This window comes from Pseudomonas sp. WS 5010 (genome assembly GCF_012985565.1).
Lineage (GTDB): Bacteria > Pseudomonadota > Gammaproteobacteria > Pseudomonadales > Pseudomonadaceae > Aquipseudomonas.
This window is the reverse complement of the sequence record NZ_JAAQWQ010000001.1, coordinates 621681-679351: the sequence shown is the minus strand read 5'-3', so window position 1 is coordinate 679351 and position 57671 is coordinate 621681. Positions and strand designations below refer to the sequence as shown.

Sequence of the window (57671 nt, the reverse complement as noted above, 5' to 3'; positions counted from 1 at the left end):
TATTACCGCCCGGCGCCGGTGTATTACGGGCCACCACGCGGTTATTACGGCCCGCCCCGCGGCTATTACGGGCGCGGCTGGTAAGCCCAGCAGAAAAAGCCTCGCCCTCCAGGCGGGGCTTTTTTATGGGCTACCAGGTCTGAATAAATCTCGCCAAGGTCGCTATCGAGACAACGCCGACTGTTAAATCCGACATTATTAAGGCCAAAGTGCACTTGCCCAACCGGGGGGCGCGCTGTCATGTTTGTGTCACGCGGCACTCTCACTATCGAAACTGTCCCCCATAACAGGTCATAACAACAAGGACGACCCAGCATGCCCACACAAAACCCGCACCGTACCGCCGGCCTCTGCACTTCGAGCAAGGTCTACAGCGCCTTGACCGAACTCAAGCACCTGGAGGGCCATCGCAGCGCCAAGTTTCTCTCGCTGCTGGCAGAAAACCTGGTCCACAAGGGCCTGCTCAATGAACAGGAAGTGCTGCACATGCTGGACCAGGTGGTTGACTGAACCCCTGCCGGCGCAGTCTCGATCGCAGTGATGTTGACTATCGAGCAGGGTGATTTTCCCTCGTCGCCTGGCCGCCGTAAGGTGACCTCCATCAGCAATGGAGGTAGATATGCCCACTATCCAGATCATGTCCGTCATCGGCAGTGCCGTCCCCGGCCCCCTGCGGGAACTGGGTTTGCTCGCCTGCTGGTACCTGGTACGCGACGGTGAAGCCATCAGCGGCCCACTGACTTCACTACCCGATGCCCAAGCCCTGTCACGCAAGATGGCCCATTGCTTCTCAGCCTAGGGCAATGGCAGCCGCACCCGCGGTTTGGTCTCGACAAACAGCGCCCAGCTGGAGATAAACAGCGCGGCAATCAACGGCCCGATGACAAAGCCGTTGAGGCCGAAGATCGACAGGCCGCCCAGGGTCGAGATCAGGATCAGGTAATCCGGCATTTTGGTGTCCTTGCCTACCAGGATCGGGCGCAGCACGTTGTCCACCAGGCCGATCACAAACACCCCGAACAAGGCCAGCACCACCCCCTGCCAGATTGAACCGCTGAGCAGGAAATAAGCGGCCACCGGCCCCCACACGATCCCCGCGCCCACGGCCGGCAGCAACGACAGAAACGCCATCAATACCGCCCAGAGCAACGCGCTGGGGATATCCAGGAACCAGAAGATCAGGCCGCCCAACGCGCCCTGGGTCACCGCCACCAGCACATTGCCCTTTACGGTCGCGCGCACCACGCGGTTGAACTTCAGTTGCAGGCGACGCTTCTGCGGCTCGGCCAGCGGCACCGCCGTGCGCACTTTGCGCACCAGGTCGGGGCCGTCGCGCAGCAGGAAGAACAGCAAGTACAGCATGATGAAAAAGCTCACCAGGAAATCAAAGGTGCCCTGGCCAAAGCTGAACGCCTGACTGGCAAAGAACTGGCTGCCCTGCATCGCGCCCTTGACGATTTTCTCGCGCAGGCCTTCCAGGTTGCCCATGCCGAAGCGGTCCAGCAGGTGCTGGAAGTACGGCGGCAGGAAGTTCTTGAATTGTTCGATGTAGCCGGCCACATCCAATTTGCCGCTTTCGACGTTCTTGTACAGCGTCGCCCCCTCCTGCACCAGCAAGGCGCTGGTGATGATCACCGGCAAAATCGCGATCACCAGGCACACCATCAGGGTACACAACGACGTCAGGTTGCGGTTCCAGCCAAACTTGAGCTGCAGGCGGCGCTGCATGGGCGCAAAGATGATCCCCAGGATGACCGCCCAGAACACCGCGCCATAGAACGGCAACAGGATCCAGAAGAACGCGAGGGTCACGATGACCAGCAGCAACAGCAGGGTTTTGAATTGCAGATTCGTTTGGTTCATGTCCGATCCGTACCAGAAAAACGCCGGGCGCCCAGCGCGCCCTGTTGCTTAGTCCGCCGGGCGTCGCACGAGTGCCATCTTTATTTCTACAGCGTAGACCCAGATCAATAAGCGCCCGCCCCGGCTCGGCTACCCTGCCGCCCTTTTGCGACCCAAATCCCCATGCTCCCTGTCCTTGCCCCCGAATTGCTCGCCCCTGCCGGCACCCTGAAAAACATGCGCTACGCCTTTGCCTACGGTGCCGACGCGGTCTACGCCGGCCAGCCGCGCTACAGCTTGCGGGTGCGCAACAACGAGTTCGACCACGCCAACCTGGCCCTGGGCATCGCCGAGGCGCAGGCCCAGGGCAAGCGATTTTATGTGGTGGTCAACATTGCGCCGCACAACGCCAAGCTCAAAACCTTTCTCAAGGACCTGGAACCGGTGATTGCCATGGGCCCGGACGCGCTGATCATGTCCGACCCGGGCCTGATCATGCTGGTGCGCCGGCACTTCCCGCAGATGCCGATCCACCTGTCGGTACAGGCCAATACGGTGAACTGGGCCAGCGTCGAGTTCTGGCAGCAGCAAGGCATCTGCCGGATCATCCTGTCGCGGGAATTGTCCCTGGAAGAAATCGCCGAGATCCGCCAGCACGTGCCGGCCATGGAGCTGGAAGTGTTTGTGCATGGCGCGCTGTGCATGGCCTATTCCGGGCGCTGCCTGTTGTCGGGCTATATGAACAAGCGCGATGCCAACCAGGGCACCTGCACCAACGCCTGCCGCTGGAAATACCAGGCCACCCCGGCGGTCGAAAACACCGTGGGTGATATCGTCCAGCAGTATCAACCCGAGCCGACCCTGGGCCTTGGCGCGCCCACCGACCAGGTGTTCCTGCTGCAAGAGGCCAATCGCCCGGATGAGCAGATGCCGGCTTTCGAGGACGAGCACGGCACTTACATCATGAACGCCAAGGACCTGCGGGCGGTGCAGCACGTCGAGCGCCTGACGCAGATGGGCGTGCATTCGTTGAAAATCGAAGGCCGCACCAAATCCCACTTTTATGTGGCGCGCACCACCCAGGTGTACCGCCAGGCCATTGATGATGCAGTGGCCGGGCGCACGTTCGACCGGGGCTTGATGACCAACCTTGAGTCCCTGGCCCAGCGCGGCTACACCGAAGGCTTCCTGCGCCGCCATGTGCACGACGAGTACCAGAACTACCAGAACGGCAGCTCCGTCTCGGAACAACAGCAGTTTGTCGGGGAATTGACCGGCGAACGGCGCGGGGAACTGGCCGAGGTCAAGGTGAAGAACCGCTTTGCCGTGGGCAATCACCTGGAGTTGATGACCCCAGCGGGGAATTTCCACTTTGATTTGGGGATGATGCATAACGCCAAGGGTGAGGCGATCGAAGTGGCGCCGGGGGATGGGCATACGGTGTATGTGCCGGTGCCGGTGCCGTTGGAGATGGATATCGGGTTTGGGTTGTTGATGCGGGATGTGTAGCGGCTGTTAGGGCCTCATCGCGGGCAAGCCCGCTCCCACATTTTGACCGTGTTCACCGATCAAATGTGGGAGCTGGCTTGCCTGCGATGGGGCCAGAACCAGCACCGCAATCGCCAGGTCAGATCCTGAACTGCCCCACCAACCCCCACATTTTGAACTGTGAATACATTCAAATGTAGGAGCTGGCTTGCCTGCGATGAGGCCAGAACCAGCACCGCAATCGCCAGGTCACACCCTGAACTGCCCCACCAACTCCCCCATTTTGAACTGTGAATACATTCAAATGTAGGAGCTGGCTTGCCTGCGATGAGGCCAGAACCAGCACCCCAATTACCAGGTCAGATCCTGAACTGCCCCACCAACTGCCCCAACCGCTGCCCCAGTTCCGCCAGGCTGCGGGAGGTCTGCGCGCCCTGTTGGGTCTCGTCCGCCACGCTGTCCACCGCCACGGCAATCTGATGCACGCTGCGGTTGATCTCTTCGGCCACGGCGGTTTGCTCTTCAGCGGCGCTGGCGATCTGCGCGTTCATGGTGTTAATGGTGCCGATCAGCTGCGCCATGGTATCGAGGGACGCCCCGGCTTCATTGGCCTGGGCCGAGGTGCCATCGCCGGCATCGCTGGAGCGGCGCATGGATTCCACGGCCGCCTCGGTGCCTTTTTGCAGGCGGTCGATCATGCCCTGGATTTCCTGGGTACTTTGTTGAGTGCGGCTGGCCAGCGCGCGGACTTCATCGGCCACCACCGCAAACCCACGCCCGGCTTCACCGGCACGGGCCGCTTCAATGGCGGCGTTGAGGGCCAGCAGGTTGGTTTGCTCGGCAATCGAACGGATCACCCCAAGCACACTGACAATCGACGACACGTCCTGTTGCAGGCTGTCCAGGGACACGCCACTGCTGCGGATGTCATTCACCAGCGCATGAATCTGCGCGATGCTGCCATCCACCACGCGCTTGGCGGCCTGACCTTCGGCGTCGGTCTGCTGGGCCGCCACCGCCGCGCCCTGGGCACTGCGCGCCACTTCATGGGCGGCGGATGACATTTCATTGATCGCGGTTGCCACCTGGTCGGTTTCCTGGCGCTGGCGCTCCATGGCCTGCTCCGAACGATGGGCCTGCTCGGACACCTGGCTGACCAGGCCGGTCAGTTGCGAAGTCATGTCGGTGATCTGGCGCACCAGGCCGTGGATCTTGTCGACAAACCGGTTGAACGAGCCCGCCAGTTCACCCAGTTCGTCCTGGCTGGTGATTGCCAGGCGGCGCGTCAAGTCACCTTCACCGGCGGCGATGTCGTCGAGGTTGGCCTTCATCAGGTGCAAGGGACTCAAGATGGTATTGGCCAGCAGCATGCCCACTGCTGCGATCAGCAACAGCAGCACCGCCGCAATACCGATAATGCTCAACAACACCCCTTCCATACGCTCGTTGACCTTGGCTTCCACCTCGCTGACCAGGGCGTCGATACCGTCGAGGTTGACTGACGTACCAATCACCATGTCCCACTTGGGCAGGTATTCGGTGTAGCCGAGCTTGGGCACCAGTTCGGTTTGCCCCGGCTGGGTCGAGCTGTATTGCAGGTAGTGGCTGCCGTCCTTGCCGACCTTCACCAGGTCGCGGTTGACGTAGACACCGTTGGGGTCGCGGTTGTCCTTGAAGCTTTTGCCCACGCCGTCGGGGCTGTTGCCCTTGAACAGGCGGATGGTTTCGGAGTCGTAGCCGAAGAAATAGCCGTCCTTGCCGTAGGTGGTGTTGGACAGCAACTTGACCACCTGCGCCCGCACCTCTGTGTCGCCAGGGGCTGCGGCGTCGTACAGCGGCTTGATGGTGGTCATCGCCACCTCGACATAACTTTGCAGGGTGGCCTTGGCGTTGTTGAGCAGGCGCTGGCGGGTTTCGGCCACCTCGGTGCGCGCCTGTTCCTTGAGGATCCACACCGTGGTCAGGCTGATGACCACGGCAAACAACAACACCGGCAGTACGGCAAGGGACAGGACTTTGGCCTTCAGACTCAGACGCATGGATCTTCTCTCTTGTAGGGCAACGTTAAGAGGTTAACGGCCCGCAGAGAAAAAACTGTAGGAGCCGGCAAGCCGACTCCTACGGGGGGGGGTGTTACAGGGTCATCGCGGCAAACCAGCCGAACACCAGCAACGGCAGGTTGTAGTGCAGGAAGGTCGGGACCACGGTGTCCCAGATATGGTGATGCTGGCCGTCAATGTTCAGACCCGACGTCGGCCCCAGGGTGGAGTCCGACGCTGGAGAGCCGGCGTCGCCCAGGGCCCCGGCGGTGCCGACGATGCAGACGATGGCCAGCGGGCTGAACCCCAGTTGCACACACAGCGGCACAAAAATCGCCGCAAGGATCGGCACGGTGGAGAATGACGAGCCAATGCCCATGGTCACCAGCAGGCCCACCAGCAGCATCAACAGCGCCCCCACGCCACGGCTGTGGCCGATGAACGCGGCGGAGGCCTGCACCAGCGTCTGTACCTGGCCGGTTGCCTTGAGCACTTCGGCAAACCCCGAAGACGCGATCATGATGAAGCCGATCATCGCCATCATCTTCATGCCTTCGGTGAACAGGTCATCGGTGTCGCGCCAGCGCACGATGCCCGATACCGAGAAGATCAGGAAACCCGCCAGGGCGCCGATGATCATCGAGTCCAGCCACAACTGGATAATAAAGGCCGAGGCAATGGCCAGCCCGGCCACCAGCAGGGTCAGCGGGTTGTATTGCACCGCCACTTGCTCGACCCGTTCGATTTTCTCCAGGTCATAGACGCGCTTTTTGCGGTAGCTGATAAACACCGCCACCAGCAGGCCGAACACCATGCCCAGCGCCGGGATGCCCATGGCATGGGTGACATTGACCTGGCTGATATCCACCCCGCTCTTGGCAACGTTGGCCAGCAGGATCTGGTTGAGGAAGATGTTGCCGAAGCCCACCGGCAGGAACATGTACGGGGTGATCAGGCCGAAGGTCATGACGCAGGCGATCAGGCGCCGGTCAATCTGCAACTTGGTCAGTACATACAGCAGCGGTGGCACCAGCAACGGGATAAAGGCGATATGGATCGGCAGGATGTTCTGCGAGGCAATCGCCACCGCCCCCAGCAGGCAGATCAGCAGCCATTTGACGTGACTGCCGCCGGTAGCCTCCTGGCGGTCCACCAGCAGCAGGGCCTTGTCCGCCAGGGCGTGGGCCAGGCCGGACTTGGCAATCGCCACGGCGAAAGCACCGAGCAACGCGTAGGACAGCGCCACTGTGGCACCGCCGCCCAGGCCGCTGTTGAACGCGCTGAGCGTCGCGTCGATCCCCAGGCCGCCGGTCAAGCCGCCGACCAGCGCGCCGACGATGATCGCGATGACCACATGCACGCGGGACAGGCTGAGCACGAGCATGGTACCGACCGCGGCGATTACTGCGTTAATCATGGTTACCTCAAGACAGAAACATAAAAACAACACGCGCCGGCGCCCTGGCCAGATGGCGACCACGGCACACGCAGAAAGGGAGTTTTATTAGAGGGCGCGCACTTTGCAGCAGCCGGCGCGTCATGTCAAAGCACGACGTCGCAAACAGAATTCAATTGATCGTATGAATAAAGAAAAAAACCACGCGGCCGATACAACGGATCATCTCTGTCGTAACGAAAGGTTAAGGATCTCCATGTCGCTCAGGCAGCTGTCCATTCAATGGAAAATCACCCTCCTCGCCGGCCTTTGTCTGTTGGGGATCGTGACCCTGCTGGTGGGTCTGTCGCTGTATCGGATGGACCAGAGCTCACAAAGGGTCCAGACCTCCAGTACGCAGATGCTCAATGTCGCGGCCCAATCGCGCATCGAAGCCCAGGGTGAAGTCCAGGCCCTGGGCATCCGCCAGCAATTTATGGACGCCTATCAGTACGGCCATGGTTTTTCGCGCCAGGTGCTGTTTTTGCGCGAACAGGCCGAGAAGCGCTTTCTCGATGCCTTCGACCTGCGTGAGGACCTGACCCGCCAGGTCAAGGCTGCCCTGCAAGCCAACCCGGACCTGCTGGGCCTGTCCCTGGTCTTTGAAGCCAACGCCCTGGATGGCAAGGATGAGCTGTTCGCCGGCCAGGCGGAGCTGGGCAGCAATGAAAAGGGACGCTTTGCCCTGTACTGGTCGCAGCCGACACCCGGCACGCTGACCTCGATGGCGCTGCCGGAAAGCGATATGTCCGACACCAGCGTCGGCCCCAGCGGCGAAAAGGCCAACACCTGGTTCACCTGCCCGCGTAGCACGCTCAAGCCGTGTGTGATCGAGCCGTACTTCTATGTGATCGACGGGCACAACGTATTGCTGACCAGCATCGTGTTCCCGCTCATGGTCAATGGCAAAGTCATCGCCTCGCTGTCGGTGGACATCAACCTCAACAGCCTGCAGGCCGTCAGCCAGAACGCCAGCCGCAAACTGTATGACGGCCAGACCAACGTCAGCATCATCAGCCCGGTGGGTTTGCTCGCCGGCTACAGCCCGGATGCCAGCAAGCTCAGCCAGCGCCTGGACAGTGTGGATACCGCCAGCGGCGCGCAACTGATCAGCGCCATGGCCAGCAGCACCCAGACCTACAGCCTGCGTACCGATCATCAACTCAAGGTCCTGGCCCCCTTCCAGCCCATTCCCAATGGCAAGTCCTGGGGCGTGTTGCTGGATGTGCCGGAACAAGTCCTGATCGGCCCCGCGCAAGCCCTCAAGGCCGAGCTGGATGCCGACAACACCAAAGGCACCCTGCTGGAACTGGGCCTGGGCCTGCTCGCCGCCATCGTCGGCTTGCTGTTGGTGTGGCTGATGGCCCGCAGCGTGACCCGGCCGATCCTCGGCGTGGCCCGTATGCTGGAGGATATCGCCAGCGGCGAAGGCGACCTGACCCGGCGCCTGGCCTACGACAAGCGCGATGAGCTGGGCGAGTTGGCCAGTTGGTTCAACCGCTTCCTCGACAAACTGCAACCGATCATTGCCGAGGTCAAACGCTCGGTACAGGACGCGCGCAGCACCGCCGACCAATCGGCGGCAATAGCCAGCCAGACCAGCGCCGGCATGGACCAGCAGTACCGCCAGGTGGATCAGGTGGCCACCGCCTCCCACGAAATGAGCGCCACCGCCCAGGATGTCGCGCGCAGCGCCGCCCAGGCAGCACAAGCCGCCCGCGATGCCGACCAGGCCACCCGCGAAGGCCTGACCGTGATCGACCGCACCACCACCAGCATCGGCCACCTCGCCGCCGACATGAGTACGGCGATGGCCCAGGTCGAAGGCCTGGCGGCCAATAGCGAGCAGATCGGTTCAGTGCTGGAAGTGATCCGCGCGATTGCCGAACAGACCAACCTGTTGGCGCTCAACGCCGCCATCGAAGCCGCCCGCGCCGGTGAGGCCGGGCGCGGTTTTGCGGTGGTGGCGGACGAAGTGCGCAACCTCGCGCGGCGCACCCAGGAGTCGGTGGAAGAAACCCGCCAGGTGATCGAACAGTTGCAAAACGGCACCCAGGAAGTGGTGAGTTCCATGAACAACAGCCACCGCCAGGCCCAGGGCAGTGTCGAGCAGGTGGGCCAGGCCGTCACGGCATTGCGCCAGATCGGCGACGCCGTGACTGTGATCAGCGACATGAACCTGCAGATCGCCAGCGCCGCCGAGCAGCAAAGCGCGGTGGCCGAGGAGATCAACAGCAACGTGGCGACGATTCGCGACGTGACCGAATCGCTGTCGGAACAAGCCAATGAATCGGCGCGGGTCAGCCAGACGCTGAACAGCCTGGCCAATCAGCAACAGGGCTTGATGGACCAGTTCCGAGTCTGATGGCGCCTTAAAATGCGCGGGGCCTGGCGCTGGATGCAACATCCAGCTCACACCCCCACAGCTCCAGCGCCGGTCGGCTCGCGTGTGGCGGGCCGAGCCAGGCACTCAGCCAGTGGCAGCGCTGGTTGAAGCACACTTGATAATCCCCGGCCTCGGGGGCTCGCCCCACACGCAACGGTTGCACAGGCGGTAACTGACGCCGGTAATGCCAACTGCCCTCGCGCAGTTCGGCGCCGTGCGGGATTTCCATGCCTGCCCCGGAACCCTTGACCCGCGCCTCGCCCAACAGCAACCCCTCGGGCGTTATGCGGTAGTCCTCCTCCCAGCGCACTTTCTCAACGGTATGGGTCCAGGCCAGGGTGAAGGCTGGCGTGGGGACTTGTGCCCAGACCGCGCCGGCCAACCCCAGGCACAGGCCGATCACGCAGTGGCCACCTGAGCTCGGCGAGCACGCCAGCAGTGCTGTGCGATCAACAGCACGGCCAGGGCGAAGCCGATTTCATCGCTTAACGGCGTCGCCAGAATCAGGCTGGCACCAGCGGCAAAGCCCAGCATGCGTTCCCACCCACTGAGCCGGGTCTGCAGGTAACCGGTGAACACCGCGCCCCAGATGCCAATGGCCAGCAGCGCCTTGGCCACCACATACAGTGTGGCCAGCAGACTGTCGCCCTGGAGCATCAACGCCGGCTCGTACACCGCCATGAACGGCACGACAAACCCGGCCACCGCGATGCGGATCGCCCACAGGCTGATGTTCAGGCCGCTTGCCCGGGCAATCGGCGCCGCCGCGAAACAGGCCAGCGCCACCGGTGGCGTGAGGTCCGCCATGATGCCGAAATAGAACACGAACATGTGCGACACAATCAGCGGCACCCCCAGGTCGAGCAAGGCCGGGGCGGCAATCGAACTGGTGATGATGTAGTTGGGAATGGTCGGGATGCCCATGCCCAGCACCAGGCAAGTGAGCATGGTGAGCAGCAGCGACAGGAACAGGCTGTCCTGGCCGATGGCAAGGATATAGCCGGCAAAGGTGGAGGCCACCCCGGTCAGCGACACCACGCCGATGATCACCCCCACCAGGGCGCAGGCGATGCCCACCGGCACGGCATGGCGCGCGCCTTCGACCAGCGCATGCAGGCAGAGGCCCAGGGTGTCGCGGCCGCCCTTGATAAACCAGCACACCGCCACCAGCAGCGCCACCACCCCGAACACCATGCCGATACCCAGCCGGAAGAACCCCGCGCAGAGCACGCCCAGGGCAATCCAGAAGGCCAAGCGCATGACCCTGGATGAAACACGCAGGATGATCGCCGAACCAAGAATCACGATGGACGTCAGTGCCAGGCCGACCATGCCCGAGAACAACGGTGTGCGCCCGGAGAACAGCAGGTAGATCAGCACCAACAGCGGTATCAGCAAGTACCAGCGCTGTTTGACCGCCGCCCAGGGGTTGGGGCATTCGCTCTTGGGCAGGCCACACAGGTTGGAGCGCCGGGCTTCCAGGTGAACCATCCAGAACACCGAGCCGAAGTACAGCAAGGCCGGAATCAGCGCGGCCCTGGCCACCTCGAAGAACGGCACGTTGATCGTCTCGGCCATGATAAACGCCACTGCGCCCATGATCGGCGGCATGATCTGGCTGCCCATCGACGAGGTCGCTTCCACGCCGCCGGCAAACGCCGATTTGTAGCCAAAGCGCTTCATCAACGGGATGGTGAACTGGCCGGTAGTGACCACGTTGGCCACGCCCGAACCGGTGATGGTGCCCATCAGTGCCGACGACACCACCGAAACCTTGGCCGGGCCACCGAGCTTGTGGCCGAACAGGCCCATGGCGAAATCGGTGAACAGCTTGATCATCCCGGCCTGTTCAAGGAATGCGCCGAACAGGATGAACAGGAAGATGTAAGTGGCTGAAACATAGGTCGGCGTGCCATACAGCCCCTCGGTGCCAAAGGCCAGTTGGTTGACGATCTGGTCGATGGCGTAGCCACGGTGCATCAAGTCGCCTGGCAGGTACTGGCCGAACAGGCCGTAGGCCAGGAACAGCGCACAGATCAGTGGCAGGGCAATGCCCATCACCCGTCGCGCCGCTTCAAATACCAGCACGATCAGCAGCAGGCCGACGAGCATGTCACTGCCAGTCAGGTCGCCGGAGCGTTGAATCAGGTCGGCTTCGAAATACCACTGGTAGAACGCCGTGGCCATCCCGGCCAGCCCCAGCAGCCAGGCCAGCGGTTGCCAGGGCTGGGCCCTGCCCCGCGCCGGAAAACACATAAACACCACCAGTAACAGGAAGCCCACGTGCACGGCCCGCAGAATCTGGCTGGAAACCGGGTGGAAGGCGGCGGTGATGATCTGGAAGGTGGAAAACAACAGCGCGACATAGAACAGGGCTCGGGGCCAATCCCTGGGATTGGCGGCGAGGCTTTGGTCTTGCTCACTCATGGAGGCACTCCCACATTACAACGTCGATAGGCCAATAAAACCTGGCGTACGGTGTACGCAGGCTTTACTGGCAGCTCTGGCACGTGGTCTACAGGGCGCCCACTTCCCTGTAGAAGCGCTCGGCGCCTGGATGCAGCGGGATCGGCAGGCCCTTGGCCGCGCCTTCGAGCTGGATATCCTTGGCGGCCGAATGGGCATTGCCCAGGCGAGCGAGGTTGTCGAACATGAGTTTGGTCATCTGGTAGGCCACGTCATCGGGCACACCGTCATGGCTGACCAGGAGGTTGGTAATGGCCACCGTCGATACATCGCTGGCCTGACCGTCGTAGCTGCCCGCCGGGATCGTGCCGGCCTGGTAGGCCGCGTTGCCGATCTTGGCGATGACATCCGCAGGAATGGCAACGAAGGTGACCGGCAGGGTCGCCGCCAGGTCACGAATCGCCGCCATGCCCAGGCCCGAAGACTGCAGGGTGGCATCCAGCTGGCGGTTCTTGATCAACTCCACTGACTCGGCATAAGGCAGGAACTCGACCTTGGCCATGTCTTCGTAGCGCAGGCCAGCCGCCTTGAAGATTGCGCGGGCGTTGAGCTCGGTGCCGGACTTTGGCGCGCCGACGGAGATGCGCTTGTTTTTCAGGTCGGCCAGGGTGGTGATGCCGGACTCCTGGCTGGCAACGATCTGAATGTAGTTGGGATAGGTACCGGCAACCGCCCGCAGTTTTTGCAGCGGAGCCTTGAAGCCAGCGTCCTCTACGCCATTCCAGGCATCGGCTACCGAGTCACCGAGGGCAAAGGCCAGCTCGCCCCGACCGGCTTGCAGCAGGTTGAGGTTTTCCACGGAAGCCTTGGTGGCCTGCACCGAGGTCTTCGACCCTTCGATGCCGTTGCTGTAGAGCTGCGACAGGCCCACGCCAATCGGGTAATACACGCCGCTGGTGCCGCCAGTCAGCACGTTGATAAATGTGGGAGCGGCGAGTGCAGCCGTACTTGCGGCAAAGGCTGCGACAGCAGCAAACACGCACAAACGCTTGGTCATTCGCATGGGAGTCACCTTTTATCTTTCTTATTAGGTGCCGAGCAAGCGAGTGCCCGGCTGACAAGTGCTCTGACATATGCCATGGGTTGCGAGCGGGAAAACCCGCTCGACGTGGCCAGCCAGGCGGCTGTTATAAGCGAAATAGTCCCAGCCAGGCGTTACAGGAAAAGCCTTGTTGCAAATTCCTACAGATCGGAAGCAAGGTGCCATCAGACCTGGCGTCGGGGCAGCTCGATCAGCACCTTGAGGCCGCCCAGTTCACTCTCGTGCAACTGCAATGTGCCACCCCATACCTCGACGATATCGCGCACGATCCCCAGCCCCAGGCCGTGGCCATCGGTCTGTTCATCCAGGCGGGTGCCGCGGCTGAACACCTGGGTGCGCTGGGCCTCGGGAATCCCCGGCCCGTCATCCTCGACCCGCAACTGAAAACCGTGGGGCGCCTCGTCAATGCTCACCCGCACTTCGGCATCCGCCCATTTGCAGGCGTTGTCCAGCAGGTTGCCCAAGAGCTCCAGCAAGTCCTCGCGATCCCACGGCAGTTGCAGGCCGGGGCGAACGTGGTAGCTCAGGTCCAGGTGCTCGCCGTGAATCATGTTCAGGGTCGCCAGCAGGCCCGGCAATTCGCTGTCGCAGTCGAACAACGCACCGGGCAGGGTTTCACCGGCAAGGCGCGCGCGATTGAGTTCACGGTTGAGGCGTTGCTGCACCTGCTGTAATTGCTCGCGCAGCAGCTTGGCCAGTTGCGGCTGGTCCTTGAGCTGCTCGCTGGAGGCCACGCTCAACAGTACCGCCAGGGGGGTTTTCAGGGCATGCCCGAGGTTGCCCAGGGCATTGCGCGAGCGCTTGAGGCTGTCTTCGGTGTGGGCCAGCAGGTGGTTGATCTGCGCCACCAGCGGCTCCAGCTCCACTGGCACCTGGGTGTCCAGTTGTGAGCGTTGGCCTTGTTGCAGTTGCGCAATCTGTTCACGCGCGGTTTCCAGCGGGCGCAAGGCCCGGCGCACGGTGACCCTTTGCAGGATCAGGATCAGCAGCAACGCCGCCAGCCCGAGGACCAGGCCGACCTGGCGCATCAGGCGAAAACTTTCCCGCACGGGCGTGTAGTCCTGGGCCACGCTGATGGAAATCGACTGGCCGAAACGCTTGTAGTCCGAACGCAGCACCAGCAGTTGCTGGCCTTCCGGGCCCAATTGCAGGTTGCCCTGCAGGCCGGCCTGGGGCAGTTGCGGCAGTTCCTGGTCCCAGAGTGAGCGCGAGCGCCAGTGGTGGTCGCTGAAGTCGATACGGAAATAGTGCCCGGAAAACGGCCGCTGATAGGCCGGTGACAAGCGCTGCTCATCCAGTTGCACGCCGCCAGGGCCGCGCACCAGGGCCACCAGCAGGTTTTCGCTGTCATTGCGCAAACCCGACTCCAGGTAGCGCTGCAAACCCATTTCAAACAGCCACAGGCTGGTTTGTGCCAGCACCAGGCCGACGATCACCATCACGCTGATCAGCCCCAGGCTCAACCGCCGCTGGATCGACCTCACGCGGGGCTGGCGCCAAAGCGATAACCCTGGCCGCGCCGGGTTTCAATCACGCTGCGTCCCAGCTTACGCCGCAGATGGTTGACGTGGACCTCGAGGACATTGGAGTCGCGCTCGGTCTCACCGTCATACAAATGCTCGGCCAGGTGGCTTTTGGAAAGGATCTGTTCGGGATGCAGCATGAAGTAACGCAACAGGCGAAACTCGGCAGCGGTCAGTTGCACCTCGGCACCGTCGCGCATCACGCACTGGCGGCCTTCATCCAGATGCAAGCCTGCCGCCTGTAAGGTCGGCTGGTTGGCCTGGCCATGGGAGCGGCGCAACAACGCCTGGATGCGCAGGTACAGCTCTTGGGGGTGGAACGGCTTGCTCAGGTAATCGTCGGCCCCGGCCTTGAGCCCTTCGATGCGCTCGGCCCAGGAGTCGCGGGCGGTGAGGATCAACACCGGCGTCGCCAGGGCGGCGGCGCGCCATTGGCTCAACACCTCAAGCCCAGGCAGGCCGGGCAGGCCCAGGTCGAGGATGATCAGGTCATAGGGCTCGCTGCGCCCCTGATACACCGCGTCACGCCCGTCCGCCAGCCAATCCACGGCATAACCCTGGGCTTTGAGCCCGGCCAGCAGTTCATCGGCCAACGGTACGTGGTCTTCCACCAGAAGCAGGCGCATCAGTCATCTTCCTCGTCTTTAAGCAGTGCGCCAGTGGTCGCGTCCAGTTTGATTTCCCGGACCACGCCATCAGTGGTCACCAGTTCCACTTCATAGACATAGCTGCCGTGTTTGCTCTCTAGCTCGGCCTCCAGCAACCGGGAGCCGGGATGCCGCGCCATGGCCTGCTGCAACAGTTGTTCAAGGGACAGGATCACCCCCTGCTGGCGCAGTTCCAGAGCTTCATCCTGGTTGAGGTCCCGGGCAGCCACCACCGAGCAAAAGGCCAGGAGCACCAGCGCCAATCGACTGCCGGTGCGTAGATTTACCTTCATTACGTATCCTGATGATCCTTGAGGACTTGCCCGGTGACAGCGTCCAATTCCACATCCCACTCGACGCCTTGGGCATCGCGCAGGTCAACCTGGTAAATATATTTGCCGTATTCCTGCTCCAGTTCGGTTTCATGCACGGTGCCACCTGGATGTTTGGCCAGGGCGGCGGCATTGAGCTTCTCGAAGGACTGGATGGTACCAGCGTCACGCAATTTCAGCGCTTCATCCGGCCCCAGGTCCCGCGCCTGGGCCAGGCCGGTGGTCAGGGCGATGATACTGGCGGCGACAATTGCTGTGAGGTTTTTCATGACAAGTCTCCATTTCACAATGTTTTACCTACGGCCCCCACAGTACGACGCGCAACTTAACTGAAACTGAATTGCCACTATGGCAATTGTCCCACAACACCTTGCCAGCCCCCTGGGGAAATTTCCTATACTGCCCTGCTCGCCTGCACAGAGATCGGTATGACGGCCATCCACATCAAGTTCCCAGCCCTGACGCTCAAGGCTGGCCAGCGCGCCTTTACACGCATTCGCGAGCACGGCCTCAAACCTCAAGACGTGGGGATTCTGCCCGGCGCGGCCGGGGGCCCCAAGGCCTTGGGCATTCAGGGCCTGGACCTGGCGTTGTTCGGTGACTGGCTGGCACGCGCGCCCCGCGAGCGCGCGCTGATTGGCGCATCGATCGGCTCCTGGCGCTTTGCCAGTGCCTGCCTGCCCGACCCGGTACAAGGCCTGCTCGACCTCGGTCGCCTGTACAACGAGCAACGTTTTGCCAAGGGCGTGACCATGGCCGAGGTCAGCCAGAGCTGCCAGCGCATGCTCGATGACTTGCTGGCCGGGCGCGATGCAACGCTGCTGGATAACCCGCACTATCGCCTGAATATCGTGGTAGTCAAAAGCCATGGCCTGCTCGCCGATGACCACCGTGGGCGCCTGGGCCTGGGCCTGTCTTCGGTGATCGCCGACAACTTGCGCGGCCGTGCGCGACTGTCGCGGCACTTTGAGCGGCTGATCATCCACGACCCGCGCCAGGCCCCACCGCTGCACCCACTCAAGGATTTCCCGTCGCGCTTCCTCGACCTGGAACTGGGCAACCTGCGCCAGGCCTTGCTGGCGTCCGGCTCGATCCCCATGGTGATGCAAGGCGTGCGCGACTTGCCGGGCGCCGGGGCCGGCACCTATCGCGATGGCGGCCTGCTGGACTACCACCTCGACCTGCCCTACCACGGTGATGACATTGTGCTGTACCCGCACTTCACCGACAGAGTCATCCCCGGCTGGTTCGACAAGAGCCTGCCGTGGCGGCACAGCAGCCCGCAGGGTTTGCGCGATGTATTGCTGGTGGCCCCTTCACGGGACTACCTGGCCCGCCTGCCCTACGGCAAATTGCCGGATCGCAGCGACTTCAAGCGCTTTATGGGGGACGACACCCGGCGCAATCAGTACTGGCAAACCGCGATGAATGAGAGCCAGCGGCTGGGCGATGAATTCCTTGAACTGGCCGATAGCGGTCGATTGGGTGAGCGTTTGATTGCACTCTAAGCATTGGCCACTGTTTTTTTTCGCAAAAAATTATTGTAATTCGATAATTATTCATGGATTATTCTTCCATCAACCCCGTATGGATCAACCCATGAGCAATCACCTGCATACCGTCTCCACCAACACCCGGCTGCGGTCCATAGGCGCGTTTGCCGCACTGTTGGCGTGGTCGGTCGCGCTGATCGAATTCGGCGCGCCGATTTTGTACTGGATCTTCGACTATCCCACCGCCCTGGCGGAGTATCTCAATGCCTACGGCGAGCAGATGCCTTCGCTGTTAGCCCCTGGCTACCAACCGGCCCTCTGGATCATGGGCCTGGTCCTGGCCCTGGAAATGCTGCCGATCAGCCTTACAGTGCTGGCGCTGGTGCTGACAGGGATCTTTTTCATGCGCCTTTCTAAGGGGCACATCTGGACCGAGGCCAATATCAAGATCCTGTGGTGGATGGGCCTCCTATTCATTGCTACCCCGCTGCTGGCACCGGTTGTTTCCACCCTGCAAGGCTTGGTCCTGGCGATTGAAATGCCGCCTGGCGAGCGCACATTCAGCCTCAGTGTGGGTGTATCATCCGCAGCCATCTATGCAATCATACAAGGCATCTTTCTGTGCGCATTCTCATTGATAGTGGCCGAATCAAAAGTTATCGACGATGAAAACAAAAGCATCATCTAACCCATGACAATCATTATTCGATTGGACGTCATGATGGCGAAGAAAAAGATTCGCTCCAACCAACTGGCAGATGCCATTGGGATTACCGAAGCCAATCTGTCGCTATTGAAAAATGGAAAGATCAAAGGCTTCAAACTCGAAACCCTGAACAAGCTGTGTATCGCCCTGGATTGCCAGCCAGGCGACTTGCTGGAGTTCGAGAGCGAAGACGCCTAGCTCTGGAATGGGCTGCCTGGCTTGCGGGCAACCCTGTAAGATACTGATCAATTTAACGCGGACCTCCCCCCTATGAAACCCATAAAGTTCCTGGGCCTCTTCACTATCGCCCTGATTACTGGCTGTAGTAACAGCAGTTACGACCCTTCCTCGTTCAAGTTTTATGAACCAGGCACGCAGTTCGGCAACCGCTACGGTTCATCTTTCTGGTTGAATACTCCCTGCCCTAAACGTGGTTGCGATAACAACAAGTTGTTCTTCAATCCAGCCCATCAAGAAACAACTTTGGAAAGATACAACCATGCATTCTAATCGCAAAAAACTGTATAGCCTTGGCATGTTCCTGCTTCTGGCGGCCGGCCACGCAAACGCGCAGGACTTGCCCAATCTCTCGCTTCTCACTCGCTATGGCGTCACCGAAGACCAGTTGCCGGCAGCCCCCACCGACCTGGCACTGAACACCGAGCCGACGAAAAGCCGCTTTGAAATCCAGCCCGAACGGCCATTGATCCGGGTGGAGAAAAACGGCGACCTGGTGTCCGAAACCACCGGCAATATCAGCATTGATAATGCAGCCGCCCAAGGCCAGGTGCAGTGTGCTCGTGCGCACGCAGAACTGGAGCGCCGCGGGTCGCAGAGTTCATTGGCCTGCGGGGATGGGGTCAAGGTCAGTACTACGTTATGGTCCCAGGAATAACCATGCTTTACACACGCCGCCAGGTCGCCCGATAAACAGGTTAGAATGCGCGCCACGTCGGTCGCCTGGGCCCATCAAGCGCTCACCCGACCCTGACAATCGCACACCGCCCTAGAAACTCCTGCCTTACAGGTCATACCGTGGAAATTTTCAAAGAGTTCACCTTCGAGTCCGCCCACCGCTTGCCTCACGTCCCCGAAGGCCATAAATGCGGGCGCCTGCATGGTCACTCCTTCAAGGTGGCCATCCACCTGAGCGGCGACCTCGACCCGCATACCGGCTGGATCCGTGATTTCTCGGAGATCAAGGCGATTTTCAAGCCGCTCTATGAGCGCCTCGACCACAACTACCTCAACGACATACCCGGCCTGGAAAACCCTACCAGCGAAGTGCTGGCCAAGTGGATCTGGAATGAGTTGAAGCCGTTGTTGCCGGAACTCAGCGCTATTCGCATCCATGAGACCTGCACCAGTGGCTGTATTTATCGCGGTGAGTAATTCGCTGCTGTGCTCGGTGGCAACAGCGATTAAAACCAGGCCTTGAAGTACACCAAGCAAGCCCACCATGGCATCAGGCTTTGAAACCACCGACGTTGGTTTCTTCAGACTCGACGACCTGCCACCGCTATCACGCGGGCGCACCATCGAGAGTGATCTTGCAGCAGCCTTCGCCTTTCACCGCGGCGAAATCAGCCAGACCCTGTTCGACTGACACCCTGGCACGGTGATCCAACTTGTATCACCGCTGCACCGCTTTTGTGCCTGGCTGGGCCTAACCAACAAGCAATCCCAGCCTCCTGCCCTTCCCCGCGCCCGAATACTGTGCAACCTGCACAGCCCCCACTTGGCACGGGCGCTGCAACAAGCCCCGGGTCACTCACAGGGGAACGGCACATGACGCAGAACGAACCGGGCAACGATTACCCTCTCAGCGAAGTGCCCATGCATGCACGCAAGGGCCTTGGCTCCACGGCCATGGTGTTGCTGGGCTTCACTTTTTTTACCGCAACCATGTTTGCTGGCGGCAAGCTGGGGGTGGCCTTCAGTTTTACCCAGATGCTCGGTGTCGTGGCCCTGGGTAACCTGCTATTGGGTATCTACGCCGCAGGCCTGGGTTATATCGCCTTCAAGAGCGGCTTGAACTCGGTGCTGATGGGGCGTTTCTGCTTTGGCGAAGTGGGTAGCAAATTAAGTGACCTGATCCTGGGGTTCACCCAGATTGGCTGGTACGCCTGGGGTACCGCCACGGCGGCCGTGGTACTGGGCAAATATTTCGAATTGGGCCAGGGCAGCGTACTGGCACTGATGGTGCTGTTCGGCCTGGTGTTCTGCGCCACGGCCTACGTGGGCTACCGGGGGCTGGAAATCCTCTCCTACATTGCCGTCCCGGCCATGGGCCTGCTGCTGTTGCTGTCGATGTGGGTGGCCACCGTAAAAGTCGGCGGGCTGCAAGGCTTGCTCGCGGTGGTGCCCAGCGCGGAGCTGGATCTGTCTACGGCCATTACCCTGGTGTTCGGCACCTTTGTCAGCGGTGCTACCCAGGCCACCAATTGGACGCGTTTTTCCCGCTCGGCCAAGGTCGCGGTACTGGCCAGCCTGATCGGCTTTTTTGTCGGCAACGGCCTGATGGTGCTGATCGGTGCCTACGGCGCCATCGTCTATCAGCAACCGGATGTGGTGGAAGTATTGCTGCTGCAAGGTTTCGCCATGGCGGCGATGGCCATGCTGCTGCTCAATATCTGGAGCACCCAGGACAACACCATCTACAATTTCGCCGTCGCCGGCTGCAACCTGCTGCGCACCAAACGCCGCAAGACCGTAACCCTGGTCGGCGCCTTGATCGGCACCCTGCTCGCCTTGCTGGGCATGTACGACATGCTGGTGCCCTACCTGATTTTATTGGGCACTGTGATACCACCGATTGGCGGGGTGATCATGGCCGACTTCTTCTATCGCTACCGCGGTCACTATCCACGGCTGGCAGACGTGCGCTTGCCGGCCTTCAATTGGCCGGGGCTGATTGCCTATGCAGTGGGTACGGTGCTGGCGTTCAGCTCGCCATGGGTCGCGCCCCTGGTGGGGATTATCGCGGCAGCCGCTACCTACATTGCACTCACTGCCGCCCTACGGGTGCGCGTACCATTGGCTGACATCCAGGCATGAGCCTGAGAGCCCCGACACTCCAATGACCGTCGGACATCGGCGTCGCGCTGATGATCTGGCGGCTGTCTGCCTGATTGCTGTTTGCCCAAGAGGAACTTGCCCATGCATATCATCAACGCCCGCCTGCGCAACCGTGAAGGCCTGCATGATCTGCACCTGGAACATGGCCGGATCGCCAGCATTACCCCACAAACCGTCACGCCGCCCCTGGGGCCGGACGACCTGGATGCCGCTGGCAACCTGGTAGTGCCACCGTTTGTCGAGCCGCATATCCACCTCGACGCCACCCTCACTGCCGGCGAGCCGCGCTGGAACATGAGCGGCACGCTGTTCGAAGGGATCGAGTGCTGGGGCGAGCGCAAGGCCACCATCACCCAGGCCGACACCAAGACCCGTGCCAAGCAGACCATCCAGGCCCTGGCAGCCCATGGTATCCAGCATGTGCGCACCCACGTCGACGTCACCGATCCGGACCTGACGGCGCTCAAGGCCATGCTCGAAGTGCGCCAGGAGAGTGGCCACCTGATCGACCTGCAGATCGTGGCGTTTCCCCAGGAAGGCATCGAGTCCTACCGCAATGGCCGCGAACTGATGGAAGAAGCCATTCGCCTGGGCGCCGATGTGGTGGGCGGCATTCCCCATTTTGAGTACACCCGCGACCAAGGGGTCAGCTCGGTCAAATTCCTCATGGACCTGGCCGAACGTACGGGCTGCCTGGTGGACGTGCATTGCGATGAAACCGACGACCCGCATTCGCGCTTTCTCGAAGTGCTGGCCGAAGAAGCGCGCAGCCGCGACATGGGTAGCCGGGTCACGGCCAGCCACACCACGGCCATGGGCTCCTACGACAATGCCTACTGCGCCAAGCTGTTTCGTCTGCTGGGGCATTCTGGCATCAGCTTTGTGTCCTGCCCCACCGAAAGCATTCACTTGCAGGGCCGCTTCGACAACTTCCCGAAACGCCGGGGCGTGACCCGGGTCAACGAGCTGTTGGAAGCCGGCATGAACGTGTGCTTCGGCCAGGACTCCATCGTCGATCCGTGGTACCCACTGGGCAACGGCAATATCCTGCGAGTGCTCGAAGCCGGGCTGCATATCTGCCATATGCTCGGCTACAGCAACCTGCAAAAAGCCCTGGACCTCGTCACTGACAACAGTGCCCAAGCCATGGCCCTGGGCGACCGCTATGGCCTGGAACCCGGGCGGCCGGCCAACCTGCTGATCCTGTCGGCAAACAGCGACTATGAAGTGATTCGCAGCCAGGGCCTGGCGCTGTATTCGATCCGTAATGGCAAGGTGCTGATCAAGCGCCAGCCTGCGCAGGTGGAGTTCATGTAGGTCAGCCCCATTCGCACGCTATCGCCGACACCGCACACCACCTGCACCATTGGTGTGCATGACCCTGGCAAAAACAGCCACTCGCCCTACACTCCTAGTTCCCCTGGATGGACGTTTTCATCAGGCCGAAGTCCGTGCGCAGTCGAGCAAACGCCGTCCTCATTTTCTCGGAGGATGCACCATGAAGACCCTTGCCCCGCAAAGTCCCGTTGAAACGCTTTACCGCGAAGGCCGCAAAACGTTCATTGAGCTGGTACCTGATGGCGGCGCACGCCTGGATGCGTTGTTCCATACCGCACCGGCCCTGGGCGAATTGGCGGTCGGCGTGGTGTATGGCTATCTGCATGATCGCCCGGGCCTCGATCCGCGCCTGCAGGAAGCGGCGATTTTTGCCGCGATCGTCGCCGCCGGCATGGTCGGCCCACCGTTGAGCGTGCACTTCAAGACCAGCCTGGCCCAAGGCTTGGCGCCTGGGGAGTTGACCGAACTGCTGCTGGTCGCCTCGGCCTTTACCGGCTTCCCGCGCGCCGTCGCCACCGCCGATCAACTCAACCTGCTGTTCGCCGGGGCCAACCTGCCCTCGCCACCACCACCGACACCCCGCGCCGTGGCGCTAGCGTTTTGCGACAGTGTGCGCCGCGGCCACCCGTCATTCCCGGTGGACGCCCAGGCTCGCAAGCTGCTGCGCAAACCCCATAAGCTATCGCTGCAAGCCACGGCTGCGGACCGAGTAATGGTAGAGAGCTACATCGGCCAGGAAACGACGCCCCGTGGCACGGTCGTGGTGCGCGTCGACGGCGCCGACGTCGTGCAAGTCAGGGCGTATCTGCCGGCAACCACCTGACCCGAGAGCCAGCAGTATCCGCTGCTGCAGCAGGAAAGTTCGCGATCGCCAAGGGAACCTGGCTCGCTCCACAGGGCCTGATGTGCAAGGATGTCGCGCCGGACATCGTTCGCTGAACGCAAAAACCAAGGACTTTCATGACTGCCATCCCCACCCCAGCGCCCGTGGTTCCTGGGCGCCTGGAACAAATGTCGACCCGTATCGCGTTTTTTATTGCCGGCTTCGGCATTGCCGCCTGGGCGCCTCTGGTGCCCTATGCCAAGGCCCGCGCAAATCTCAACGAAGGCACCCTGGGCCTGTTGCTGTTGTGCCTGGGGGTGGGCTCGATCATTGCGATGCCGGTGGCCGGCGCGCTGGCTTCACGCTATGGCTGCCGGCGCGTACTCAGCGCCGGCACGCTCCTGCTCTGCGTGGCCTTGCCGATGCTGGCCACCGTCAGCTCGATACCCTTGCTGATGGCAGGATTGTTTCTGTTTGGTGCGGGCCTGGGCACGGTGGACTCCACCGTCAACCTGCAGGCGGTGATCGTCGAACGGGCCAGTGGCAAAACCATGATGTCGGGCTTCCACGGGTTGTTCAGCCTGGGAGGGATTGTCGGGGCGGCGGGGGTCAGCGCGTTGCTGGGCTTGGGGCTGTCACCGCTGTCGGCCACCCTGGTGGTCATCGTGATTACCCTGGCCGCCCTGCTCAAGGCGGCCCCGCACTTGCTGCCCTACGGCAGCGAAAGCTCCGGCCCCGCCTTCGCCATGCCCCACGGGGTAGTGCTGTTTATCGGCTGCCTGTGTTTTATCGTGTTCCTGGCAGAAGGTGCCGTGCTCGACTGGAGCGCGGTGTTCCTCAGTGACGAACGCGGCCTCGACGAAGCCTATGCGGGCCTGGGTTATGCGGCATTTGCCCTGACCATGACCATCGGACGCCTGACCGGCGATGCCATTGTGCGTCGCCTGGGGGCCAAACGGGTGATCGTGATCGGCGGCTTGCTGGCCACTGCCGGCATGCTCCTGGCTACCCTGCTCCCAGCCTGGGAAACCGCGCTGCTGGGCTATGCCCTGGTAGGCGCCGGCTGCTCCAATATCGTCCCGGTGTTGTACACCGCAGTCGGCAAGCAGACCGTCATGCCGGAGCATATTGCAGTGCCCGCCATTACCACCTTGGGGTATGCCGGTATTCTCGCCGGCCCCGCGCTGATCGGCTTTATCGCCCATGGCAGCAGTTTGAGCGTGGCCTTTGTGTTGATCGCCGCGCTCCTGCTGGGGGTGGCGATCAGCGGGAAAATCCTGCGGGTGTAACGCGCTCAAGACCCTACAGGGTCTTGTTGTTTTCCAGCCAGCCGTCCAGGTCCTTGTTGCTCAACCAGCCCTTCTGGTAATGGCTGCCGTAAAGGCGTCGCCAGCCAGAATGGATGCGTTCCAGCGAGTTCAAGAGCCTGGGGCGGTCCACCAGGTTTTTTGACATGTACACCAGTTGTTCGCTGTACATTTTTTTCGCTAACCCCGTGACGGGGTCCCGGATAACGGCGCCTTCCTGGTCCGTTTCGTCCGGGTCCTTGCTGATTGAAACAAGCCGCTCGATCTGCACGTAGCCGACGCTCTCGAAAAAGCCCGTGCGATCCCGGGACCTGTCACGCAGTTCATCAAATGCCGCCCTGAACGCCTGCACCAGTTCGACGTTGGTCTTGGCGTGAAAGGGATCCGAACTGAAGGCATTCGGGTCGCTGTTGCCAAACACTCCCTGTACCGCTTTGGACAGGCTTTGCCGCGTAATCAAGCCCTCCTCGTCGAGGATCGCGTCGATCAGGCGCGGGCGCTGGAGCAGGGCCTTGGCCAGCAGAATGGCGTTATTGAGCGCTGGTGTGTCCGTCATTTTTTCACCCGCGATCCGTCGCAACGCCACCAGTTTCAAGCCTTCAGTTTTCATGAAAGTTTTCCAGCACGGAAAAATGATCACCCAAGGCCTTCACCAACTGGCTATCCGGCAATTGGGTATAGGGGTTCATATGGGAGGTACGCGCCGAAGGCGTGTTTCTGAGTTCCTGATGATGCAGAGTGACTTCGTCAGGCGTGGCCCACCGCAAGGGGCGCCGGAAACCCGAAGATCGAATCGTGCTGGGCAGAGGCTGATTATCAACCTGCCACCCACGCGGCGTGCTCTCGATTGAAGCAGCATGAGCTTTCTGTTGTGCGTCATCCGGTATCGCATCATGGCGGCTCGTAACATCAGGCCGCAGGAGAGGTACCCCACCGTCAATTGCCATGTTTCATATCCACCTTTTCTAGATCCATACTCAGACCGGCTATCACCACCGTCACTACAAGGGTGGTTTCCAAAAAGCGCAAAGTATGTGGCCAAGCACCGGCAATGGTTCCGGGGCGGTCGATCATTTTCGATGACTACATGTAAACAACGGAGGGGGCCTGGGCGCGGCTTCAGTCAGGTTTTTGGGGCGGCAATGCCACGGATTTCGAAACACCCAGCATGGCCTTTATTGCATTGATCAACCCCACCGTGGTACCCGCCGTTGTCGACACATCAGAGCCTGGCGTCGCGGTGGCTCGGTGAGCAAGCATGCCTTTGGCGAAGTCATCCGCCGCCGGGGCCTTGAATGTGTACTGTGCGGAAAAACCCTTCGCTCGCTGAACCTCGGCACCTCCCTCGCCAGCCACGCCCTGGTGCTGAGCATCGAAACGTTGGCACTGCGCGCGGGTTTCGCAAGGTGGTGCAAGAAGGGATTGTGGCAAGCCAGGAGTTTGAGTTCCAAACGACGTAGAAGTCATGTCAACACCCTCTCTTTGAGTGAAACCGTCGGCGTCATAAAGGCCGTCAGTTACAAGCTATGTGGCAGACCGCTGAAAACAGTTCCTGTTCATTGAAGTGGCAGGCGATGAGCGGACGCTGGCACTTTCAGCCAGCCCTGCCATCGTTAATGGCCGAACCGGGAAACACGGCGTAATACTCGCGGCCCATCCCGGTTCTATGCTTGCGCTGCAATACCCGCGGCTTAACGGGACAACTTCTTCAAGGCTTGTCTGCTGATCCTGCCGTCATAATCGGGGCTGGCCGTATTGTCCATTTGTTGGCGCAGGTTCGAGCGGTTATTGACCTCCCTGGCCAGTTGGGTGAGTTGGTCCCGGTACGGGTCACCCGTCAGCGGGCGCTGGGCCTTGGCATCGAGATCGGCGAACTTGATGTCTTTGTTCCAGAAATTTCCTTTCAACTGATTGAAGTTATTCAGCATGTCCTTGGCCAGCTGTGCGTCGTCCTTGAACTTCAACGGGTTGTCCGAGCGTATGACGTCATAAATGTTTTGTCGGGTGAGTTGGGCATCCAGCGCCCCCGTACGACCGTCACGGTCTAGCGCCTTGAGCAGGTCCGGACGTTTCAGGATCTCCCTGGCCAGCCGGGTGTCCTGATCCTTGCTCGAGTAGCCGGTCAGGGGCATCTGTGCCTTGTCTTTCAGACCTTGGGGCGTGATGTAGGACGGGTTGCTCGGATCCTTGAACGACTGGAAGTTATCCAGCAGTTGCTGGGCCAACTGATCATGGCTGCGTTTTGAGTAGATAGGATCAGGCTTCTGCGCAACAGGCCTTGGCGGCGGCCCCCCATAGGACGCAGGCGCAGCCCCCCGAGCTGCATCGCCCTGTGCCATCGGCTGCGGTGCTGCGAACACCGGCCCCGACTGACTCTGCGGCCCGCTGAAACTGGGCCCCTTGGAGGCTGCCCCGGCGGCCGGCGCCGCAGCGCCCGAGGTGCTGGCCTTTGCCTCAGCCCCTTGAGGTGTGGCGTCATTCGGTAGTTTGACGACAGGCTGATTGAATGCAGTTACCGACATAATGTTCTCCAGTGCGGCTTGTTGACACAGTTCACCTCACGGTCCCAGGCACCCAGACAATGGGTGCCCGCACACGATGAGCTGAAGGTGTGTGGCAGGCCTACGGAGTTCGGTTCCGCAAAGTGCAGAAAATCACAAAATAAAGGTAGGAAACGCGTCCCTACGACCCTTCGCTTTCGTCAGAAGGATCGTAGGAAGCACGCGTCAGAACCCCACGCTCGCCTGCACAAAGAACGTACGGGGCTCACCCAGGTAGATCCCGGAGTTGTTATCGCTGGACCGGGTGTAGTGCTGCTGGTCGAACACGTTTTTCACCCCCACGCCCAGCTTCAGGTTCGACAGTTGCGCGCCAAAGTCATAGCCACTGCGCACGTTGACCGACACATACCCCGGGATATCACCGTACTGGCCGTCCGCAGTCGGCTGGGTGATATAGGTGCTGGTGGTACCTGGCGCCCGCTGCCCGGACTGGGCATACGCATCCAGGTTATGGGTCCAGCGGTTGACCGCATAACGCAGGCCCAGGGTTGCCACTTGCCGCGAGTACAACGGCAGGTCACGACCCTTAAAGGCCACATCACCTTCGGAGGTCGCCTTGGTGTAGGTAAAGCCGGCATTTGCGCTCAGGCCATCCAGGCGCGGGTCAAGGTTGGCCAGGTCGTAGCGGGCAGAGGCTTCGATACCCGCATGCTTGGTGGCGCCCAGGTTGGTCCAGCCCACGTCATTGCTGACGTACTGCAATTCGTCGGAGAAGTCGATGTAGAACAACGTCACTTCGCCGCCCCACACATTGTCGTTGTAGCGGGTGCCGACCTCGTAGGTCTTGGCTTTTTCCGGTTGCAGGCCATTGGCCGTCTGGTCGCCATTACCGCCCTGGCCCAGCTGGAAATACTGCAGGCTGCCGAAGGACGTTTCGTAGTTGGCGAACAGTTTCCAGGCGTCGGAGACGTGGTACATCACGCTCAGTGCCGGCAGCGGTTCGTTGTTCTTGATCTCGCGGCGCTTCTCCTGGACGGGAGTGCCATTGAGTGCCAGCACCGGGCGGTCATGCCATTGGGTGCGGATGCTTTCAAAGCGGATACCGGGGGTAATCGTCCATTTGCCCACATCGATCTTGTCATCGATATAGAACGCGTTGGCTTCGGTGCCACCGGTGCGGTCCTGGTACACATGGCCATCACTCTGCGGCCCCGGCGTAGGGACGTTATTGGTCAGGTTCAGGCGTGTGGCCTGTTCGTGCATGCCTTCTTTCAAGTAGCGGTAGCCCACGCTGACTTCCTGGCTGGTGGGCCCCAGGTCAAAGACATGGGACACCTGTGGCTCGATACCGAAGGTGTAGTAGGTACGCGGATAGGAACCGATAGTAGCCAGGTCACGGTTGGCGATGTTGCTGCCACGGAAGCTGTCGGAATAGTAGGTCAGCACTTGCGCCTGGGTACGGTCGTCGATCTGACGGATGTACTTGAACGAAACATCCTTGCGCCGGCCGCTGAAGTTGTCCCAGTCGCGCACCGACTGGTAAGGGTTGGCGTCGAACTGCTTCTGGGTCAGGCCGCCGGGCATGTCGGCAGTGGCGTCGTAGTAATGGAAGTTGAGGGTGAAATCGTCCTGATCGGTCGGCGCCCAGTGGGTCTTGAGGATCACATCGTCGATGTCGTTCCCATTGTTGCTATCGCGATAACCGTTGCCATTGACCCCGGAATACAGGAGCGCCATGCCAATGCCATTGTCTGCGGTGCCACCGATGAAGGCGTTGTCGACATGTTTCCAGCCACCGTGGGAAGAGGTTTGCAGGGTGGTGCCGACCTCACCGGAAAAGGTCTCGGGGATCGCCCGGGTCACGAAGTTGATCACGCCGCCGACGTTCTGCGGTCCATAACGCACGGAGCCAGCGCCGCGTACCACGTCGATGCTCTCCAGGTTGCCGGCGGAAATCGGTGCCATCGACAACTGGGGCTGGCCATAGGGCGCGAACGCCGCAGGAATACCGTCGATCAGGACCGTGGAGCGTGGCGACAGGCGCGACGTCAGGCCACGTACACCGACGTTGAGGGAAATATCGCTACCGCCGGTGCCGTTGGACTCCTGCACCTGCACCCCGGGAACCCGGCGCAACACGTCGCCGACATTCATCGCGCCCTGCTCCACCATGGCTTCACGCCGGATCACCGTACGCGCGCCGGGATGGTTCTGCACCACTTCGGCATTGGCATCGCCCAGCCAATCGCCCACGACCTTGATCGAGGTCGCGCCAAGCTCCAGGGGCGAGCCCGCTTCACCAGTGCCCGTGGCGGCCGGATGCAATGTCACCGAGCCCGAATCGATCTGGTACTCCAGGCCGCTGCCTTGCAGCAACTGGCGCAAGGCCTGTTCCGGCGACAGGCTGCCATCGACGGCCGGGGCTTGTTTGCCTGCCACCATCTGCGGGCTGAAAAACACTTGCAGCGACGTTTGCTGGCCCAATTGGCTCAGCGCCGCGCCCAAAGGCTGGGCCTTGATATGGATGGCATCGTCGGCATAGGCCGCAGGCAGTGCGGCATTGATCGCCAATGCCAGGGCCAGGGGCGCCCAGCGCCAGGTTTTATTGTTGTTCGCAGCGAGTTTTTTCACGTCGTAATCCCAGGAAAGCGCGGCTGTTAATGCAAACCAGTTGCAGTTGGACAAGAAGACGAAGAACTCGGAAAAAACCTGAATCTAACGTGAAATTATTTCCTGGCTGCCGTCCGGCAGCGTGCGCAGAGCCACCGGCAGGATGTGCGGCAAGGCCTTGAGCAAGGCATCGGTGTCGTTGGATTTGAACACGCTGGTCAGGCGCAACTCGCTGGCCGCGGTGCTGACCCGCAAGGGTTTTTCGCGGTAGCGCGAGACTTCCCGCGCCACCTCGGCCAGGCTGACGTCGTTGAACACCAGCTTGCCGGTCTGCCAGGCCAGCAGTGCCTGGGCGTTGACCGGGCGGGCCGCCGCGACCGCGCCCTGGTTGTCGATGGATGTCCCCAGGCCCGCCGTCAGTGTGACCACCGGCTGCGCGGCATGCCCTTGCACCTTGACCGTTCCCGCCTCGACCACCACGCGGGTCTGGTCATCGTCGCGGCGTACATCAAACCGCGTGCCGGTAACCGTCACCTGCCCGGCCCCGGCCCGCACCACAAAAGGCCGGCTGGTGTCGTGCTCGACGCTGAACAGCGCCTGGCCCTGCTTGAGCTCTATCCCACGCCGGCCCTTTTCGTAGTGCACCGCCACCACGCTGCGGCTATTGAGGTCCATCAGCGAGCCGTCGGGCAACGCCACTTGGCGACGCTCACCCAACACCGTGCTGAACTGCGCGTCGTACACCGCCGGATGATCCAGGCCGCTGAACAGCCCAAGACCCACGGCCACCGCCAGCACACTAGCCGCCATGGCATAGCGCACTGCTCCACGCCGCTTGCGCGGCACAGGCGTATCGACCAGGGCCTGCAAACGGCGCTTGGGCAGCAGGTCGGCGGCGCTCCACAGCCCTTGCAGCACCTCGAATTCGTACTGGTGGGCGGGATGCTCCCCACACCATGTGTCGAAAAGACACTGGTCCGCATCGCTCAGGGGCTGATCCTGCAAACGCACGAACCACAGCGCCGCCTCGTCACGCACCGCTGCGCTGCCACAGGCACACTCACGGGTATCCATCATGGAAGATCCTGTTTCAAAGCGGGCATTGGTCATGGGGCCAGCGCGTCCAGGCGCTCGCGCAGATGCCGCAGGGTGCGGATCATATACTTTTCCACCATGTTTTTAGACAACCCCAGGCGCTCGGCGATTTCCTGTTGGGTCAGGCCCTCGACCTTTTGCCAAATGAAAATCTTGCGGCAATTGAGGGGCAATTCGGCCAGGGCCCGCTCGATGGAGTCCGCCAACTGCACTGCATGCATGAAATGCTCCGGGTCGCCACTTGGCGGCGCACTCTGGTCAAGACCTTGCAGCTCCATTGCTTCACGCCGGTCGGCACGGCGATAGGCATCCACCGCAATATTGCGCGCCGTCTGGTGCAAATAGGCACGCGGCTGCTCGACCAGCGCCGCCTTGGACTCCAATACCCGCACGAATGTATCGTGGGCCAGGTCCTCGGCCTGCTGGCGATTGCGCAAGCGGCGCGTCCAGGTCCCGACCAACTCCTCGTAGTACGCGAAAAAGCCTGGTCTGCGGGGCGGCTGAGGAGTCATCGAGGATGCACTGGGTAGGCGGGGCGTGAATAGTAATGCTTCCTATTAATGGGAGCAATTACTGACCGTCGCCCTGGCTGCGATTGCCGCCAATGTCGATCAGTTATGGTGAGAATCCAACAGACACCGGTAAACCCGGTGGGAGCTGTCGAGCCCCTGCGAGACTGCGATGGCGTCGGCACTGCTTACCGCCGCTATCGCAGCCTCGCAGGGGCTCGACAGCTCCCACCTTGGATTTTCACGAACGTTGACATTGCGCTCACTTAACTAACCGTTGATGCATCCACGTTGCGACGGTTACATCATCAAGGTAGCCCGCAATACCATGCCGATTGGCCATATGGTTACTCACGCCGTTGAAGTTCTCGATGCCGGGTGTGATGTTCCAGCGGGTAGCGTCCAGTGGATACAACGCCACCGCATCGCCCGGATCATAGGCATTGAACCACTGCTGCACACCCGCAGGCATCGACAATGCAGGGGGCGTGAGCATTTCGCGTACCGTATTCAGGCCCAGGGGCGAGCCAACCGTCACCAGCCCCACCACGTTGGCTCGACGCCCGAGCTGTTGCAACGCGCGGTACGCAACAATCGATCCCAAGGAGTGGGCCACTATCACACAGGGCTCATCGCCAATGGCCGCCTCTACGATGGCGGTAATGCGGTCCGAGACTACGGGGTAAGCCAGATAGAGATAGACATCACGAGTGAAGCGATCAAGAGCGGCTTCACCCAGGGCGGTGCGCTGATCCACTGCACGTAAAAGCGCCTGAATCCAGGGCGAACTGCCAAGGCCTTTCTCGGTGCTGTCCTCATCGAGAAAAGCCTGGATCTGCGCATCGGTCACGCCATTGGCGGTCGCGATGTCCTGCAAAAATTTTCCACGAAAATCATCCTGCGCCTGTTCATCGCCACGCAGGCGCACCCCACGCGCCAGCGGGGTGCTGAGGGCCCGGGTCAGCTCATCCAGTACGTCGGCGTAAAACGCCATCGTCACAGACAGCCCTTCGGGGAGTGGAAGACCGGACTCCCCCCAGCCGATATACAGCGAGTCCAGCCATAATTTTTCCAGGGCTTCCCGGGTGCTTTCCTGTTGATCTCGCCCGTGGATGAATACCAGTTTCATGGGAAACCCCTACTGAAATATCGTTCTAGAATCGCCGACCCCTTACCGGAGAATGTCGTCCACAGTGACGGCTCCAGATAACGCCCAGCCTCTAGCAACTGCTTGGGCATTGTCTCAGTCAGATTCCCCAGCAACGACCACCCCTGCGCCAGCATGGGCACACCGGGCATGCACTTATGCACGGCCTGCTCCTGATCGGTGCCCGCCCACGCAAGCATTGCCACATCGAAAGGAATGGGTTGCAGGCCATCTGCCATATGCTGGTAAATCCCTCTGACACTCTGCTGATCGCCTGCCTGGTGATAGGCATACGCGGCATAAATGCCCAGCGTTGGGTCCATGCGCCTGAAGAAACGCAGATAACTGGGCAACACAGCTGTTGTATCAGGCAAGTGGAAGCTGCCTTGACGCGCAGCCACCGCGACAAAAGAACGTCGCATATCCAGATAGTGATAGTTACGCATAGGAATACCGGCGGCCGACGGCGTGTAATTGACCGTAGCAATACGCCCATCCTCAATAATCACGGTGCCGATAAATCCGGGAATAACTGACAGCAAGCTACTGGTGCCATTTTTGAAACGCAGGTAAAGCGCCCCTGGCTCCAAACCGCTGATCAGGATGCTCGGCCCATTGCCGCGAAAGGTGATCTGGTTCTGTTTGATTACGTAAATAGCCTCGACTTCGTCGCCCTTGATGTGAAACCCCGTGTGCATGTCCGTCTGTTGGTCATCCATCGCCGCCATTAATCGCTCCATCTCGGCATCCAAAGCCTCGCGGGGCAGCGGTCGACCAGGTTTGGGGATCAGCAGCACCTTCCGATACCACTGCATGCTCCCTCGATCAGGCTCGGGCTCAGTCAGGGCTGTCTTAGCGACATCAATCGCTCGCTCGGCACCGGCATCAATCGTTGCCAGAAACTTGGGCAACGCCGACTCCACCCGCGAGTCCGGGCGCTGGAACAGCGCCACAGACACCGCCGCTGCCGCTCGGGGAATAGCGTCCTCAAGGTGCAGTTTAAGCGGACGTGATGCAACCACATGCTTTTGCACGCCGTCGTCGCTTTTCACGGTTTCGATCACAGTTTCAATATCGCCCCGCAAAGCGGTCAGCATGCAATCGGTCAGCAGCCCATAGTGACGCTTGTCCGCATCGTCAGCCGAGACCTCCAATGCCGGATCTCCCGGCAGCGCTGCATAAAACACATCCACTTCGGGTGCTTTGCCGCTCGAGCGATGAGCAGGAAATATCCGGTAGCCGTCGACCATGCTCACCTGAAGGGTTCCCGCCAGGGACCGGCATGCATCCGAAATGATCACAACGTGTTCGATACCGCACTGACGCGCCAGGCTGATCGAGCCATTGACGTTGATGGCATGGTTGGGATTCCTGCCCACCTCGGACAATAGCCACAACTCACAATCCGGGGCTCTCAATACACCATGGCCGGAAAAGAACACCACCAGTTGAGAGCACGTCCTGCTCTCCACGATCTTACTGATCGCCTCGAATATCTCCTCAGGCCCCACGACCTTGCCGTCAGCATCGGAAAAAACTGTGGTCTCGAAACCTTGCTCCCTGCCCCATTCCCCCACCTGCTCAGCCCCAGAGGCCGCGCCACGCAGTACAGGAAAATGGCCGGCGCGGTCGACGCCGATTGCGATTAATGCTTTTTTCATAGGTCTCTCTCCATAATGACACTATGCCATCCAGCCCCTCGCTGCCTCAACTCACACCAACCGCTTGATCTGCTTATGCCGCCACACCAACCGGTAATACGCCGTCTGCAACCCCAACATCACCAGATAAGTCACCGGGAACGCCATCCACACCCCTTCCAGGCCAAAGTGTGCATTGAGCAGGTACGCCACCGGCAGCTCCACACCCAGCACGCAGAAGATCGAGATCGCCACCGGCATCAGCACCACGCCGCTGGCGCGCATGATGCCGCCAATCACCGCCTGGAAGCCGAACACCAGAATGCTCCAGAGCATGATGTGCAGCAGGTGTTCGGCCTGGACCCGCGCCTGGTCATCGGTGATGAACAGGCCCAGTAGCCAGTGGGACAACACGTAGCCAAGCACGATCAGGCTCCCGGTCAGGCACAGGTTGATGGCAAGGCCGGTGCGCAGGATCGGCCCGATGCGTTCCAGGCGCCCGGCGCCAATGGCCTGGGCGCCGAGGATCGAGGCGGTGATGGCAATCGACAGCGCCGGGAATTGCACATAGTTGACGATCTGCGTCACCGCGCCATACGCCGCCGTGGCCTGGGAGCCGTGGCCGTTGACCAGTGCCAGGATCACCAGCTCCGACAACGACAGCACCACCATCTGCAAGCCGGTGGGCAGGCCAATGCGCAGGACTTTGCCGAGGATCGCCCGGTCCAGGCGCAAGGCCGCCAGCAATGCGCGATCCGGCGCCATCACATGGTTTTTATGACGCAGGCGCAGCACCAGAAACAGCATGGCCACGGCGTTGGCCACGAGGCCAGCATAGGCCGCGCTCTGGATGCCCATGGGCGCCAGCCCCAGCCAGCCGCGGATCAGGGCCGGGGTCAGCAACAGGCCAACCACCGTCGAGACCATCAGCGCCAGCAGCGGCGACACCGTATCGCTCACGCCCCGCAGCAGTTGGGTGTAGAGGATGAACACCAGCAGCAGCGGCATGATCAGCATCATCACCTGGGCATAGCCGACGGCGTCGTCCAGCACATCCAGCGGCGTGCCCAATGCCTGCATGGCCGGGCGCGCGAACAGGCTGCCGAGCACGGCGGCGAGGATCCCGATCAACGCGCCCAAAGTCAGGGTCGCGCCAGTGATGACTTTGACCAGCGCCGTTTCCCCCGCGCCCCAGGCCTGGCCGATCAGCACCGAAGCGCCCGCCCCCAGGCCGATCACCAGGGCGATAAAAAAGAACACGATGGGAAACATCCCCGACACGGCCGCCAGCGCCTGGGTGCCAAGCATCTGCCCGACATAGATGCCGTTGAGGGTGCCGGAAAAACTCTGGAGGAAGTTGGACAGCACCATCGGCGCAAGAAAGAACAGGTACACCTGCCACAGCGGGCGTTGCAAAGGGTTCTGCATGAAAAGCGGGGCCTCGGAATGACACAGCGACCGAGGGGTTATAGCGTATTGGATCCGATCCTGCTGTGTTTTAAACCGCTACCCACCTATCCCAGCATTTCCCGAAGCCGATACCACAACATGCCCAGCGCCAGTAACGGCGAGCGTAAAGCCTTGCCGCCGGGAAAGGTCATGTGCGGCACCCGGCTGAAGGTGTCCAGGCCCTGGCTGACACCCGCGTGGATCCCTTCGGCCAGCAACCGCGCGCACCAGTGCGTGACATTGAGCCCATGCCCCGAATAACCCTGGGCGTAAAACACGTTGGGGTACTGCTGCAACCGTCCAACCTGGGGGAAACGATTGGCGGTAATCCCGATTTTGCCGCCCCATTGGAAGTCGATGGCGGTGTTGGCCAGTTGCGGGAATACCTTGAGCATCTTCGGCCGCATATACGCAGCGATATCCACCGGATCACGCCCCGAATAATGACAGGCGCCGCCGAACAACAGCCGACGGTCCGCCGAAAGCCGGTAGTAGTCCAGGCCGACTTTCTGGTCGCACAGCGCCAGGTTCTGTGGGATCAACTCGTCTGCGAGCGCAGCCGGCAACGGTTCGGTGGCGATGATATAGCTGCCGGCCGGCAGCACCTTGCCACTCAGGCGCGGCTCCAGTTCGTCGAGGTGGGCATTGCACGCCAACACCAGGCTGCCGGCCCGTACGGTGCCACCGGCGCAGCGCACCTGCACGGTGTCGCCATGGCTCAGTTGCAGCACCGCGCTGTGCTCGAAAATCCGCACGCCCAGCGCCTCGGCCACGCGGGCTTCGCCCAACACCAGGTTCAGCGGATGCAAGTGGCCCGAGCCCATGTCCACCAAACCACCGGCGTACAGGGTTGAGCCGACCACCTGCGCCATGTCCTGCGCCGCCACCAGCCGGGTTTGCGCCATGTAACCCTGGGCGGCCAGGCTGTCCTGCTCGCCCTGGAACGCCGCGAATTGCGCCGGCGTGTTGGCCAACTCGCAAAAGCCCCAGCGCAGGTCGCAGTCGATCCCGTGCTCACGGATGCGCTCACCCACCAAGGCCACCGAATCGATCCCGGCCCGTTGCAGGTAACGCACGCCCTCCTCGCCCACGTACCGGGTAAAACCCGAAACGTCATGGCCAATACCCCGGATCAACTGCCCGCCATTGCGCCCGCTGGCACCCCAGCCAATGCGCCGGGCTTCCAGGAGGATCACCGACAGGCCGCGCTGGGCCAGCTCGATGGCGGTGTTGACGCCGGTAAAGCCGCCGCCGATCACACACACATCGGCACTCAGGTCCGCAGCCAGTGCCGCGCGCTGGGGCATGGCATTGGCCGACGCCAGGTAATAGGAACGGGCATGGTCTTGGGACTGGTTCATCGGTTGGACTTCACTTTGCTCCAGGCCCGGGTCATCACACGCATGATGGCGGGGCTGGGGGTGGTGGAAATGTACAGTTTGTCGAGCACGTCCTGGGGCGGGTACACCTCGGGATTGTTCACCAACTCCGGCGCCATGAAGGCCTTCGCCGCCAGGTTGGGGTTGGCGTAGCCGACGTAGGTACTGACCTTGGCAATCACCTCGGGGTCCAGCAGGTCGTTGATAAACGCGTGGGCCTGTTGCGGGTTGGTGGCGTCTACGGGAATCGCCAGCAAATCGAACCACAGGTTGCTGCCCTCCTTGGGAATCGCATAGGCGATGTTCACGCCGTTCTTGGCTTCCCTGGCGCGGTTGGCCGCCTGGAACACATCGCCGGAGTAACCGAAGGCCACACAGATATCACCGTTGGCCAGGTCCGAGATGTACTTGGAAGAATGGAAATAGGTGATGTATGGGCGCAGCGTCAGCAACTTGGCTTCGGCCTTTTCATAATCGCTGACCTTCTCGCTGCGCGGGTCCATGCCCATATAGTTGAGGATCGCCGGGAATGCTTCATCCGCCGAGTCCAGGAATGCCACGCCGCATTGCTGCAGCTTCTTCAGGTTCTCGGGCTCGAACATCACCGCCCACGAATCAATGTGGTCGATGCCCAGCACTTGCTTGACCTTGTCGACGTTATAGCCAATGCCATTGGTGCCCCACAGGTACGGCACCGCATGGGCATTGCCGGGGTCGTTCTGCTCCAGCAGCTTGAGCAGCTTGGGGTCCAGGTTCGGGTAGTTGGGCAATTGCGCGCGGTCCAATTCAAGAAACGCGCCGGCCTTTACCTGGCGCCCCAGAAAGTGATTGGACGGCACCACTACGTCATACCCGGTACGCCCCGCCAGCAGCTTGCCCTCCAGGGTTTCGTTGGAGTCGAACACGTCGTAGACCACCTTGATCCCCGTCTTGGCCTGGAAGTCGGCCAGGGTGGTCTCGCCGATGTAATCGGTCCAGTTGTAGACACTGACCGTCGGCGCGGCGTGGCTGGCGCTGCTGAACACCGCAGCCAGGGCCATTGGGAGAAGCTGTTTGACGAGACGCATATCGACACCTTTTTTATAGTTGATGATGGAGTCAGACACTCAGCAGCAGGAACTCACGCTCCCAGGAGCTGATCACCCGCTTGAAGTTTTCATGTTCGGCACGTTTCACTGCGACATAGCCCCGCACGAACTTGTCCCCCAGGTACTGCTTGACCGTATCGCAGGCCTCCATGCGCGCCAGGGCATCTTCGATGGTGATCGGCAGGCGCAGGTTGCGGCGCTCATAGGCGCGGCCTTCGACCGGGGCGCTCGGTTCGATCTTTTCGATCATCCCCAGGTAGCCGCACAACAGGCTGGCGGCGATGGCCAGGTAGGGGTTGGCATCGGCCCCCGGCAGACGGTTTTCGACGCGCATCGCCTCGGCGCTGGAGGTCGGCACACGCAGGCCGACGGTGCGGTTTTCTTCGCCCCACTCCACGTTGACCGGGGCCGAGGTGTCGGGCAGGAAGCGGCGGAACGAGTTGACGTTGGGCGCGAACATCGGCAGCAGCATCGGGATGTATTTCTGCAGGCCGCCAATATGATGCAAGAACAGCGGGCTCTTCTGCCCGTCGGCATCGACAAACACCGGCTTGCCCGTGGCGATCTCCACCACGCTTTGGTGCAGGTGCATGGCGCTGCCCGGCTCGTCGGCCACCGGTTTGGCCATGAAGGTCGCGGCCACATTGTGCTTGAGCGCCGCTTCGCGCAGGGTGCGCTTGAACACCGTGATCTGGTCGGCCAGGTCGAGGGCGTCGCCGTGGCGGAAGTTGATTTCCATCTGCGCCGGGCCGTCTTCGTGGATCAGCGTGTCGAGGTCCAGGCCCTGGGCTTCGCACCAGTCATAGACATCTTCAAACAGCGGGTCGAACTCGTTGGCCGCGTCGATGGAGAACGACTGGCGCCCGGTTTCGGCACGCCCGGAACGGCCCACCGGGGTTTTCAACGGCAGGTCCGGGTCTTCGCAGCGCTGGGTCAGGTAAAACTCCATTTCCGGCGCGACAATCGGCTGCCAGCCCTGGTCGGTATACAGTTGCAGGACTTTTTTCAGCACATTGCGCGGCGACAGCTCGATGGGGTTGCCCTGCTTGTCGAAGGTGTCGTGGATCACGATGGCGGTGGGTTCGATGGCCCACGGCACCACGTAGGTGGCGTTGGCCACCGGGCGGCAGATCATGTCGATATCGGCCGGGTCCAGCAGGTCGTAGTAGATGTCGTCGTCGACAAAATCCCCGGTTACCGTTTGCAGCAACACACTTTCCGGCAGGCGCATGCCACGCTCATGCAAGAACTTGTTGGTGGGCGCAATCTTGCCGCGGGCAATGCCCGTCAGGTCGCTGATCACGCATTCGACTTCGGTAATCTTGTGTTCTTTCAGCCAGGTGGACAGCTGATCGAAAGGGGCATTCATAAAGACCTCGGCATGGGTTGGGTGCTGCGCCGGCTTGTACTTGCGGCGCATTGAGGTCTATCTTGGGCCAGCCTTACCCAGGCATCTATCCACTTTGCACGACCCACAACGCACCAATAGAGTGCGCACGGATCACCCATGACACAGGCAACCGCTTTGCGCGTACAGGCCTTCACCACCGGTGATGTGGCCGCCCAATGCAGTGCGACACCCGGTTGGGTGCAGCAGTACCAGCAGATGTCCCCGGGGCATTTTGCCGGGCAGATCCGCTACCTCGACCTGCAGGGGGTGCAGGTGTACGAAGAGTGCATGAACACCCGCGTCGAGCAGCACTTCAACGCGCCGCCAGGCGCCCTGGCCTTCTGTTTCGACGGCAGCGACAACGCGCTGTACCTGCTCAATGGCGAAAGCCGCAACACCTGGATCACCCCGGAAAACTACCGGGAAGTGGCGGTGGTATTCGGCCCCCAGTTCGTGCAACGCCATGGCCTGGATGTGGCCAGGCTCGAAGGCCTGTTCATGGCGCCGTTGACCTGCCAACAGAACGCGTTGTTCACCCGCTGGCTCAGTGGCACCCTGACGCGCTTGTCCTGCGAGATCGACCCGATCAGCCGCGACGCCCTCACCCGGCAACTGCTGGACGATTGCCTGTTTATCCTCGACAACGCCTGTGTGTGCCTGGACCGCCACTCATTGCAGCGCCGCAGCGAAGAACGCCGGTTGATGGCGCGCATTGGCGCGTGGGCGGCGGATGCGCCGGATGAAACCGTCAACCTGCTGCAACTGGCGCAGATCGCCGGCGTGCCGCTGCGCCAGTTGCAGCAGGGCTTCAAGACCTACACCGGGATGAGCCCGGCGCAGTGGTTGCGCCTGCGCCGGTTGAACGGCGCGCGGCGCGAGTTGTTGAGCTCAGCGGGTTCCACCGTGGCGCAGGTCGCGATGAACTGGTCGTTCTGGCACCTGGGGCGGTTTTCCAACAGCTACCGCGCGTTGTTCAAGGAACTGCCCAGCGAAACCCTCAAGCGTCATGGTTGATACACGCTCAACCCTGTAGGAGCGGGCTTGCTCGCGAAAGCGGTGTGTCAGGCAATGAATGTCTGACTGACCCACCGTATTCGCGGGCAAGCCCGCTCCCACATTTGATTGCTATCAGGCTGGAGATTTGAGGAAGAGGCTCAGCAACTGATTCACCTGCTCCGCCGCCTCCAACTGCACCATATGCCCCTGCCCCGGCAAGATCTCAACCTGGGCCTGCAACCCCTGGGCATGCCGCACCGGAATGATCGCATCGTCACTACCCCAGATCACCAGGCTGGGTTGCTGCCCCACCACTGCACGCAGGTCAAGCATCTGCCGACCGCCATCAAACAGCTTGGCATTGAGTTGCCGCAACGCCTGGTCCACCCCCTCCAGGCGCTTGAACTTGAGCATGTCCTCCAGCATCTGCCGCGTGACCAACGCCGGGTCGCTGAACAGTTGCACCAGTTGCGGCTTGAGCGCGTTGCGGTTGTTGGCTTCGGTGAAGCCTTGCAAGTAGTCACCGTTGATATCCGCACCCAGGCCGGCGCTGGCGATCAATACCAGCGAGGCAACCCGCTGCGGTGCCTGGCGCGCCACCGTCAACGAAACCAATCCGCCCATGGAATGCCCTGCGAGGTGCACGCGTTCAAGCTTGAGGTGATCGAGCAACGCCAGTACCGCCAGGCTCAACTCCTCGGCATCGCCACTGTGCAAGTGCTTGCCCGACTCGCCATGCCCCGGCAGGTCCAGGGCGATCACCCGGCGCTCGGCAGCCAGGGCCGGATGGTTGAACAGCCAGTTGTTCAAGTCGCCACCAAACCCGTGGATCAGCACCAGCGGTATGCCGCCCTCGCCAAGGTCGAGATAACGCAGCAGGCGCCCGCCCAACTCGACTTTCTGCGCACTCGGCCCCGACGCCTGCGCCTCGGCGCTGCTGGAGACAAAGCCGGCATTGAAGCGGTCGATCACCGTATCAATCTCTGCGTCGGTGGCTTCGCCCTCCACCACAATCGCTAGCAATGCGCCGACCGGCAACGTCTCGTCGCTCAGGGCCAAAACCCGGCGCAACACCCCACTGAACGGCGCCTCGACACTGCTGGAGATCTTGTCGGTCTCCACGTCGAGCACTTCCTCGCCCTTCTCTACCCGGTCGCCCGGCTGCTTGAGCCAGACATCGACCCGGCCTTCGGTCATCGACAGCCCCCACTTGGGCATGGTCAAGGTATGGATCATGCCGCAGTCCTCTTGTCAGCGATCTTGCGCACCGCGGCCTCGATCTTCGCCGCGTCGGGGATGTACAGGTCTTCCAGGGCATCGGAAAACGGCACCGGCGTATGCGGCGCGGTGACCATCTCGATTGGCGCGCGCAGGCAGGAAAATCCGCGCTGGGCCACCAGGGCGCTGATATCCGTGGCGATGGAACAGCGCGGGTTGGACTCGTCGATCACCACCAGGCGCCCGGTTTTCTCCACGCTCTCGAGGATGCTGTCTTCATCCAGCGGGCTGGTGGTGCGCAGGTCCAGCACTTCGCAGTCGATACCCTGGCGCGCCAGGTTGGCCGCAGCCTCCAGGGCGATATGCACCATGCGCCCGTAGGTCACCAGGGTCACATCGTTGCCTTCGCGCACAAAGTTGGCCTCGCCGAAGGGCACGGTGTACAGCTCCTCCGGCACTTCGCCTTGCAGGCTGTAGAGCATCTTGTGTTCGAGGAAAATCACCGGGTCGTTGTCGCGGATCGCCTGGATCAGCATGCCCTTGGCGTCATAGGGCGTGGCCGGGCACACCACCTTCAAGCCCGGGATGTGCGTCCACATCGAGGTGAGCATCTGCGAATGCTGGGCCGCAGCGCGCAGGCCGGCGCCGTACATGGCGCGTACCACCAACGGCGTGGTGGTCTTGCCGCCGAACATGTAGCGAAACTTGGCGGCCTGGTTGAGCAACTGGTCGAGGCAGCAGCCGATAAAGTCGACGAACATCAACTCGCACACCGGGCGCATGCCCCGGGTGGCGGCGCCGACGGCCATGCCCACGTAACCGACTTCGGACAGCGGCGCATCCAGCACGCGGTCAGGGAACTGCGGGTACAGGCCCTTGGTCACCCCCAGTACGCCGCCCCAGGCATCCTGCTCGCCAGGGGCGCCGGTGCCGCCGGACACGTCCTGGCCGATGATAAAGACACTCTGGTCGCGGCGCATTTCCTGGGCCAGGGCTTCGTTGATTGCCTGCTGATAACTGATTTTACGAGCCATGAAATTCTCTCCGGGTCTTGTTGTTATGAGCGGTAGGCGACGTAGACATCGCTGAGCAGGTCGGCGGCCTGGGGCTTGGGATCGGACTTGGCCAGGCGCACGGCGTCGTCGATCAACTGCGCGACTTCGGCGTCGATGCGCTCGAACTGCGCCGCCTGCAACCAGCCTTCGGCGCTGCAGCGCTGGCGGAACAGCGCCAGGCAATCCTGGGTTTCGCGCAGGTTTTTCACCTCGTCACGGCCGCGATAGGTTTGCGCATCGCCTTCAAAGTGGCCGTAGAAGCGGTGCAACTTGACCTCGACCAGGGTCGGCCCCTCGCCCTGGCGCGCCCGCGCCACCGCCACGCCCAGCGCCGCGTGGACGGCAAAAAAATCATTGCCATCGACAATCACCCCCGGCATGCCAAAACCTACGGCGCGCTCGGCAATGTCCTTGCACGCCACCGACCAGCCGGAACCGGTAGCTTCGGCATAGCCGTTGTTCTCGGCGACGAACAGGCATGGCAGCTTCATGATCGCGGCCAGGTTCATCGCCTCGAACACCGCGCCCTCGTTGGAACCGCCGTCGCCAAAAAATGCCACGGCCACGCCCTGGCTGCCCTTGAGCTTGGATGCCAGGGCCGCGCCCGCCGCCAGCGGTGCACCGGCGCCGACAATGCCGTTGGCGCCGAGCATGCCCTTCTCCTGGTCGGCAATGTGCATGGAGCCGCCCTTGCCGCCGCAGACCCCGGTTTTCTTGCCGTAGATCTCGGCCATCATGCCGAACACATCCACGCCCTTGGCGATGCAATGGCCGTGGCCACGGTGGTTGGAGGCGATGCAATCTTCATCGTTGAGATGGGCCATGACTCCGGCGGCGCAGGCTTCCTGGCCGGCATACAGGTGCACGAAACCGGGGATCTCGCCGGTGGCGAATTCCACGTGCAGGCGCTCTTCGAAATCACGGATGGTGCGCATCACGGTGTAGGCATGCAGCAGTTGATCGGTGGACAGGTGAGTGGACATCTTGTTGTTCTCCAGGTTGTCTCGACACACAAAAGGCTGGCTGCGGCCAGCTGCAACCTGTTCAGCACAGCCTGTGCCAAGGCCCGGCAAAACCTGGCAAAGCCTTGATCCAGAGCAGTACCGTGCGGTTGTGCCGGTGCGGCATGCCACCGCACAATGAGACGGCGCATTGCAGCGTGCAGGCTGCGTCTCAGGCAGGATGAGACGTTGCGTCTCAAGGCGGGCAGTTGGTCAGGCCGCCCTTGTCCCCCTGCGCCCGCGGGCGCTTAATGGCGGGCATAACAACAAAGATCGAGAACCGGAGGCCTTATGCTCGCCGCGAACTCCAGAGAGCACGTCGACTGCGTCAGTCGCGTGGTCCGCAATGCCGACCGCCTGCCCCAGGCACCGGTGCCGTCGCTGATTTTCGATTCATGGCGCCGCTCCATGGAACAACACCACCTGGACCCCGGTTCCCTGCAGGGCCCGCGGATCCTCAGCGAGCCGCTGCTCAAGGAATGCCGCGAGCGCGCCGAACTGTTCATGCGCATTGCCAGCGAGCAAGTCAGCCAACTGCACCACCGCGTGCGCCACGCCGACTACTGCGTGATGCTCACCGACGCCCAGGGCCAGACCATCGACCACCGCGTAGACGCGGCCATCCGCAGCGACTGCCGCAAGGCCGGCCTGTACCTGGGCACCTGCTGGTCGGAAGCCGAAGAAGGCACCTGCGGCGTGGCCACGGTGCTGACCAGCAAGGCAGCGGTGACGGTGCACAAACGCGACCACTTCCGCGCCGCCTTTATCAACCTGACCTGCTCCGCCGCACCGATCTTCGACCCCCAGGGCAACCTGCTGGGGGTGATGGATGCCTCGGCGCTGCAATCCCCGGATGACCGTCGCAGCCAGCACCTGGTGCGGCAGATGGTGGCGCAGAGCGCCCAGGCCATCGAAAACGCCTTCTTCATGCACAGCGCCGCCAAGCACTGGGTGCTTCAGGCCCACAGCACCCCGGGTTATGTCGACAGCCAACCCGACCTGCTGCTGGCCTGGGACCACGACGGGCGCCTGCAAGCCTTGAACAGCAAGGCCCGCCAGGCCTTGCGCCGGCGTTTTGGCCAGGTGCCGGTGCATATCGGCGAGGTGTTCGACCTCGATGCCCTGCGCGCAGTGACCGATCAATCGGTCCAGCAACTGCAGTGGCTGGGAGAACCTGGGGTGCTGCAAGTGCGCGTCAACACCCCGCGACGCCAACCGGCGCGGGCGCTGCCGAGCTCCCAGGTCGACCCACGCGTGGAAGAACACCTGCGCCTGGCCGTGCGGGTCAAGGATCGCAACCTGCCGGTGCTGGTGCAGGGTGAGACCGGGGCCGGCAAGGAAGTCTTCGCCCGCCAACTGCACGCCCGCAGCGCGCGCCGCGACGGGCCATTCGTGGCGGTGAACTGTGCGGCGATCCCGGAGAACCTGATCGAAAGCGAGTTGTTCGGCTATGTCGCCGGCGCGTTTACCGGGGCGTCCAGCAAGGGCATGACCGGGCTGTTGCAGCAGGCCCACGGCGGCACGCTGTTTCTCGATGAAATCGGCGATATGCCCCTGGCCCTGCAAACACGCTTGCTACGGGTGATGGCCGAAGGTGAAGTGGCCCCGCTGGGCGCGGCAAAAACCCGCGCGGTGGATATCCAGGTGATCTGCGCCAGCCACCGCGACCTGGCGACCCTGGTCAGTGACGGGCGTTTTCGTGAAGACCTGTACTTTCGCCTGGGCTGCGCCCGCGTCACCCTGCCGCCCCTGCGCGAGCGCACCGACAAACTGGCGTTGATCAACCGGCTGCTGGAACAGGAGGCCCGCAGCAGCGGGGTCACGGTCGGCATCGGCCAGGCTGCGTTGGAGTTGCTGCTGGGCTATGCCTGGCCGGGCAATGTGCGGCAACTGCGCCATGTGCTGGCGTATGCCTGTGCGGTGTGTGAAGGCGGCACGATCCAACTGGCGGACTTGCCGGTGGAGGTGCGTGGTGAGCGGCTGGAGCTCGAACTTGAGCAAAGTATGAGCCCGGAGCGGCAAGTGGTACTGGATGCCCTGGTACGCCATCGCTGGAAGCCATTGCCGGCGGCGCAGGCGCTGGGAATTTCCCGCGCGACCCTGTATCGCCGGGTCAAGCAGCTGGGCATTGATATGCCGGGTAAACACCACTGACACAATGCAATCCAAATGTGGCTTGCCAGCGATAGCGGTGGGTCAGTCAACATCAACTCCAGCAATGCCGCCGCCATCGCAGCCTCGCCAAGGCTCGACAGCTCCCACCGCGATCCTCAGGGTTTGGAGGATTGCATTTCACTGCCACCGCAGGATGCATACGGTACTCAATGCACTGAAGATCCAATGTAGAGCTGGCTTGCCAGCGATAGCGGTGGGTCAGCCAACATCAATCCCAGCAATGCCGCCGCCATCGCAGCCTCGCCAAGGCTCGACAGCTCCTACATTGATCCTCAGGGATTGGAGGATTGCATTTCACTGCCACCGCAGGATGCAGACGGTACTCAATGCACTGAAGATCCAATGTAGGAGCTGGCTTGCCAGCGATAGCGTTGGGTCAGCCAACATCAACTCCAGCAATGCCGCCGCCATCGCTGCCTCGCCGGGGCTCGACAGCTCCCACCTTGATCTTCAGGGTTTGGAAGATTGCATTTCACTGCCACCGCAGGATGCATACGGCACTCAATGTACTGAAGATCCAATGTAGGAGCTGGCTTGCCAGCGATAGCGGTGGGTCAGCCAACATCAATCCCAGCAATGCCTCCGCCATCGCAGCCTCGCTGGGGCTCGACAGCTCCTACATTGATCCTCAGGGTTTGGAAGATTGCATTTCACTGCCACCGCAGGATGCACACGGTGCTCAATGTACGAAGATCCAAGCCCGCTCCCAGATTTTTTACCGAGTCGAGTCTGGGGGTTAGCGGTACACGAGGCCACCGTCGATCAACGGCGCCTGCCCGGTCATGTAGTCCGAATCCGGGCCGGCCAGGTAAGCCACCAGCCCCGCCACATCCTCCGGCGTTTCTGCACGGCCCAGGGCAATCCCATCCACGTACTTCTTGTACGTCGCCCCCACTGGCGCGCCGGTAATCTCGGCCATGCGCTTGTCGATCTCGACCCACATATCGGTGCCCACCACGCCCGGGCAATAGGCATTCACCGTCACCCCCGCGCTTGCCAGTTCCTTGGCCGCCGCCTGGGTCAGGGCGCGCACGGCAAACTTGGTCGCCGAGTACACGCCCAGCAGGGCAAAGCCTTCATGCCCGGCAATCGAGCAGGCGTTGATGATCTTGCCCTTCTGCTTGAGCGCCTTGAACTTATTGCCGGCAGCCTGGATGCCCCACAACACGCCCTGCACGTTGATGCCCAGGGTGCGTTCGACCTGTTCCGGAGTCACGTCCAGCAGCGAATCGATCTGCGCCACCCCGGCGTTGTTGACGATGATGTCAAAGCCACCCAGGGTCTGGTGCGCATGCTCGACCGCCGCGACCACCTGTTCACGCTTGGACACGTCGGCGATGAACACCGAGGCCTTGCGCCCAAGTGCCACCACCTCGGCCGCCACGGCTTCGAGCTTGGCGCCATTGATGTCGACCAGGGCAATATCCGCCCCGTCCCGCGCCAGGCGCAGGGCGATGGCCCGGCCAATGCCTTGCCCGGCACCGGTCACCAGTGCAACTTTTCCAGCGATACCCATGATGATCTCCTGCAACGATAAGCGAAGCCTTGTCTATCGCAGGTGCGGGGTCCCGCTGTCGAGGCCCGGACGGATTGGCGTGGGGCTTGAGACGCAACGTCTCAAGCAGCCGGGCCAAGGCGAGTACTTGTAAAGACGCGCACTTATGCCTAGCTTATGCGCCCCCGCCCCGCGCTTTAAGGCCTTGCCCCCATGGTTTTGCGTTTTCGCCCCGTCGTCACCTCACATTTGGCCCTCGGCCTGCTGCTCAGCGGCGGCATTGGCAACAGCCTGGCGGCTGAGCTGGAACTGCCGGCGCTGAACATCCAGGGCCAGGATGAGTCCGGTTATCGTGCGCAAAGCGCGTCGGTCGGCGGCTTCGACGAGGCGCCGCTGCTCGACACCCCGGCCTCGATCACCGTGATCAATGCCGCGCTGATCAAGGACCAGCAGGCACGCCTGCTCAGCGAAGTGCTGCGCAACGACGCCTCGGTGGGCGAAAGCTACGCACCGATTGGCTACTACGAAAATTTCGTGGTCCGGGGCTTTTCCCTGAATGCCGCCAGCAGCTACAAGATCAACGGCCGCACCATCACCGGCGAGCAGAACGTGGCCCTGGAAAACAAGCAGCGGGTGGAGTTGCTCAAGGGCCTGGCGGGCCTGCAAAGCGGGATTTCCGAGCCCAGCGGCGTGATCAACTACGTGACCAAACGCCCGGAAGACGTGCGCTCGGTCACGGTATCCACCGATGATCGCGGCAGCGGCTATATCGCCACCGATGTCGGCGGCTGGTTTGGCAGCGAGCAGCAATTTGGCCTGCGCGCCAACGTCGCCCATGAAGACCTCAATTCCTATGTCGAGCACGCCAATGGCCAGCGGGACTTTGTGTCCCTGGCCTTCGACTGGAACATCAGCCCCGACGCCGTGCTGCAACTGGATGCCGAATACCAGGACAAACAACAGCGCTCGGTGCCCGGTTACCAACTGCTCGGCGGTACCGAAGTGCCCCACGACGCCTCGCCGAAAAAACTGCTCGGCCACCAGAGCGGCGCCAAGCAGGTGGGGATCGACTCGCTGAACCTCAACGGCAAGTTCGAGTACCGCTTCAGTGACCAGTGGAAAGGCAGCGTCAGCGCGACCCGCAGCAAGGTGGTGATTGATGACTACAGTTCGTTTGCCTGGGGTTGCTACTACGTGGGCACGTGCAACGCGAACACGTTCAGCCCCGAGGGTGACTACGACATTTATGACTACCGCAGCCCCGACGACACCCGGCGCAATGATGAAGTCCAGGCGGCCATGACCGGCCTGTTCAGCACGGCCGGCCTGAGCCATGAACTGACCTTCGGCACCAGCGCTTTTCGCCGGGTGATCGACAAGCGCAAGTCAGTCAACGAATACGTCGGCAGCGGCAATATCGATCAGGACCCGGAAACCTTCCCGCCCACCGACAAGCCCCTGAACGACAGCCACCGGCGCCTCGACAGCCGCCAGTACGGGTTGTTCGTCACCGACCGCATCAGTTTCAACGAGCAATGGCAAACCGTGCTCGGTGGCCGCGAAGTGCGCCTGGATGAAAAATCTTTCGATCAAAATGGCGTGCAGGAGCGTCACACCCAGCAGTACGAGTTCCTGCCCAACGCTGCGCTGATCTACAAGCCAGTGGAAAACATCTCGTTGTACACCAGCTACAGCAAGGGCCTGTCACTGGGCGGTGAGGCACCGTGGTATGCGAACAACGATGGGGAAATCCTCGCCCCGACCGTCTCGCGGCAGATCGAAGCCGGGGTGAAATACGACTGGCGCCGCATCAGCTTCGCCGCCGCAGTGTTCCAGACACGCCAGGCCTATCAGTACGCCAAGCCCGACAGCGCCGGGACCTTCACCTACGTGCAGCAGGGCCAGCAGAAAAACACCGGCCTGGAACTGTCCGCCAACGGCTGGGCCACCGAGCGTCTGCAGATCGCCACCAGCGTGGCGGCGATTCGCGCACGGGTGAACGGTAGCGGCACCCCGCAGTACGAAGATCACCAGACAATCAACGTGCCCAAGCTGCGCGCCAGTGTGTACGCCGACTACGCCCTGCCCTGGGTCAACGGCCTGGCAGTGCTCGGCGGCGTGCAATACAGCGCCAGCAAGAACGCCAACCGCACCGGCAATGTGGAGGTGGGGGATTATGCGCTGGTCAACATCGGCAGCCGCTACACCACCAAAGTCGACGGCTATGAAACGGTGTTGCGCCTGAGCGTCGACAACCTGTTCGACAAGCGCTACTGGCGTGATGCGGGCGAATACATGGGCGATGACTACCTGTTCCAGGGCGCACCATTGACGGCGCGCCTGAGTGCTTCCATCAACTTCTAACCCCGATCCAATGTGAAACCTGACCTGTGTAGGAGCTGGCTTGCCTGCGATGGCATCACCTCGGTATTGCTGGATCACCGAGGCGCCTGCATCGCAGGCAAGCCAGCTCCTACATTGGCCAGCGCCTACCCTTGAATGTCGTTACTTGGGCATCTTGCGAAAGCCCACCGCCAGGCGGTTCCAGCTGTTGATGGTGGCGATGGCCACGCTCAGGTCAACCTGCTCGGCGGCGCTGAACTCGGCATTGAGCAACGCATAATCTTCATCCGCCGCGTGGGTCTGGCTGATCAGCGTCAAGCTTTCGGCCCAGGCCAGGGCGGCACGCTCGCGCGGGGTGAAGAACGGCGTTTCGCGCCAGGCCGAGAGGGTGCACAGGCGCCGTTCGGTCTCGCCGCCCTTGCGTGCATCGGCGGTGTGCATGTCCAGGCAGAAGGCGCAGCCGTTGATCTGGGAGACGCGCAGGCGTACCAGTTCGAGCAGCGGCAGTTCAATGGACAGTTTGCCGACGGCGGCTTCCAGGGCGAGCATGGCTTTCATGGCGTCAGGGGACGCGGTGTAGAAATCGGTGCGGGCGTGCATTGTGTGACTCCTGGACAGTGGGAATTGGCGCCCAGCTTAATCACCCCGCTGCCTCGCACAAATAGCCAATCCTGACGAAGAACAGGTAGCCAATGCCAGGCGCTTCAGGCCCGGCTGCGCAGCCAATGCAAGAAGCCCTTTTTCACCGGCACGATGGGTGCGTCCTGGGTCAGGTGCTGGGCGGCGTGCAGGCGGAAATCCAGGAGGTTCTGCATGGCCTCGCTGATGTCGTGGCGCGCGTCCAGGCACGGCTTGAGGTATTCCTTTTCGATGCGATAGAGGGTGCAGTAGGTCTTGGCCACAAAGTCCGCGGGCACGCTTTGCTCCCCCAGAATCCCCGCTTCGCCAATCACCTCGCCCGGCCCCATGCGCCCGGCTTCGAATTTGTGCCCGGCCTTGACCAGCATCACCGAAACCACCCCGGACTCAATGATAAACAGATGATCGCTGACCTCCCCGGTCGGCAGGATCATCTCGCCGGCGCGGAAGGTGTGCAGGGTCATGTTCTGGCTGAAGGTTTCCTTCTCTTCCTGGCGCAGGGTCGAGAAGATATTCGAGCTTTCCAGCAGTGCACGTGCGGGCGTGGTGGCCGGCGAGGTCGGGCTTTCGGCGCTGGACAACAGGCTTACGCCGGCCGCCTGCAAATGCCGGTAGGCCAGGTCATAAAGCTGGTTGCGCACCTCGCGCTTGAGGGCCATGGCCGGCACGAAGCCACTGATTTCATATTCCACCCCACCCCCGGTGGAGGTCTTGAACGCCACACTCGGCGCCGGCTTGGCCAGCAATTGCCGGCAACCTTGCATGGCCCGTTCCAGGGCTTCCAATACCGTTTGCGGGCGCGCGTGAGGGCTGACTTGCAGGCTCACCGCCAGGCCGAACATGTCGGCCGGGCGCGAGAAATTGATGATCTTGGCCTTGGCCGCCAGCGAGTTGGGGATCACCGCCATGCTGCCCTGGGAGGTTTGCAGGCGCGTGGCGCGCCAGTCGATATCCGTCACCCGGCCTTCGGTGCCGTCGATGGAGATCCAGTCATCGAGTTGGTAGGGCTTGGTGGTGTTGAGCACAATCCCGGAGAACACGTCGCTCAACGTACTTTGCAGCGCCAGGCCGACGATGATCGCCACCGCGCCGGAGGTGGCGAGCACGCCCTTGACCGGCAGGTCGAGCACGTAGGCCATGGCCGCGATGATCGCGATCAGGAAGATCACCGCGCCCATCAGGTCTTGCAGCAAGCGCCCGGTGTGGCCGACCCGCTGCATCATCAAGGCCCCGAGCAACACCGTCAGGGTGCGCGCGGCGAACAACCACCAGCCGATCTGCAAGGCCGTGGCGGCCAGGTGCAGTGGGGTGTTGTCGGCATAGGGCGCCAGTTGCATGGGGTTCATGCCGTCGTTGAACAGCACGGCACTGAACACGGCGAAGATGCCCAGGCGCGCGATCAGTTTCCAGTTGCCGGAACTGGCTGAAAACAGACGCCAGACGACGATATCGATAAGGATCAGCGCCAGGGCGCACAGCATCGGGTGAGCGGAGATGAAAGACAGCATCCAGGCGACTCCAGGGCGAATGCCCTGAAGATCGCATGAAATGGCGTTGGCGGGTATAGGGCCCCCCCAATCAGCGGGAGGCGCCGTGCATTTGGCCGAACTGGCCGGACTGGAAGTCGGCGAAGGCCTGGTGAATCTCTTGCTCGGTGTTCATCACGAACGGGCCGTGACCGACGATGGGCTCGTCGATGGGTTCACCACTGAGCAGCAGCACCATGGCGTCGGCGTTGGACTCCAGGCTGATCTGCGCGCCATCACGCTCGAACAGCACCAGTTGCCCTTCGCGTGCCAGTTCCTGACCGTTGACTTGCACGGTGCCCTTGAGCACCACCAGCGCGGTATTGCGCCCGGCGTGCAGGTCCAGGGTCACGGCCTTGCCGCCGTCGAGGCGCAGGTCCCACACGTCAATCGGCGTGAAGGTGCGCGCCGGCCCTGTGCGGCCCGCGAACTCACCGGCGATCAGGCGCAGGCTGCCGGCGCCATTGGCCAGGGGCAACGACGGGATATCGCCGTCGACGATGGTCTGGTAGCCGGCCTCGCTCATTTTGTCCTTGGCCGGCAGGTTGACCCACAGTTGCACCATTTCCAGGGCCCCGCCCCGTTTGGCGAAGGCTTGGGAATGGAACTCCTCGTGCAGGATCCCTTTGGCCGCAGTCATCCACTGCACATCGCCCGGGCCGATGGTGCCGCCGGCGCCGGTGGAATCACGGTGCTCGACTTCGCCTTCGTAGACGATGGTCACGGTTTCAAAGCCGCGATGGGGATGCTGGCCTACACCACGCCGCTGAGTGGTGGGGGTGAAATCCGCCGGACCGGCGTGGTCCAGCAGCAGGAACGGGCTGATGTGCTTGCCCATGGTGTCGTAGGAAAACAGCGTGCGAACCGGGAAACCGTCGCCTACCCAGTGGCTGCGTGGGCTGGTGTAGATACCGATGATGTTTTTCATGAGGGTCCTCCAATGTGCATACACCTTAAATCCAATACCAATAAGGCGGTAGACAGCGGATTTGGCTCGCATCGTTCCATACATGGGACGACTTGATGGCGGCGTGTCATAAAATACGTGAATGATAATGACTCGTAGTAATATCCCCGCTCTCCCGCTCAACTCCCCCGAGGGCCGCCATGCCATTTGCCCCTGCGCCTGTAGCGCCGCGCGTCCTGGTGGTGGACGACCACCGCAAGATCCGCGAGCCGCTGGCCATCTATTTGCGTCGCCACACCTTCGAGGTGCGCACCGCTGAAGATGCAGCGGGCATGTGGCAACTGCTCAAGACCCAGGCCTTCGATGTGATCGTGCTGGATGTGCTGCTACCCGATGGCGACGGTTTTGAGCTGTGCAACCAACTGCATCGGCGCAGCAACACCCCGGTGATCCTGTTGACCGCCCGCGACGCCGCCGCCGACCGCATTCGCGGCCTGGACCTGGGCGCCGACGACTACATCACCAAGCCCTTCGAACCCCGTGAACTGGTGGCGCGCATCCACAGCGTGCTGCGCCGCCAGGGCCGCAGCCAGGCCCCCATGGCGCCGGCCAGCCGCAGCTACGGCTTCGCCGGCTGGCACTTCAGCGCCATCAGCGCACTGCTGACCCGCGCAGGCTGCCCGCCGATCCAACTGAGCACCGCCGAAAGCCGGCTGCTGCAAGTGTTCCTCGAGCATCCCAACACCCTGTTGCCCCGCGAGCGCCTGATCGACCTGACCGCCGCCGCCGACAGTGATGTCAGTGACCGCACCATCGACCGCCAGGTCAGCCGCCTGCGCCGCAAACTGGCCCACGACGGCGCGGCGGCGGACCTGTTGCGCACCATCTGGGGCGGCGGCTACCTGCTGGCGGCCGACGTCACCCCGTGCGCCGCTTGAACCGCTGGCGCCGCCTATGGCCGCGCACCCTGGTGCAGCAACTGAGCCTGTTGTTGCTGCTGGCGCTGCTGGCCTCCAACGCCATCGCCATGCTGTTCCTGCAACGCACCGGCAGCCTGATCCACCCGCTGTCGCGCAGTTTCAGCCTGGAACGCCTGGTGATCGCGCACCATGCCGCCGGCCTGGGCGGCGAAGAGCCGGCGCACCTGTTGGCCGCGATGAACACCGAGAACGCACGTTTCTGGATCGCCCCCCGGGCCGAAGTCGAGCCGTTTGAACTGCGCCCCGAAGAACGGCGCCTGGCCAACGAACTGCGCCAACACCTGCAACTGCCGCCAGACGTGCCCATCGGCATGCAATTGGAACGCATCAGTGGTGCCAACGCCCGCACCCATGTGTTCAGCCCCGCCGGCTGGGCGCCCTTGCGGTTGCGCAGCAGCATCGCCCTGCCGAACGGCCAGTACCTGAATGCGCTGCAGCATCCCGCCGGGGCGTATGAATGGGGCCGCGTATTGGCCTACAGCCTGCCGGTGACCACGGTGCCGGTGCTGCTGATCGTGATGTTTTTCATCGCGCGGGTGGTGCGCCCGGTGAAAACCCTGGCCCAGGCCACCGAACGGGTCAGCCGGGGCGAATGGATCGCACCGCTGCCCTTGAGCGGCCCCCAGGAAGCCCGTGACTTGACCACCGCCTTCAACACCATGCAGGCCAACCTGGCGCGGCATGTCGAAGGGCGCACGCGGATGTTGGCGGCGATCAGTCACGACCTCAACACCCCGCTCACCGAACTGCGCTTGCAGGTTGAGTTGCTGGAGCCAGGCCCTGAGCGGGACGACATGCTCGACAGCCTCGGCGAGCTGAGCGCCATGGTGCGCGAAACCCTGAACTTCGTGCGCGACGACGCCGTGCAGGAAGCCACCCGCCGAACCTCGTTGAGCGCATTACTGGATGACCTGGCCAAGCGTTACCGGCGCCTGCAACAACCAGTGACCTGGCTGGGCGCCCCGCCGCTGCTGCTCGATTGCCGGCCGCTGGCGCTCAAGCGCGCCCTGGCCAACCTGATCGACAACGCGGTCAAACATGGCGGCGATGCCTGTATCAGCCTCAAGCACGAGGACACGGGGGTGCTGTGCGTGGAGATTCTCGACCATGGCGCCGGCCTGCCCCAGGACTGGCTGAACAAGGTGTTCGAACCCTTCGTACAGCTGGGCGCCAGCGGCGGTGGCCTGGGGTTGGGCCTGGCGATTGCACGGTCGTGCATCCAGGCCCATGGCGGCGAACTGCTCTTGGAGAACCGCCCACCGGCAGGTCTCTGCGCGGTGGTGCGGTTGCCTGCAGCGCCTTAGAAGTTGAGCGTGGCCCCCATCCACAAGGTGCGCCCGTAGTTCACGGTGCCGTAGGTCTCGTCGTCCAGGCGCTTGTTGGCCAGATTGTTGAGGGAGGCATTGAGGGTCAGGGATTCGGTCGCATCAAAGGAGCCGCCCAGGTCGGCGGTGGTGTAGCCCGGCGCCGGTTTTTCGCTGGTGATGGTGTTACCGGTTTCCTCACCGTAATAGCTCAACGAAGCCCAGGCCTGGGCGCGGTCGTTGATACTCCATTCGCTACGCACATTGGCCTTTTGCTTGGGGGTCAAGGCCAGGGGCGCGCCAGCGTTGGCACCGGTTTTCTGTTCGGAATCGGTGTAGGTGTAGTTGGCCTTGAGCAGCACGCTGGGGTTGATATCCCATTGGCCGTTGAGCTCCACGCCCTGGATGATCGCCTTGTCGACGTTGACCCGCTCCATGATGGTGTAGCCGTTCCAGCGCTGGTCGGTGGTGACGGTGGACAGCTTGTCCTGGAAGTCGTTGTAGAACAGGGTCGCGCCCGCCGACAGATCGTCACGGTTGCTCCACAGCGCCGAGATTTCGTAGTTGGTGCTGGTTTCCGGCTTGAGGTCGGGGTTGCCGAACATCACGAAACGGTTGCGCCGCAGGTAGGCGTAGTCCGCCACCACCGCGCGGATCTCCGGGGCCTTGAAGCCACGGGCGATGCCGCCCTTGAACGTCCACTGCTCGCTGGCGCGCCACACCCCATACAGCCGTGGGCTGACATGGGCACCGTATTCTTCATGATGATCCAGGCGCAGGCCGGTGGTCAGGGCGAAGCTATCGGTGACCGACCATTCGTTCTCGGCAAACAGGGCTTTTTGCACCACCGAGAACTCGTAGTCCACACGGTCGCCCAGGCCCTGGTTCCAGTCGGTCAGTTGGCTTTCGTTCCACTGCATGCCCACGGTACTGACGTTATGGGCCGTGGGCACCACCAACTTGGCGTCGAACACACTGTTCTTGACCTCGGGCTTGCGTCCGAAAATATCGGTTTGGGCCGGCGTGGCGCGGCCTTCGCGGGTGGAAGTTTCCTGGGCAAAGGCAATGTCCGAGGTGGCCCAGCCCCAGCGACCCTGGTGCGACAGCGACCAGTGATCGCGGTTGTTTTCCTGCTCGCGGGTGGCCCAGTTGGCGCTGATCCCATCGCCGTTTTTCAGGCGCGTGGCGCCGGCTTCAAGAAGGATGTCGTGGTCGATGCCCGGGGTGAAGGCCAGGCGCGCGGTGAGGTCGCGGTGATCGGCTTTACTGAAGCCATTGGTCTGCTCAATATCGTCATCGGCCTGGCGGTCGAGGTAACGGCCCCACACCTGCAAGCCGAGCAGGTCTTCCTTGAGCGGGCCGCTGAGGTAGAACTGGGTCTGGCGCGCATTGCCCTGGTCGCTGTGCTGGCGGGCCGAGTAGTCATAGCCAATGGAGCCGCCCCACTGCGGCGACACCTTGCGCGTGATCACGTTGATCACCCCGCCGATGGCATCGGAACCGTACAGCGACGACATCGGCCCGCGCACCACTTCGATGCGCTCGATGGCGGCCGCCGGCGGCACAAAGCTCTGCTCGTAGCCACTGTTGCCATTGACCCGCGACTCCCGGGCGCTCTGGCGTTTGCCGTCGACCATGATCAGCGTGTAGTCGGCGGGCATGCCACGGATCGAGATGTCGGTTTCATTGGCCCCGCCATTCACCGTGACGCCCTCGACATCCCGCACCGCATCGCCCAGGTCGCGGTACGACTTGCGGCGCAAGGCCTCGCCATCGATCACCGTGACCGAGGCCGGCGCGTCTTCGACATTCTGTGCAAAGCCCGAGGCGGTCACCACCACCTCATTGAGTTGCAGTGACGCAGGCTCATCGGCGTGAGCGTTGAGACTGCCAGCCACCAGCAGGGCCAGCGGCGCAAAACGAAAAGCAGGAAGCATGGGCGTAGACCTTCAGGATTTATCTCAAAAGAGAATCGTAATCATCTACACCCGGATAACTTGGACAAAGTGTGACAACTGCACCCGCATGCGCTTTTGTAGGCGCTGGCTTGCCAGCGATGGCGGCGGGCCCGCCAATGGATTTATCGACTGATACACCGCGATCGCCGGCAAGCCGGCTCGTACAAAACCTGATCGAGGGCTGGCTTAAATAATATTTCGGTCGTAATATTCTGCAAATATTACGAACGTAATTTTATTCACTCAGCGCCACCAGGAGCCTGAAATGAGCCCACACCCTCCCCTTCACCGCCTTTTCCCGCCCCTGGCGCTGTTGATCCTGCTCAGCGGCTGCAACAGCCAGGCCGACCCCAGCGCCAACGCCGACCCTGCGCGCCCGGTGCTGGCGGCCAAAGTCGAAGCCGCCGCCAGCCAGCAGAATGCCTATACCGGGGTGGTCGCGGCGCGTACCGAAAGTGACCTGGGTTTTCGGGTCAGCGGCAAGGTGATCGAACGCAAGGTCGATCCCGGCCAGCATGTGTCCCGGGGCGACACCCTGCTGGTCCTGGATATCGGCGACTTCGAGCTGGCACTGCGCTCGGCAAAAAACCGCGTCAACGCCGCCCAGGCGCAACTGCGCCAGCGCCGCGATGACGCCAACCGCTATCAACGCCTGGCCAGTACCGGCGCGGTATCACGGCAGATCTTCGACCAGGCCGCGACTAACCTGCAGGTCGCTCAAGCGCAGCTCGCCGCCGCCCAGTCGGATGCCAGCCAGATCGAAAACCGTCGCACCTACTCGGTGCTGCGGGCCGATGGCGACGGGGTGATCACCGATGTGCGGGTGGAACGCGGGCAGGTGGTGGCCGAAGGGCAGATCGTCGCGCGCCTGGCCCACGACGGCGCACGGGAAGCGATCATCCACCTGCCGGAAAACCTGCGCGACCGCGCCTCGCAAAAAGCCCTGGCCCTGCCGTTCGGCGCGCCGGACCAGGCTGTCAACGCAACCCTGCGCGAACTGTCGGCCAGCGCCGATCCCGTCACCCGCACCTACCGCGCGCGCTATGTGCTGCACGGCAGGGTTGAGCGTTTCGCCCTCGGTTCCACCATCACCCTGCGCCTGCAAGGCAACGGCCAGCCGCCACACACCCGCGTGCCGATCGGCGCCCTGCACGATGCGGGTAACGGAACCGGCGTGTGGCTGATTGGCGCGGATGACAAAGTCAGCTTCGCCCCGGTCACGGTGGCCAGCCTGGGCCAGGAAGACGCCCTGCTTTGCGGCGGGGTCAGCCCCGACCAACTGATCGTCGCCCTCGGTGCGCACCTGCTGCACCCAGGGGAC

Annotated in this window: 51 protein-coding genes and 1 pseudogene (2 of these 52 cut by a window edge); 22 read left to right on the top strand and 30 right to left on the bottom strand. The window is 62.2% G+C overall.

The annotated features are described in order from the left end of the window. From HBO11_RS03240 to HBO11_RS03230, 3 genes are all read left to right on the top strand, one after another. Positions 1-84, top strand: partial view of a hypothetical protein gene (locus HBO11_RS03240; protein WP_169956210.1) — the 3' portion only. 264 nt of this gene lie to the left of the window's left edge; 84 of the gene's 348 nt are visible here — the last part of the coding sequence; its start codon lies off the left edge, out of view; it ends in the stop codon at positions 82-84. 231 nt (positions 85-315) lie between these two features. Next, positions 316-510: a hypothetical protein gene (locus HBO11_RS03235; RefSeq protein WP_029296627.1), complete on the top strand. Its 195-nt coding sequence runs from the start codon at positions 316-318 to the stop codon at positions 508-510. A gap of 109 nt (positions 511-619) precedes the next feature. Next, positions 620-799 carry a hypothetical protein gene (locus HBO11_RS03230; protein WP_169956212.1) on the top strand — a complete coding sequence of 60 codons (180 nt, stop codon included), beginning with the start codon at positions 620-622 and terminating at the stop codon, positions 797-799. Here the strand turns inward: HBO11_RS03230 and HBO11_RS03225 are convergent. Further along, a complete protein-coding gene (locus HBO11_RS03225) occupies positions 796-1863 on the bottom strand; it encodes an AI-2E family transporter (RefSeq protein WP_169956214.1) in 1068 nt (355 codons plus the stop codon). The two genes, HBO11_RS03230 and HBO11_RS03225, sit on opposite strands and share 4 nt — an antisense overlap. Positions 1864-2025: 162 nt before the next feature. On the opposite strand from HBO11_RS03225, the gene yegQ reads away from it, so the two are divergent. Continuing rightward, entirely contained in the window at positions 2026-3351 is a 1326-nt protein-coding gene (gene yegQ, locus HBO11_RS03220; RefSeq protein ID WP_169956216.1) for a tRNA 5-hydroxyuridine modification protein YegQ, read from the top strand. A gap of 338 nt (positions 3352-3689) precedes the next feature. Here yegQ and HBO11_RS03215 read toward each other — a convergent pair whose 3' ends face one another. Beyond that, complete coding sequence (locus HBO11_RS03215) at positions 3690-5369, bottom strand: methyl-accepting chemotaxis protein (protein ID WP_169957035.1); 1680 nt, start codon at positions 5367-5369, stop codon at positions 3690-3692. Between the two features lie 94 nt (positions 5370-5463). After that, positions 5464-6783 carry a Na+/H+ antiporter NhaC family protein gene (locus HBO11_RS03210; RefSeq protein WP_166647879.1) on the bottom strand — a complete coding sequence of 440 codons (1320 nt, stop codon included), beginning with the start codon at positions 6781-6783 and terminating at the stop codon, positions 5464-5466. Between the two features lie 238 nt (positions 6784-7021). On the opposite strand from HBO11_RS03210, the gene HBO11_RS03205 reads away from it, so the two are divergent. Then, the gene (locus HBO11_RS03205) at positions 7022-9169 is read left to right on the top strand and encodes a methyl-accepting chemotaxis protein (RefSeq protein WP_169957034.1); all 2148 of its coding nucleotides are present in this window, start codon (positions 7022-7024) and stop codon (positions 9167-9169) included. 7 nt (positions 9170-9176) lie between these two features. On the opposite strand, the gene HBO11_RS03200 is transcribed toward HBO11_RS03205, so the two are convergent. From HBO11_RS03200 to HBO11_RS03170, 7 genes are all read right to left on the bottom strand, one after another. Next, positions 9177-9593: a DUF1850 domain-containing protein gene (locus HBO11_RS03200; RefSeq protein WP_169957033.1), complete on the bottom strand. Its 417-nt coding sequence runs from the start codon at positions 9591-9593 to the stop codon at positions 9177-9179. Then, positions 9590-11617, bottom strand: coding sequence for a TRAP transporter permease (locus HBO11_RS03195; protein ID WP_169957032.1), 2028 nt, complete (start codon positions 11615-11617; stop codon positions 9590-9592). The genes HBO11_RS03200 and HBO11_RS03195 overlap by 4 nt, the downstream gene beginning before the upstream one ends. A gap of 88 nt (positions 11618-11705) precedes the next feature. Further along, positions 11706-12659: a TAXI family TRAP transporter solute-binding subunit gene (locus HBO11_RS03190; protein WP_169957031.1), complete on the bottom strand. Its 954-nt coding sequence runs from the start codon at positions 12657-12659 to the stop codon at positions 11706-11708. A gap of 203 nt (positions 12660-12862) precedes the next feature. Then, complete coding sequence (locus HBO11_RS03185) at positions 12863-14182, bottom strand: sensor histidine kinase (protein ID WP_169957030.1); 1320 nt, start codon at positions 14180-14182, stop codon at positions 12863-12865. Further along, on the bottom strand, positions 14179-14847 hold the full coding sequence (locus HBO11_RS03180) for a response regulator transcription factor (RefSeq protein ID WP_169957029.1): 669 nt from the start codon (positions 14845-14847) through the stop codon (positions 14179-14181). The genes HBO11_RS03185 and HBO11_RS03180 overlap by 4 nt, the downstream gene beginning before the upstream one ends. Next, a complete protein-coding gene (locus tag HBO11_RS03175; protein ID WP_169957028.1) occupies positions 14847-15161 on the bottom strand; it encodes a PepSY domain-containing protein in 315 nt (104 codons plus the stop codon). The genes HBO11_RS03180 and HBO11_RS03175 overlap by 1 nt, the downstream gene beginning before the upstream one ends. Further along, positions 15161-15469 (bottom strand): PepSY domain-containing protein, encoded by a 309-nt coding sequence (locus HBO11_RS03170; protein WP_169957027.1) that lies wholly within the window; start codon positions 15467-15469, stop codon positions 15161-15163. The genes HBO11_RS03175 and HBO11_RS03170 overlap by 1 nt, the downstream gene beginning before the upstream one ends. A 159-nt stretch (positions 15470-15628) precedes the next feature. On the opposite strand from HBO11_RS03170, the gene HBO11_RS03165 reads away from it, so the two are divergent. From HBO11_RS03165 to HBO11_RS03120, 10 genes and pseudogenes are all read left to right on the top strand, one after another. Next, on the top strand, positions 15629-16708 hold the full coding sequence (locus HBO11_RS03165) for a patatin-like phospholipase family protein (protein WP_169957026.1): 1080 nt from the start codon (positions 15629-15631) through the stop codon (positions 16706-16708). A gap of 91 nt (positions 16709-16799) precedes the next feature. Beyond that, complete coding sequence (locus HBO11_RS03160; protein ID WP_169957025.1) at positions 16800-17381, top strand: hypothetical protein; 582 nt, start codon at positions 16800-16802, stop codon at positions 17379-17381. A gap of 3 nt (positions 17382-17384) precedes the next feature. Beyond that, a complete protein-coding gene (locus tag HBO11_RS03155; RefSeq protein WP_169957024.1) occupies positions 17385-17597 on the top strand; it encodes a helix-turn-helix transcriptional regulator in 213 nt (70 codons plus the stop codon). Positions 17598-17898: 301 nt separating this feature from the next. Next, positions 17899-18294, top strand: coding sequence for a hypothetical protein (locus tag HBO11_RS03150; RefSeq protein ID WP_169957023.1), 396 nt, complete (start codon positions 17899-17901; stop codon positions 18292-18294). Positions 18295-18434: 140 nt separating this feature from the next. Then, positions 18435-18791, top strand: a complete 357-nt coding sequence (gene queD / locus HBO11_RS03145) for a 6-carboxytetrahydropterin synthase QueD (RefSeq protein ID WP_003190259.1) — start codon at positions 18435-18437, stop codon at positions 18789-18791. Between the two features lie 67 nt (positions 18792-18858). Beyond that, a pseudogene (locus HBO11_RS03140) lies at positions 18859-19005 on the top strand (DNA mismatch repair protein MutT); the annotation flags it as partial. Between the two features lie 182 nt (positions 19006-19187). Further along, positions 19188-20456 (top strand): cytosine permease, encoded by a 1269-nt coding sequence (gene codB / locus HBO11_RS03135; protein WP_169957022.1) that lies wholly within the window; start codon positions 19188-19190, stop codon positions 20454-20456. A 102-nt stretch (positions 20457-20558) separates the two neighbouring features. Further along, the gene (codA, locus tag HBO11_RS03130; RefSeq protein ID WP_169957021.1) at positions 20559-21794 is read left to right on the top strand and encodes a cytosine deaminase; all 1236 of its coding nucleotides are present in this window, start codon (positions 20559-20561) and stop codon (positions 21792-21794) included. 181 nt (positions 21795-21975) lie between these two features. Continuing rightward, complete coding sequence (locus tag HBO11_RS03125) at positions 21976-22638, top strand: carboxymuconolactone decarboxylase family protein (RefSeq protein ID WP_169957020.1); 663 nt, start codon at positions 21976-21978, stop codon at positions 22636-22638. Positions 22639-22775: 137 nt separating this feature from the next. After that, positions 22776-23927: an MFS transporter gene (locus tag HBO11_RS03120; RefSeq protein WP_169957019.1), complete on the top strand. Its 1152-nt coding sequence runs from the start codon at positions 22776-22778 to the stop codon at positions 23925-23927. Positions 23928-23940: 13 nt separating this feature from the next. On the opposite strand, the gene HBO11_RS03115 is transcribed toward HBO11_RS03120, so the two are convergent. Next, positions 23941-24555 (bottom strand): type III secretion effector protein, encoded by a 615-nt coding sequence (locus HBO11_RS03115; RefSeq protein ID WP_169957018.1) that lies wholly within the window; start codon positions 24553-24555, stop codon positions 23941-23943. Further along, on the bottom strand, positions 24545-24892 hold the full coding sequence (locus HBO11_RS03110) for a hypothetical protein (protein ID WP_169957017.1): 348 nt from the start codon (positions 24890-24892) through the stop codon (positions 24545-24547). Before HBO11_RS03110 ends, HBO11_RS03115 begins: the two co-directional genes overlap by 11 nt. Positions 24893-25193: 301 nt before the next feature. On the opposite strand from HBO11_RS03110, the gene HBO11_RS03105 reads away from it, so the two are divergent. Continuing rightward, entirely contained in the window at positions 25194-25508 is a 315-nt protein-coding gene (locus HBO11_RS03105) for a hypothetical protein (protein WP_170058778.1), read from the top strand. Between the two features lie 128 nt (positions 25509-25636). Here HBO11_RS03105 and HBO11_RS28570 read toward each other — a convergent pair whose 3' ends face one another. The 10 genes from HBO11_RS28570 to HBO11_RS03055 all read right to left on the bottom strand — a co-directional run bounded on the left by HBO11_RS28570 (position 25637) and on the right by HBO11_RS03055 (position 38732). Further along, complete coding sequence (locus HBO11_RS28570) at positions 25637-26467, bottom strand: hypothetical protein (RefSeq protein WP_262380943.1); 831 nt, start codon at positions 26465-26467, stop codon at positions 25637-25639. Positions 26468-26671: 204 nt separating this feature from the next. Then, positions 26672-29077 (bottom strand): TonB-dependent receptor, encoded by a 2406-nt coding sequence (locus HBO11_RS03095; RefSeq protein ID WP_169957015.1) that lies wholly within the window; start codon positions 29075-29077, stop codon positions 26672-26674. Between the two features lie 84 nt (positions 29078-29161). Beyond that, entirely contained in the window at positions 29162-30130 is a 969-nt protein-coding gene (locus HBO11_RS03090; RefSeq protein WP_169957036.1) for a FecR family protein, read from the bottom strand. Positions 30131-30162: 32 nt separating this feature from the next. Then, positions 30163-30663 (bottom strand): sigma-70 family RNA polymerase sigma factor, encoded by a 501-nt coding sequence (locus HBO11_RS03085; RefSeq protein ID WP_169957014.1) that lies wholly within the window; start codon positions 30661-30663, stop codon positions 30163-30165. Positions 30664-30922: 259 nt separating this feature from the next. After that, the gene (locus tag HBO11_RS03080; protein ID WP_169957013.1) at positions 30923-31789 is read right to left on the bottom strand and encodes a hypothetical protein; all 867 of its coding nucleotides are present in this window, start codon (positions 31787-31789) and stop codon (positions 30923-30925) included. Further along, positions 31786-33468: a caspase family protein gene (locus HBO11_RS03075; RefSeq protein ID WP_169957012.1), complete on the bottom strand. Its 1683-nt coding sequence runs from the start codon at positions 33466-33468 to the stop codon at positions 31786-31788. Before HBO11_RS03075 ends, HBO11_RS03080 begins: the two co-directional genes overlap by 4 nt. A gap of 51 nt (positions 33469-33519) precedes the next feature. Further along, on the bottom strand, positions 33520-34875 hold the full coding sequence (locus HBO11_RS03070; RefSeq protein ID WP_169957011.1) for an MATE family efflux transporter: 1356 nt from the start codon (positions 34873-34875) through the stop codon (positions 33520-33522). Positions 34876-34961: 86 nt separating this feature from the next. Then, the gene (locus HBO11_RS03065) at positions 34962-36257 is read right to left on the bottom strand and encodes an FAD-binding oxidoreductase (RefSeq protein WP_169957010.1); all 1296 of its coding nucleotides are present in this window, start codon (positions 36255-36257) and stop codon (positions 34962-34964) included. Continuing rightward, the gene (locus tag HBO11_RS03060; RefSeq protein WP_170058777.1) at positions 36254-37342 is read right to left on the bottom strand and encodes a polyamine ABC transporter substrate-binding protein; all 1089 of its coding nucleotides are present in this window, start codon (positions 37340-37342) and stop codon (positions 36254-36256) included. The genes HBO11_RS03065 and HBO11_RS03060 overlap by 4 nt, the downstream gene beginning before the upstream one ends. A gap of 31 nt (positions 37343-37373) precedes the next feature. After that, the gene (locus HBO11_RS03055) at positions 37374-38732 is read right to left on the bottom strand and encodes a glutamine synthetase family protein (RefSeq protein ID WP_169957335.1); all 1359 of its coding nucleotides are present in this window, start codon (positions 38730-38732) and stop codon (positions 37374-37376) included. 138 nt (positions 38733-38870) lie between these two features. On the opposite strand from HBO11_RS03055, the gene HBO11_RS03050 reads away from it, so the two are divergent. After that, positions 38871-39767, top strand: coding sequence for a helix-turn-helix domain-containing protein (locus tag HBO11_RS03050; RefSeq protein ID WP_169957333.1), 897 nt, complete (start codon positions 38871-38873; stop codon positions 39765-39767). Between the two features lie 114 nt (positions 39768-39881). Here the strand turns inward: HBO11_RS03050 and HBO11_RS03045 are convergent, their stop codons facing one another. Genes HBO11_RS03045 through HBO11_RS03035 form a run of 3 tightly spaced genes read right to left on the bottom strand, consistent with a single transcriptional unit; the run spans position 39882 to position 43005 of the window. Next, entirely contained in the window at positions 39882-40985 is a 1104-nt protein-coding gene (locus HBO11_RS03045; protein WP_169957331.1) for an acetoin dehydrogenase dihydrolipoyllysine-residue acetyltransferase subunit, read from the bottom strand. Then, the gene (locus HBO11_RS03040; RefSeq protein ID WP_169957330.1) at positions 40982-42001 is read right to left on the bottom strand and encodes an alpha-ketoacid dehydrogenase subunit beta; all 1020 of its coding nucleotides are present in this window, start codon (positions 41999-42001) and stop codon (positions 40982-40984) included. Before HBO11_RS03040 ends, HBO11_RS03045 begins: the two co-directional genes overlap by 4 nt. A gap of 23 nt (positions 42002-42024) precedes the next feature. Beyond that, positions 42025-43005 (bottom strand): thiamine pyrophosphate-dependent dehydrogenase E1 component subunit alpha, encoded by a 981-nt coding sequence (locus tag HBO11_RS03035; RefSeq protein WP_057445001.1) that lies wholly within the window; start codon positions 43003-43005, stop codon positions 42025-42027. 309 nt (positions 43006-43314) lie between these two features. On the opposite strand from HBO11_RS03035, the gene HBO11_RS03030 reads away from it, so the two are divergent. Next, positions 43315-45177, top strand: a complete 1863-nt coding sequence (locus HBO11_RS03030; protein WP_169957328.1) for a sigma-54-dependent Fis family transcriptional regulator — start codon at positions 43315-43317, stop codon at positions 45175-45177. Between the two features lie 757 nt (positions 45178-45934). Here the strand turns inward: HBO11_RS03030 and HBO11_RS03025 are convergent. Beyond that, positions 45935-46714, bottom strand: a complete 780-nt coding sequence (locus HBO11_RS03025) for an acetoin reductase (protein ID WP_169957189.1) — start codon at positions 46712-46714, stop codon at positions 45935-45937. 192 nt (positions 46715-46906) lie between these two features. Between HBO11_RS03025 and HBO11_RS03020 the strand changes: the two genes are divergently transcribed. Then, on the top strand, positions 46907-49057 hold the full coding sequence (locus HBO11_RS03020) for a TonB-dependent siderophore receptor (RefSeq protein ID WP_169957185.1): 2151 nt from the start codon (positions 46907-46909) through the stop codon (positions 49055-49057). A gap of 141 nt (positions 49058-49198) precedes the next feature. Here HBO11_RS03020 and HBO11_RS03015 read toward each other — a convergent pair whose 3' ends face one another. The 3 genes from HBO11_RS03015 to HBO11_RS03005 all read right to left on the bottom strand — a co-directional run bounded on the left by HBO11_RS03015 (position 49199) and on the right by HBO11_RS03005 (position 52129). Continuing rightward, on the bottom strand, positions 49199-49636 hold the full coding sequence (locus tag HBO11_RS03015; protein WP_169957183.1) for a carboxymuconolactone decarboxylase family protein: 438 nt from the start codon (positions 49634-49636) through the stop codon (positions 49199-49201). 104 nt (positions 49637-49740) lie between these two features. Next, a complete protein-coding gene (locus HBO11_RS03010; protein ID WP_169957182.1) occupies positions 49741-51183 on the bottom strand; it encodes a mechanosensitive ion channel family protein in 1443 nt (480 codons plus the stop codon). Between the two features lie 70 nt (positions 51184-51253). Continuing rightward, on the bottom strand, positions 51254-52129 hold the full coding sequence (locus HBO11_RS03005) for a pirin family protein (RefSeq protein ID WP_169957180.1): 876 nt from the start codon (positions 52127-52129) through the stop codon (positions 51254-51256). A 179-nt stretch (positions 52130-52308) separates the two neighbouring features. Here HBO11_RS03005 and HBO11_RS03000 point away from each other — a divergent pair, with 179 nt between their 5' ends. After that, on the top strand, positions 52309-53046 hold the full coding sequence (locus HBO11_RS03000; protein WP_169957178.1) for a response regulator transcription factor: 738 nt from the start codon (positions 52309-52311) through the stop codon (positions 53044-53046). Positions 53047-53075: 29 nt separating this feature from the next. After that, positions 53076-54392 (top strand): ATP-binding protein, encoded by a 1317-nt coding sequence (locus HBO11_RS02995; RefSeq protein WP_169957192.1) that lies wholly within the window; start codon positions 53076-53078, stop codon positions 54390-54392. Here HBO11_RS02995 and HBO11_RS02990 read toward each other — a convergent pair. Then, the gene (locus tag HBO11_RS02990; RefSeq protein ID WP_169957177.1) at positions 54389-56329 is read right to left on the bottom strand and encodes a TonB-dependent receptor; all 1941 of its coding nucleotides are present in this window, start codon (positions 56327-56329) and stop codon (positions 54389-54391) included. The genes HBO11_RS02995 and HBO11_RS02990 overlap by 4 nt on opposite strands. Positions 56330-56615: 286 nt before the next feature. Between HBO11_RS02990 and HBO11_RS02985 the strand changes: the two genes are divergently transcribed. Further along, positions 56616-57671 carry the 5' portion of an efflux RND transporter periplasmic adaptor subunit gene (locus tag HBO11_RS02985; protein ID WP_169957175.1) on the top strand. 57 nt of this gene lie beyond the right edge of the window, so 1056 of the gene's 1113 nt are visible here — the first part of the coding sequence; it begins with the start codon at positions 56616-56618; its stop codon lies beyond the right edge, outside the window.

Excerpts from the sequence above, each read along its gene's own strand:
- codA (WP_169957021.1), top strand. The coding sequence starts at position 20,559 with ATGCATATCATCAACGCCCGCCTGCGCAACCGTGAAGGCCTGCATGAT.
- HBO11_RS03225 (WP_169956214.1), bottom strand. The coding sequence starts at position 1,863 with ATGAACCAAACGAATCTGCAATTCAAAACCCTGCTGTTGCTGCTGGTC.
- HBO11_RS03050 (WP_169957333.1), top strand. The coding sequence starts at position 38,871 with ATGACACAGGCAACCGCTTTGCGCGTACAGGCCTTCACCACCGGTGAT.
- HBO11_RS03060 (WP_170058777.1), bottom strand. The coding sequence starts at position 37,342 with ATGCGTCTCGTCAAACAGCTTCTCCCAATGGCCCTGGCTGCGGTGTTC.
- HBO11_RS03090 (WP_169957036.1), bottom strand. The coding sequence starts at position 30,130 with ATGGATACCCGTGAGTGTGCCTGTGGCAGCGCAGCGGTGCGTGACGAG.
- HBO11_RS03120 (WP_169957019.1), top strand. The coding sequence starts at position 22,776 with ATGACTGCCATCCCCACCCCAGCGCCCGTGGTTCCTGGGCGCCTGGAA.
- yegQ (WP_169956216.1), top strand. The coding sequence starts at position 2,026 with ATGCTCCCTGTCCTTGCCCCCGAATTGCTCGCCCCTGCCGGCACCCTG.
- HBO11_RS03205 (WP_169957034.1), top strand. The coding sequence starts at position 7,022 with ATGTCGCTCAGGCAGCTGTCCATTCAATGGAAAATCACCCTCCTCGCC.
- HBO11_RS03230 (WP_169956212.1), top strand. The coding sequence starts at position 620 with ATGCCCACTATCCAGATCATGTCCGTCATCGGCAGTGCCGTCCCCGGC.
- HBO11_RS03065 (WP_169957010.1), bottom strand. The coding sequence starts at position 36,257 with ATGAACCAGTCCCAAGACCATGCCCGTTCCTATTACCTGGCGTCGGCC.
- HBO11_RS03030 (WP_169957328.1), top strand. The coding sequence starts at position 43,315 with ATGCTCGCCGCGAACTCCAGAGAGCACGTCGACTGCGTCAGTCGCGTG.
- HBO11_RS03045 (WP_169957331.1), bottom strand. The coding sequence starts at position 40,985 with ATGATCCATACCTTGACCATGCCCAAGTGGGGGCTGTCGATGACCGAA.
- HBO11_RS03235 (WP_029296627.1), top strand. The coding sequence starts at position 316 with ATGCCCACACAAAACCCGCACCGTACCGCCGGCCTCTGCACTTCGAGC.
- HBO11_RS03085 (WP_169957014.1), bottom strand. The coding sequence starts at position 30,663 with ATGACTCCTCAGCCGCCCCGCAGACCAGGCTTTTTCGCGTACTACGAG.
- HBO11_RS03020 (WP_169957185.1), top strand. The coding sequence starts at position 46,907 with ATGGTTTTGCGTTTTCGCCCCGTCGTCACCTCACATTTGGCCCTCGGC.
- HBO11_RS03110 (WP_169957017.1), bottom strand. The coding sequence starts at position 24,892 with ATGGCAATTGACGGTGGGGTACCTCTCCTGCGGCCTGATGTTACGAGC.
- HBO11_RS03075 (WP_169957012.1), bottom strand. The coding sequence starts at position 33,468 with ATGAAAAAAGCATTAATCGCAATCGGCGTCGACCGCGCCGGCCATTTT.
- HBO11_RS03035 (WP_057445001.1), bottom strand. The coding sequence starts at position 43,005 with ATGTCCACTCACCTGTCCACCGATCAACTGCTGCATGCCTACACCGTG.
- HBO11_RS03180 (WP_169957029.1), bottom strand. The coding sequence starts at position 14,847 with ATGCGCCTGCTTCTGGTGGAAGACCACGTACCGTTGGCCGATGAACTG.
- HBO11_RS03115 (WP_169957018.1), bottom strand. The coding sequence starts at position 24,555 with ATGAAAACTGAAGGCTTGAAACTGGTGGCGTTGCGACGGATCGCGGGT.
- HBO11_RS03170 (WP_169957027.1), bottom strand. The coding sequence starts at position 15,469 with ATGAAAAACCTCACAGCAATTGTCGCCGCCAGTATCATCGCCCTGACC.
- HBO11_RS03040 (WP_169957330.1), bottom strand. The coding sequence starts at position 42,001 with ATGGCTCGTAAAATCAGTTATCAGCAGGCAATCAACGAAGCCCTGGCC.
- HBO11_RS03215 (WP_169957035.1), bottom strand. The coding sequence starts at position 5,369 with ATGCGTCTGAGTCTGAAGGCCAAAGTCCTGTCCCTTGCCGTACTGCCG.
- HBO11_RS03190 (WP_169957031.1), bottom strand. The coding sequence starts at position 12,659 with ATGCGAATGACCAAGCGTTTGTGCGTGTTTGCTGCTGTCGCAGCCTTT.
- HBO11_RS03195 (WP_169957032.1), bottom strand. The coding sequence starts at position 11,617 with ATGAGTGAGCAAGACCAAAGCCTCGCCGCCAATCCCAGGGATTGGCCC.
- HBO11_RS03160 (WP_169957025.1), top strand. The coding sequence starts at position 16,800 with ATGAGCAATCACCTGCATACCGTCTCCACCAACACCCGGCTGCGGTCC.
- HBO11_RS03010 (WP_169957182.1), bottom strand. The coding sequence starts at position 51,183 with ATGCTGTCTTTCATCTCCGCTCACCCGATGCTGTGCGCCCTGGCGCTG.
- HBO11_RS03150 (WP_169957023.1), top strand. The coding sequence starts at position 17,899 with ATGCATTCTAATCGCAAAAAACTGTATAGCCTTGGCATGTTCCTGCTT.
- HBO11_RS02990 (WP_169957177.1), bottom strand. The coding sequence starts at position 56,329 with ATGCTTCCTGCTTTTCGTTTTGCGCCGCTGGCCCTGCTGGTGGCTGGC.
- HBO11_RS03165 (WP_169957026.1), top strand. The coding sequence starts at position 15,629 with ATGACGGCCATCCACATCAAGTTCCCAGCCCTGACGCTCAAGGCTGGC.
- HBO11_RS03070 (WP_169957011.1), bottom strand. The coding sequence starts at position 34,875 with ATGCAGAACCCTTTGCAACGCCCGCTGTGGCAGGTGTACCTGTTCTTT.
- HBO11_RS03175 (WP_169957028.1), bottom strand. The coding sequence starts at position 15,161 with ATGAAGGTAAATCTACGCACCGGCAGTCGATTGGCGCTGGTGCTCCTG.
- HBO11_RS03080 (WP_169957013.1), bottom strand. The coding sequence starts at position 31,789 with ATGAAACTGGTATTCATCCACGGGCGAGATCAACAGGAAAGCACCCGG.
- HBO11_RS03000 (WP_169957178.1), top strand. The coding sequence starts at position 52,309 with ATGCCATTTGCCCCTGCGCCTGTAGCGCCGCGCGTCCTGGTGGTGGAC.
- HBO11_RS03155 (WP_169957024.1), top strand. The coding sequence starts at position 17,385 with ATGACAATCATTATTCGATTGGACGTCATGATGGCGAAGAAAAAGATT.
- HBO11_RS03025 (WP_169957189.1), bottom strand. The coding sequence starts at position 46,714 with ATGGGTATCGCTGGAAAAGTTGCACTGGTGACCGGTGCCGGGCAAGGC.
- HBO11_RS28570 (WP_262380943.1), bottom strand. The coding sequence starts at position 26,467 with ATGTCGGTAACTGCATTCAATCAGCCTGTCGTCAAACTACCGAATGAC.
- HBO11_RS03055 (WP_169957335.1), bottom strand. The coding sequence starts at position 38,732 with ATGAATGCCCCTTTCGATCAGCTGTCCACCTGGCTGAAAGAACACAAG.
- HBO11_RS03015 (WP_169957183.1), bottom strand. The coding sequence starts at position 49,636 with ATGCACGCCCGCACCGATTTCTACACCGCGTCCCCTGACGCCATGAAA.
- codB (WP_169957022.1), top strand. The coding sequence starts at position 19,188 with ATGACGCAGAACGAACCGGGCAACGATTACCCTCTCAGCGAAGTGCCC.
- HBO11_RS03125 (WP_169957020.1), top strand. The coding sequence starts at position 21,976 with ATGAAGACCCTTGCCCCGCAAAGTCCCGTTGAAACGCTTTACCGCGAA.
- HBO11_RS03005 (WP_169957180.1), bottom strand. The coding sequence starts at position 52,129 with ATGAAAAACATCATCGGTATCTACACCAGCCCACGCAGCCACTGGGTA.